General features: G+C 62.1%; 57 protein-coding genes and 1 pseudogene (2 of these 58 cut by a window edge). 31 read left to right on the top strand and 27 right to left on the bottom strand.

The features are described 5' to 3' along the window. The 4 genes in view from gspM to KRZ98_RS17445 are tightly spaced (at most 2 nt apart) and all read left to right on the top strand, a layout consistent with a single transcriptional unit that may run on beyond the window. Positions 1–66 carry the end of a type II secretion system protein GspM gene (gene gspM / locus KRZ98_RS17460; RefSeq protein WP_254798602.1) on the top strand. 435 nt of this gene lie to the left of the window's left edge, so 66 of the gene's 501 nt are visible here — the last part of the coding sequence; its start codon lies off the left edge, out of view; its stop codon occupies positions 64–66. Next, positions 26–529, top strand: a complete 504-nt coding sequence (locus KRZ98_RS17455) for a hypothetical protein (protein ID WP_217674702.1) — start codon at positions 26–28, stop codon at positions 527–529. Before gspM ends, KRZ98_RS17455 begins: the two co-directional genes overlap by 41 nt. Before the next feature lie 2 nt (positions 530–531). After that, on the top strand, positions 532–2,601 hold the full coding sequence (gene gspD, locus KRZ98_RS17450; protein ID WP_217674701.1) for a type II secretion system secretin GspD: 2,070 nt from the start codon (positions 532–534) through the stop codon (positions 2,599–2,601). Beyond that, positions 2,598–3,443: a type II secretion system protein GspK gene (locus tag KRZ98_RS17445; protein ID WP_217674700.1), complete on the top strand. Its 846-nt coding sequence runs from the start codon at positions 2,598–2,600 to the stop codon at positions 3,441–3,443. Before gspD ends, KRZ98_RS17445 begins: the two co-directional genes overlap by 4 nt. 90 nt (positions 3,444–3,533) lie before the next feature. On the opposite strand, the gene KRZ98_RS17440 is transcribed toward KRZ98_RS17445, so the two are convergent. The 3 genes from KRZ98_RS17440 to KRZ98_RS17430 all read right to left on the bottom strand — a co-directional run bounded on the left by KRZ98_RS17440 (position 3,534) and on the right by KRZ98_RS17430 (position 5,353). Continuing rightward, on the bottom strand, positions 3,534–3,974 hold the full coding sequence (locus tag KRZ98_RS17440) for a putative toxin-antitoxin system toxin component, PIN family (protein WP_217674699.1): 441 nt from the start codon (positions 3,972–3,974) through the stop codon (positions 3,534–3,536). After that, a complete protein-coding gene (locus KRZ98_RS17435) occupies positions 3,974–4,213 on the bottom strand; it encodes a ribbon-helix-helix domain-containing protein (RefSeq protein ID WP_217674698.1) in 240 nt (79 codons plus the stop codon). The genes KRZ98_RS17440 and KRZ98_RS17435 overlap by 1 nt, the downstream gene beginning before the upstream one ends. A gap of 405 nt (positions 4,214–4,618) precedes the next feature. Beyond that, on the bottom strand, positions 4,619–5,353 hold the full coding sequence (locus tag KRZ98_RS17430) for a cell wall hydrolase (RefSeq protein ID WP_217674697.1): 735 nt from the start codon (positions 5,351–5,353) through the stop codon (positions 4,619–4,621). A gap of 347 nt (positions 5,354–5,700) precedes the next feature. Between KRZ98_RS17430 and KRZ98_RS17425 the strand changes: the two genes are divergently transcribed. The 7 genes from KRZ98_RS17425 (at position 5,701) to KRZ98_RS24655 (ending at position 9,644) form a co-directional block, all read left to right on the top strand. Next, entirely contained in the window at positions 5,701–6,318 is a 618-nt protein-coding gene (locus KRZ98_RS17425; RefSeq protein WP_217674696.1) for a hypothetical protein, read from the top strand. A 420-nt stretch (positions 6,319–6,738) separates the two neighbouring features. Continuing rightward, positions 6,739–7,179 carry an AraC family transcriptional regulator gene (locus KRZ98_RS17420; protein WP_217674695.1) on the top strand — a complete coding sequence of 147 codons (441 nt, stop codon included), beginning with the start codon at positions 6,739–6,741 and terminating at the stop codon, positions 7,177–7,179. A gap of 175 nt (positions 7,180–7,354) precedes the next feature. Further along, positions 7,355–7,531: a hypothetical protein gene (locus KRZ98_RS24255; protein ID WP_254798601.1), complete on the top strand. Its 177-nt coding sequence runs from the start codon at positions 7,355–7,357 to the stop codon at positions 7,529–7,531. 13 nt (positions 7,532–7,544) lie between these two features. Further along, a complete protein-coding gene (locus tag KRZ98_RS24250) occupies positions 7,545–7,676 on the top strand; it encodes a DNA-binding transcriptional regulator (protein WP_254798600.1) in 132 nt (43 codons plus the stop codon). Between the two features lie 171 nt (positions 7,677–7,847). Beyond that, positions 7,848–8,249 (top strand): antitoxin Xre/MbcA/ParS toxin-binding domain-containing protein, encoded by a 402-nt coding sequence (locus KRZ98_RS17410; protein WP_254798599.1) that lies wholly within the window; start codon positions 7,848–7,850, stop codon positions 8,247–8,249. Further along, positions 8,246–8,683: an RES family NAD+ phosphorylase gene (locus KRZ98_RS17405; RefSeq protein WP_217674694.1), complete on the top strand. Its 438-nt coding sequence runs from the start codon at positions 8,246–8,248 to the stop codon at positions 8,681–8,683. Before KRZ98_RS17410 ends, KRZ98_RS17405 begins: the two co-directional genes overlap by 4 nt. A gap of 268 nt (positions 8,684–8,951) precedes the next feature. Continuing rightward, on the top strand, positions 8,952–9,644 hold the full coding sequence (locus KRZ98_RS24655) for an AraC family transcriptional regulator (RefSeq protein WP_217674693.1): 693 nt from the start codon (positions 8,952–8,954) through the stop codon (positions 9,642–9,644). Between the two features lie 150 nt (positions 9,645–9,794). Here the strand turns inward: KRZ98_RS24655 and KRZ98_RS17395 are convergent, their stop codons facing one another. Continuing rightward, positions 9,795–10,316 carry a hypothetical protein gene (locus tag KRZ98_RS17395; RefSeq protein ID WP_217674692.1) on the bottom strand — a complete coding sequence of 174 codons (522 nt, stop codon included), beginning with the start codon at positions 10,314–10,316 and terminating at the stop codon, positions 9,795–9,797. 635 nt (positions 10,317–10,951) lie between these two features. Between KRZ98_RS17395 and KRZ98_RS17390 the strand changes: the two genes are divergently transcribed. Continuing rightward, on the top strand, positions 10,952–11,593 hold the full coding sequence (locus tag KRZ98_RS17390) for a hypothetical protein (RefSeq protein WP_217674691.1): 642 nt from the start codon (positions 10,952–10,954) through the stop codon (positions 11,591–11,593). 246 nt (positions 11,594–11,839) lie between these two features. Here KRZ98_RS17390 and KRZ98_RS17385 read toward each other — a convergent pair whose 3' ends face one another. Then, positions 11,840–12,502, bottom strand: coding sequence for an ABC transporter ATP-binding protein (locus KRZ98_RS17385; protein WP_217674690.1), 663 nt, complete (start codon positions 12,500–12,502; stop codon positions 11,840–11,842). A gap of 116 nt (positions 12,503–12,618) precedes the next feature. Here KRZ98_RS17385 and KRZ98_RS17380 point away from each other — a divergent pair, with 116 nt between their 5' ends. The 4 genes from KRZ98_RS17380 (at position 12,619) to KRZ98_RS17365 (ending at position 17,469) form a co-directional block, all read left to right on the top strand. Next, positions 12,619–13,866: a glycosyltransferase family 1 protein gene (locus KRZ98_RS17380; RefSeq protein WP_217674689.1), complete on the top strand. Its 1,248-nt coding sequence runs from the start codon at positions 12,619–12,621 to the stop codon at positions 13,864–13,866. Continuing rightward, on the top strand, positions 13,863–15,215 hold the full coding sequence (locus tag KRZ98_RS17375) for a glycosyltransferase family 1 protein (protein WP_217674688.1): 1,353 nt from the start codon (positions 13,863–13,865) through the stop codon (positions 15,213–15,215). The genes KRZ98_RS17380 and KRZ98_RS17375 overlap by 4 nt, the downstream gene beginning before the upstream one ends. Continuing rightward, entirely contained in the window at positions 15,212–16,354 is a 1,143-nt protein-coding gene (locus tag KRZ98_RS17370; protein ID WP_217674687.1) for a polysaccharide biosynthesis/export family protein, read from the top strand. The genes KRZ98_RS17375 and KRZ98_RS17370 overlap by 4 nt, the downstream gene beginning before the upstream one ends. Positions 16,355–16,491: 137 nt before the next feature. Continuing rightward, a complete protein-coding gene (locus KRZ98_RS17365; protein WP_217674686.1) occupies positions 16,492–17,469 on the top strand; it encodes a hypothetical protein in 978 nt (325 codons plus the stop codon). Positions 17,470–17,505: 36 nt separating this feature from the next. Here the strand turns inward: KRZ98_RS17365 and KRZ98_RS17360 are convergent, their stop codons facing one another. The 8 genes from KRZ98_RS17360 to KRZ98_RS17325 all read right to left on the bottom strand — a co-directional run bounded on the left by KRZ98_RS17360 (position 17,506) and on the right by KRZ98_RS17325 (position 28,380). Continuing rightward, positions 17,506–18,783 (bottom strand): cyclopropane-fatty-acyl-phospholipid synthase family protein, encoded by a 1,278-nt coding sequence (locus KRZ98_RS17360; protein ID WP_217674685.1) that lies wholly within the window; start codon positions 18,781–18,783, stop codon positions 17,506–17,508. Positions 18,784–18,833: 50 nt separating this feature from the next. Beyond that, a complete protein-coding gene (locus KRZ98_RS24650; RefSeq protein WP_217674684.1) occupies positions 18,834–19,907 on the bottom strand; it encodes an FkbM family methyltransferase in 1,074 nt (357 codons plus the stop codon). Next, complete coding sequence (locus tag KRZ98_RS17350; protein ID WP_217674683.1) at positions 19,900–22,197, bottom strand: glycosyltransferase family 1 protein; 2,298 nt, start codon at positions 22,195–22,197, stop codon at positions 19,900–19,902. The genes KRZ98_RS24650 and KRZ98_RS17350 overlap by 8 nt, the downstream gene beginning before the upstream one ends. Before the next feature lie 94 nt (positions 22,198–22,291). Beyond that, the gene (locus KRZ98_RS17345; protein WP_217674682.1) at positions 22,292–23,359 is read right to left on the bottom strand and encodes a capsule biosynthesis protein; all 1,068 of its coding nucleotides are present in this window, start codon (positions 23,357–23,359) and stop codon (positions 22,292–22,294) included. Between the two features lie 221 nt (positions 23,360–23,580). Next, on the bottom strand, positions 23,581–24,399 hold the full coding sequence (locus KRZ98_RS17340) for an ABC transporter permease (RefSeq protein WP_217674681.1): 819 nt from the start codon (positions 24,397–24,399) through the stop codon (positions 23,581–23,583). Beyond that, positions 24,393–25,664 carry a glycosyltransferase family 1 protein gene (locus KRZ98_RS17335; protein WP_217674680.1) on the bottom strand — a complete coding sequence of 424 codons (1,272 nt, stop codon included), beginning with the start codon at positions 25,662–25,664 and terminating at the stop codon, positions 24,393–24,395. The genes KRZ98_RS17340 and KRZ98_RS17335 overlap by 7 nt, the downstream gene beginning before the upstream one ends. Further along, positions 25,661–26,899 (bottom strand): capsule biosynthesis protein, encoded by a 1,239-nt coding sequence (locus KRZ98_RS17330; protein WP_217674679.1) that lies wholly within the window; start codon positions 26,897–26,899, stop codon positions 25,661–25,663. The genes KRZ98_RS17335 and KRZ98_RS17330 overlap by 4 nt, the downstream gene beginning before the upstream one ends. Further along, positions 26,896–28,380, bottom strand: coding sequence for a hypothetical protein (locus KRZ98_RS17325; RefSeq protein ID WP_217674678.1), 1,485 nt, complete (start codon positions 28,378–28,380; stop codon positions 26,896–26,898). Before KRZ98_RS17325 ends, KRZ98_RS17330 begins: the two co-directional genes overlap by 4 nt. A gap of 290 nt (positions 28,381–28,670) precedes the next feature. Here KRZ98_RS17325 and KRZ98_RS17320 point away from each other — a divergent pair, with 290 nt between their 5' ends. Together KRZ98_RS17320 and KRZ98_RS17315 are read left to right on the top strand one after the other, a co-directional pair. After that, entirely contained in the window at positions 28,671–29,480 is an 810-nt protein-coding gene (locus KRZ98_RS17320) for a SapC family protein (protein WP_217674677.1), read from the top strand. A 17-nt stretch (positions 29,481–29,497) separates the two neighbouring features. Continuing rightward, complete coding sequence (locus KRZ98_RS17315; RefSeq protein ID WP_254798598.1) at positions 29,498–30,061, top strand: OmpH family outer membrane protein; 564 nt, start codon at positions 29,498–29,500, stop codon at positions 30,059–30,061. Positions 30,062–30,362: 301 nt separating this feature from the next. On the opposite strand, the gene KRZ98_RS17310 is transcribed toward KRZ98_RS17315, so the two are convergent. The 8 genes and pseudogenes from KRZ98_RS17310 to KRZ98_RS17275 all read right to left on the bottom strand — a co-directional run bounded on the left by KRZ98_RS17310 (position 30,363) and on the right by KRZ98_RS17275 (position 36,788). After that, a complete protein-coding gene (locus KRZ98_RS17310) occupies positions 30,363–30,695 on the bottom strand; it encodes a helix-turn-helix transcriptional regulator (protein ID WP_217674812.1) in 333 nt (110 codons plus the stop codon). A 53-nt stretch (positions 30,696–30,748) separates the two neighbouring features. Further along, positions 30,749–31,693, bottom strand: a complete 945-nt coding sequence (locus tag KRZ98_RS17305; protein ID WP_217674676.1) for a DUF4880 domain-containing protein — start codon at positions 31,691–31,693, stop codon at positions 30,749–30,751. Between the two features lie 203 nt (positions 31,694–31,896). Next, complete coding sequence (locus tag KRZ98_RS17300; RefSeq protein ID WP_217674675.1) at positions 31,897–32,952, bottom strand: methyltransferase domain-containing protein; 1,056 nt, start codon at positions 32,950–32,952, stop codon at positions 31,897–31,899. Positions 32,953–33,808: 856 nt separating this feature from the next. Next, positions 33,809–33,889, bottom strand: a pseudogene (locus KRZ98_RS17295) (helix-turn-helix transcriptional regulator); the annotation flags it as partial. A 71-nt stretch (positions 33,890–33,960) separates the two neighbouring features. Then, a complete protein-coding gene (locus tag KRZ98_RS17290; protein WP_217674674.1) occupies positions 33,961–34,257 on the bottom strand; it encodes a DUF5615 family PIN-like protein in 297 nt (98 codons plus the stop codon). 125 nt (positions 34,258–34,382) lie between these two features. Further along, positions 34,383–34,868 carry a nuclear transport factor 2 family protein gene (locus KRZ98_RS17285; protein ID WP_217674673.1) on the bottom strand — a complete coding sequence of 162 codons (486 nt, stop codon included), beginning with the start codon at positions 34,866–34,868 and terminating at the stop codon, positions 34,383–34,385. Positions 34,869–34,896: 28 nt separating this feature from the next. Next, positions 34,897–35,649, bottom strand: a complete 753-nt coding sequence (locus KRZ98_RS17280; protein WP_217674672.1) for a dienelactone hydrolase family protein — start codon at positions 35,647–35,649, stop codon at positions 34,897–34,899. After that, complete coding sequence (locus KRZ98_RS17275) at positions 35,646–36,788, bottom strand: helix-turn-helix transcriptional regulator (protein WP_217674671.1); 1,143 nt, start codon at positions 36,786–36,788, stop codon at positions 35,646–35,648. The genes KRZ98_RS17280 and KRZ98_RS17275 overlap by 4 nt, the downstream gene beginning before the upstream one ends. Before the next feature lie 318 nt (positions 36,789–37,106). Here KRZ98_RS17275 and KRZ98_RS17270 point away from each other — a divergent pair, with 318 nt between their 5' ends. Together KRZ98_RS17270 and KRZ98_RS17265 are read left to right on the top strand one after the other, a co-directional pair. Continuing rightward, on the top strand, positions 37,107–40,964 hold the full coding sequence (locus KRZ98_RS17270; protein WP_217674670.1) for a hypothetical protein: 3,858 nt from the start codon (positions 37,107–37,109) through the stop codon (positions 40,962–40,964). Between the two features lie 458 nt (positions 40,965–41,422). Next, positions 41,423–41,983 (top strand): recombinase family protein, encoded by a 561-nt coding sequence (locus KRZ98_RS17265; RefSeq protein WP_217674669.1) that lies wholly within the window; start codon positions 41,423–41,425, stop codon positions 41,981–41,983. A 149-nt stretch (positions 41,984–42,132) separates the two neighbouring features. Here KRZ98_RS17265 and KRZ98_RS17260 read toward each other — a convergent pair whose 3' ends face one another. The 4 genes from KRZ98_RS17260 to KRZ98_RS17245 form a co-directional block, all read right to left on the bottom strand. Continuing rightward, positions 42,133–42,714, bottom strand: a complete 582-nt coding sequence (locus KRZ98_RS17260) for a DUF433 domain-containing protein (RefSeq protein ID WP_217674668.1) — start codon at positions 42,712–42,714, stop codon at positions 42,133–42,135. 166 nt (positions 42,715–42,880) lie between these two features. Beyond that, a complete protein-coding gene (kdsA, locus tag KRZ98_RS17255) occupies positions 42,881–43,735 on the bottom strand; it encodes a 3-deoxy-8-phosphooctulonate synthase (protein WP_217674667.1) in 855 nt (284 codons plus the stop codon). A gap of 22 nt (positions 43,736–43,757) precedes the next feature. After that, positions 43,758–44,546 carry a 3-deoxy-manno-octulosonate cytidylyltransferase gene (locus tag KRZ98_RS17250; protein ID WP_217674666.1) on the bottom strand — a complete coding sequence of 263 codons (789 nt, stop codon included), beginning with the start codon at positions 44,544–44,546 and terminating at the stop codon, positions 43,758–43,760. Position 44,547: 1 nt separating this feature from the next. Next, positions 44,548–45,552 carry an SIS domain-containing protein gene (locus KRZ98_RS17245; RefSeq protein ID WP_217674665.1) on the bottom strand — a complete coding sequence of 335 codons (1,005 nt, stop codon included), beginning with the start codon at positions 45,550–45,552 and terminating at the stop codon, positions 44,548–44,550. Positions 45,553–45,819: 267 nt separating this feature from the next. On the opposite strand from KRZ98_RS17245, the gene KRZ98_RS17240 reads away from it, so the two are divergent. Continuing rightward, positions 45,820–46,650: a lytic transglycosylase domain-containing protein gene (locus KRZ98_RS17240; protein ID WP_254798596.1), complete on the top strand. Its 831-nt coding sequence runs from the start codon at positions 45,820–45,822 to the stop codon at positions 46,648–46,650. A gap of 5 nt (positions 46,651–46,655) precedes the next feature. Here the strand turns inward: KRZ98_RS17240 and KRZ98_RS17235 are convergent, their stop codons facing one another. Together KRZ98_RS17235 and KRZ98_RS17230 are read right to left on the bottom strand one after the other, a co-directional pair. Then, positions 46,656–47,081, bottom strand: a complete 426-nt coding sequence (locus tag KRZ98_RS17235) for an XRE family transcriptional regulator (protein ID WP_368389851.1) — start codon at positions 47,079–47,081, stop codon at positions 46,656–46,658. A 273-nt stretch (positions 47,082–47,354) separates the two neighbouring features. Next, a complete protein-coding gene (locus KRZ98_RS17230) occupies positions 47,355–47,774 on the bottom strand; it encodes a hypothetical protein (protein ID WP_217674663.1) in 420 nt (139 codons plus the stop codon). Between the two features lie 323 nt (positions 47,775–48,097). On the opposite strand from KRZ98_RS17230, the gene KRZ98_RS17225 reads away from it, so the two are divergent. The 10 genes in view from KRZ98_RS17225 to KRZ98_RS17180 are tightly spaced (at most 52 nt apart) and all read left to right on the top strand, a layout consistent with a single transcriptional unit that may run on beyond the window. Next, positions 48,098–48,418, top strand: a complete 321-nt coding sequence (locus KRZ98_RS17225) for a TrbC/VirB2 family protein (protein ID WP_217674662.1) — start codon at positions 48,098–48,100, stop codon at positions 48,416–48,418. Positions 48,419–48,470: 52 nt separating this feature from the next. Further along, positions 48,471–48,761 carry a type IV conjugative transfer system protein TraL gene (gene traL / locus KRZ98_RS17220; RefSeq protein ID WP_217674661.1) on the top strand — a complete coding sequence of 97 codons (291 nt, stop codon included), beginning with the start codon at positions 48,471–48,473 and terminating at the stop codon, positions 48,759–48,761. A 2-nt stretch (positions 48,762–48,763) separates the two neighbouring features. Then, complete coding sequence (locus KRZ98_RS17215; protein WP_217674660.1) at positions 48,764–49,333, top strand: type IV conjugative transfer system protein TraE; 570 nt, start codon at positions 48,764–48,766, stop codon at positions 49,331–49,333. Next, the gene (locus KRZ98_RS17210) at positions 49,330–50,133 is read left to right on the top strand and encodes a type-F conjugative transfer system secretin TraK (RefSeq protein WP_217674659.1); all 804 of its coding nucleotides are present in this window, start codon (positions 49,330–49,332) and stop codon (positions 50,131–50,133) included. The genes KRZ98_RS17215 and KRZ98_RS17210 overlap by 4 nt, the downstream gene beginning before the upstream one ends. Then, positions 50,130–51,446: a TraB/VirB10 family protein gene (locus tag KRZ98_RS17205; protein WP_217674658.1), complete on the top strand. Its 1,317-nt coding sequence runs from the start codon at positions 50,130–50,132 to the stop codon at positions 51,444–51,446. The genes KRZ98_RS17210 and KRZ98_RS17205 overlap by 4 nt, the downstream gene beginning before the upstream one ends. Beyond that, complete coding sequence (locus KRZ98_RS17200; protein ID WP_217674657.1) at positions 51,433–52,314, top strand: DsbC family protein; 882 nt, start codon at positions 51,433–51,435, stop codon at positions 52,312–52,314. The genes KRZ98_RS17205 and KRZ98_RS17200 overlap by 14 nt, the downstream gene beginning before the upstream one ends. Continuing rightward, positions 52,290–53,036 carry a TraV family lipoprotein gene (locus KRZ98_RS24450; RefSeq protein WP_217674656.1) on the top strand — a complete coding sequence of 249 codons (747 nt, stop codon included), beginning with the start codon at positions 52,290–52,292 and terminating at the stop codon, positions 53,034–53,036. Before KRZ98_RS17200 ends, KRZ98_RS24450 begins: the two co-directional genes overlap by 25 nt. Continuing rightward, the gene (gene traC, locus KRZ98_RS17190) at positions 53,033–55,615 is read left to right on the top strand and encodes a type IV secretion system protein TraC (RefSeq protein WP_217674655.1); all 2,583 of its coding nucleotides are present in this window, start codon (positions 53,033–53,035) and stop codon (positions 55,613–55,615) included. Before KRZ98_RS24450 ends, traC begins: the two co-directional genes overlap by 4 nt. Before the next feature lie 3 nt (positions 55,616–55,618). Beyond that, positions 55,619–56,089 carry a hypothetical protein gene (locus KRZ98_RS17185; RefSeq protein WP_217674654.1) on the top strand — a complete coding sequence of 157 codons (471 nt, stop codon included), beginning with the start codon at positions 55,619–55,621 and terminating at the stop codon, positions 56,087–56,089. Continuing rightward, a protein-coding gene (locus tag KRZ98_RS17180; RefSeq protein WP_217674653.1) for a type-F conjugative transfer system protein TrbI crosses the window boundary here: on the top strand, positions 56,082–56,411 show its 5' portion. It continues 264 nt past the right edge of the window; only the first 330 of its 594 coding nucleotides appear in the window; its start codon is at positions 56,082–56,084; its stop codon lies beyond the right edge, outside the window. Before KRZ98_RS17185 ends, KRZ98_RS17180 begins: the two co-directional genes overlap by 8 nt.

Below are 56,411 nucleotides of genomic sequence, written 5' to 3'. Positions count from 1 at the left end.
CAATCCTCCAGCATGGATGTTCAGCTTGAAGCTTCGATTTCGCTCCGCCCTGCCGCCGCTCGATAGAACGGCCCGGCTGCCGCTGGCGCTCGCTGCATTGCTGGCGGCGGCAATCGTGATGCAGCTCGTTTTAGTGGACGCAGTCGAGTTGCCGCCGCCCGGTCCGGTCGGGCGCGTTGGGGTGTCTGGGGCGTCGGCGTCCGATCCCGAGCGCTCCACCGGCGGGGCGGCCATTCTGGCGCGTTCGATGTTCGCGCCATCGGGCGGTCCGTCAGCTGGCAGTGGGGCGGGCGCGCTCGGCGGGATGACGATCGCCGGCTCCATCCGGATCGGGCGTTCGACATTCGCGGTCGTCCAGGGTCCGGGTAGCCGGACGTCGCGCGTGCCCGTGGGTGGCCGGATCGGCGATTGGCGGCTGAGGGCGGTTCGCGCGAGTGAGGTGCTGCTTGAACGCGGCGAAGAGAAAATCATTGTCCCATTCGGCGCAGGAACCCCCCTGCCGGCGAATGTGGCGGCCACGGGGAGTTGAAGATGAAGAGCAAGCCGCATTTGTTGTCCGGGATCGCGCTGCTGGCGCTTGTGCCCGGCGGCTGTTCGACGCGTCAGGCGCCCGTGCCGATCGAAATGCCGCCACCCCCCGCGATCATAGCGGAAGGTGAGCAGGCGGAGGCGCAGCTGCGCTCGACGATTGTCGGCGGCCAGGGGCCGGTGCCACGCCCGCCGTCAGGCGCCGCGCCGCGCCAGCCGCGTGGCGGTAATATCAGCCTCAACCTGCCCCAGGCTGACGTTCGCACCGTGGCGGCGTCGGTGCGGGAAGTGACCGGAATACCCATCGAGGTGGACTCGGGCGTCACCGGGCAGGTGACACTGGTGACGCCGGGATCCGTGGCACGCACCGAGATCATCGGTCTGTTCGAGACGGCATTGCGGGCTGCGAAACTGGCGCTGGTGCCGGTGGGCGATGGTTTTATGGTGCGGACCGAAGCCGCGGCGCAGACACCGGTCGCGCCCAATGCGGTGGGCTATGGGACGGAGGTGGTGACGCTGGAGTTCTCCAATGCCGAGGAGGTGCGCAAGGTTCTCGACAGCGCGATTCCGGGCGTGGTCTCCAATGTCGACACTGCCGGCAACCGGATCACCATCGCCGGCACCACTGGGCAGCGGAGCAGCGCGCGCGATCTGCTGAAGCAGTTCGACGTCAACTGGCTGCGCAACATGAGCTTCGGTCTCTACATTCCCGAACGAACCGATGCGCGGTTGATCGTTCCCGAGCTCGACAAGCTCATCAACGCGGAGAATGCGCCGACACGGGGGCTGGTGCGGTTGATCACAATGGAGCGGCTGAACGGCATCCTCGCGGTCAGTGCCCAAGCGCAATATCTCGAGGATGTGCGGCGATGGATCGAGATCCTCGACCGGGAAGGCGAGAGCGCCGAGAAGCGGATTTTCGTGTATCCGGTCCAGAACGGGCGCGCGCGCGATCTCGCCCGGACCCTCAACCGTGCCTATGGAAACAGTTCGGATGAGGGCAACGATGTATCCGATCCTTTCGCGTCCCCTGAGACCGATCGCGCTCCGACGGCCAAGCCGGACGCATCGCGTACAAATGGCGCCCAGGGGACGGGAGGCGACAGGTCGGCCAAACCCGAGGGATCCGCGGACGATGCGCCCCAGGCGGCGCGGTCTGGCGAGCCCGGCGGGAAGATCACCGCCGACGAGGTCAACAACGCGATCGTCGTTTACGGAACGCCGCGCGAGTATGCGATGATCGAGGACGCGTTGCGCAAGCTCGACATCGTGCCACTCCAGGTGATGATCGAAGCGGCGATCACCGAAGTAACGTTGACCGACACGCTTCGCTACGGCGTTCAATGGAGCTGGCTGACGGGCGACAGCAATTTCCGGATCACCGACGGCGCTAACATGCCAAGCGGTGCCACGCAGCCCGGCTTCAGCTACTTTCTGGCCGGCAACAGTATTTCGGCCGCGCTCAACGCCCTCGAGCAGCGAACCAATGTGAAGGTTGTTTCCGCGCCCAAGCTGGTGACGCTCAACAATCAGACAGCCGCGCTTCAGGTGGGAGATCAGGTTCCAGTTTCCGCCGGCAATGCCGTCAGCGTCGGCAATCCGGAGGCACCGATCGTCAATGCGATCGAGTATCGCGATACGGGAGTGATCTTGAGGGTGACGCCCCGCGTCAACGCTAGCGGTTCCGTGCTGCTGGACGTTTCGCAGGAGGTGAGCGATGTCAGCACAAACAGCGCGGTGTCGGGACGCGACGGGGCGATATCTTCGCCGACCATCTCGACCCGGCGGATCTCGACCTCGGTCGTGGTGCAGGACGGGCAAGTGATCGCGCTGGGCGGATTGTTCCGCGATTCCCAGTCCTTCGGCAAGAATGGGCTGCCGATCCTCTCGCGGATTCCGGTCATCGGGGGGCTGTTCGGCAATCACGACAACCGGCAGAACCGGACTGAGCTCATTGTCCTCTTGAAGCCCCAGGTCATTCGCACGCCGGATGATGGCCGGGCGGTGACCGAGGAACTGCGTGCCAAACTTCGGACGCTCGAGCCTTTCCGAACCCATGGCACGATCCCGTGAGCGATAGTGAAGACGGCTATGCGCTCGTCGCGGCGGTCGCCAGCATCGCGGTCCTCGCGGCCATGGCGCTGACCGTTCTTTCGGCAACGCGGATGGGGATCGATGAGGTGGCGGCGGAGCATGCACAGCTTCAGGCGAGCGCGGCGGCCGATGCGGGTGTGGTGCTGGCGCTGAGCGGCCTCATGGCCGGCGACGCGACGCAGCGCTGGTCGCTTGACGGTAGGGAGCACCAGCTCGCTTTCAGCGATGCGAGGTTGCGCGTGCGGATCGAGGATGAACGGGGCAAGGTGCCCATCGGTGCTCTTGACGAGCCTATGGCCACGCGACTTCTGGAGGAAGTCGGCCTGGATGGCGACAGGCTTCTGATCGCGCGGGATTCGCTGCTCGACTGGACGGACGGCGACGACGAGCCTCGGCCCTTCGGGGCGGAAAGCAGCTACTATAAGGCGGCGGGGATATTGCCGTCCAACGGCTTTCTCTCGTCGATCGAGGAGTTGGGCAGCATTCGGGGGTTCGACGTCGCGTTGGTGGAACGAATACGCCCCATCGCCACTGCATATACGGCGCTGGCGGGTTTCGATCCAAGATTTGCGCATCCGCAGGCGATTGCGGTCATGGAGGAAGGTGGCCACGTTGGAAGTCCTGCAGCCATCGACCGCGCGCGCGAGCGGTCCGGCCAGCGAACGGCGCTGGAGTTTACGGATGCGACGGATCTGGCGGGCCGGCCGCTGACAATCATTGTCGAGGCCCAGCTGCCGGATGGCGTGCGGGCACGGCGCAGGGTCGTCGTTGAAGTTACTGGTCGATCAGATCGGCCTTACCTGGTGCGGGCGTCTGATTGAACTTGGATCGTCGATAGAGATTCCAGCGCGCGGCTGCGTCCGTCATGATGATCGCGCCATATGAAGTCCCGTAGCACTGCGCCGGCTGTTTCAGGGCCGACTGCGGGAGCTTTCCAGCGTTTCTTGGTGAAACATGGCCGGCGTAACGATGCGTGTGCGGCCAATATTTCCCATCTGCAATAATCCAGCCCGACGATCCCCTGTTACGAGAAAGTCGGCAGCTCCTCCCAGCGCCGTCGTCAACAGGAAGATGTCATCCGGGTCGTTTGGTTCGATACCGTGCGGCAACGGTGGAAGTGTCTCGAGCACGATGGCCCGTTGGAGGTTGTTGATCATCGCGCCGACACGGTGTGGCGGCAGAATTGCTTTGAGCTTTGGATAGCGACTGACGCGGCGCAACTCGCCGAGTTGAGTCATCGAGGTCACGAGTTCAAAGCGTCCCCCTCGCCACGCGCGATAGATCGCATCGGGTGGTCCTTCGGACGAAATCAGGGCGGCAAGAAGGACATTGGTGTCCAGGACAACCCGCATCAGTTGTGGCGCGCCCAGCTCACCGCCTCGTCGATCAGCCCCGCCAGTTCGGCCGCGTCCATGTCAGTGGTTGCAGCCTTGGCTTGAGCGGTCGCACGATCAAAAAGATGGGCGCGCACGGCTTCCTCGATGAAGCGTGACAAATCGCCTTTGCGGCCGCCGCCTTGTGCGGCAAGGAACATGCGAACGGACTGGTCCGTGTCCGGCGACACGGCGACATTCCAGCGGACGGTAGCCATATTGCTTCTCCGGTGTTTGTACAGATAGGTACTTATACACCGATATAGCTGAACGAGTGCCATTTTGCAATCTATTCGCGGTCCCGCGACAATTTCTCGCGTTGCCCTATGAGCTGCGATTTGAATTTGGTGCCGATGGACAGGATACCGCTCGCGATCGTGATAGCCTTGAATGTCGGCCAGATTCTGTCAGGCCAATGTAAGATAGATTAGGTGGCGCGCTCAGTAGCCGGCCGCCGTGAACTTTGTTGCCTCATCGGAAATGAACGCATCCGACCTGTGGGAGTCGCCCTGAGCAAGCGATGCTGCAGCGCCTGCAGCTTCACTTGTCTCGCGCTGGTCGACGAATCCGGTCCATTGTCACGGTGTACACGGCGGGGGCAGGCTTCGATCCAAGACTTGCGCTCATGGTCTGTCCGTTCCGAGTGCGGCGGGCTCAAGACCCCATGGCGCAAAGACGGCGGGCGCGACGCTCGAGCTCTGCTGATCAGTCGAAGCGCGCAATGAGGAAGTGGCTGGCACCGCTGCGCCCTGGAGACCGATTGGGCCATAAGGGGCTGGTTTACCCGGCGGATGATAGAAGATGTGCGCGCCGATCGTGGCAACGCGCGTTAGACTGGGCGCCCAATAGGGATTTACATAGGCAGCGTGATAGTGCGTCGCCCCCGGCGCGCGGGGCGGGGTGCGATTGGCGAGGGCATCTTCTGCGACCGTCCGGGCGGAGAGCATGACGCGCTCGGGGAGCCGGCGCTTGAGCGATCCATCGCAGGTGAATGAAAACTGGCAACCGGTGCGCCGGGTCGAACCTGCGAAGACGACGTCGCAGACGGTATGCTGGAATGACGAACTCCTCAGCCGGTTGAGTACGACTTCGGCGACGGCTTGCTTGCCCTCAAGGTTTTCGTAACCTGCTTCATAGGCGACCGCGAGCGTCAGGCATTCCAGTGCGCGGGAATAATCCTCCATCGGTGCCGGGAACGCCACTTGCGCGTGGCTGGGCAGGCTGGTTGTGAAGGCCGCCACGAGCAGCAGGAGGCCCGCGAGCGCTTGGAGGATTGCGGGACGCGCCGGACTCGTTAGCTCACCTTTTTGCGCGGTACTCGGGGCATGTCCGTCTCCTCGGGCCGTCTTGCTGGTCAAGGCGCGTCCATCCTGCATCGAAGATCCATCTTGGCTGTGTCCAAGGATTCATAAAGAACGGACACACATAATATAGGGATTGATTCGCAAAATAACTTGCAGACGTGATATAATCAGGAATATATAGCTGCAAGACAAAGTATATTATCGCGATATTGCAGAAATATATACTGTTTTATCATTCCAATGAAAAGATGATGCGCGATAAATTGGTTGCATGATCTCATGACGGAGCGATTTAATCGACGACCGAATTATGAAAATTGTAGAATCCTGGCAAAAAATTTCATCCGGCTTGGCTGCTAAAGGCGGCCTCATTCCTCATGGCTGATAACGGGAGCAGAAAGATGATCATCAAGATGGGCGCGATCACAGTGGTCTCGGCCGTTGGCCTGTCATTTTTCACGTTTCAGTCCGGGCCCGGGTTCTTACCTGCCGGCGCGCTGAATGCTGAGGATAGGTCGGCTCCGGCCACGCCGGCGCCGGTGACGCGTGGGATCATTCCGGGGCGACACCTCGATTGCACGCTGGGCCGCATTGCCAATTTTGATCCGAACCGCGTTCAGGAGGCATCGGAATATGTCTTCGAGGGTCGTCACAAGTTTGGCTTGTTCCTGCCTACGACCCCTGTTCGGACGGCACCGCCGCCCGATCCAGTCGACGCCCCGGAGCCGGTCGATCCGCAAACCCGGATTGTCGTCGACCCTGACGGCTTAGCGAGGGATTCGGAGGGCCGTCCATTCAACCGGGTGGTCGATCTTTGGCCCGAGCGGGTCGAGATGACGAAGCCGATCAACGATGTTGCCGTCACGCTCCTCATCGTCGACGGGATCGATCAAGCGCGATCCACTGCTACGGTGTTTCTGACGAAGGCGAACGACGCGGCCACATTCGACCTTAAAAATCTCTACTATGGGCAATGTGGGGTGACGGTAAGCGCGCCAGGCAAGACGCCTCCTCCATGATGGCCAAATAGCCGGTATTCGCTGCCCTTTGCATCAGTTAGCTTGAGGATTTTTAGAGCGGCAGGGCTTCGCTCGCAAAAGGCGTGTTCTAGCAATGGTAATAGGGCCGCGTATCGCGCGCCAGCACACCACGAATGCCCCTACCCGCGGCGGTGGCCTTGCGATTCTCCGCAATCGGGGCTGACCGCCTTGTTAGCGGATTCGTGCTCATAACACATTAAAATAGCACAATATTTCGAATTATTCCCTCGGACATTGCCAATCGGATGCGCCCAGGTGTCTCTGATTTAGGAGCATGTGCGGAACGATTTCCGAAAAGACAGCGCCCGCCATTACCGATCAGGGGAGGGGGCTTCATGCCGATCTCCGGGCGAGGGCGCTGCGTAAAATATCCGCACATAGCATCCGCTGGAGACGGCGATGGAAGAGATGGCGATCGATCTTGATGTGCTTTCGGTTTCCGGTCCGGAAGCGACGATCTCCAGTGGTGGCGCAAGACTGGCGCCATGGCAGATCAAGGTGGCAAAGCAGGGGATGGCGCGGCAGCTTCGCACGGGCTTGCGCATCGGAGAGGTCGCTGCCCGCCTTGAACTGTCAGAAACCCATTTCGCCAAGGCATTCCGGAATTCGGTCGGGGTTGCTCCTTATCGGTGGTTCCAGAATGCGCGTATCGCCTATGCGATGCGGATGCTTGCGGAGCCTCATCTCTCGCTCTCCGAGATCGCGGCGGAGTGCGGATACTCGGACCAGAGCCATTTCATCACGGCCTTTTCGCGGGCCATCGGCACGACTCCTGGCCGGTGGCGTCGCAAGCGTCGTTCCGCGACCAACACTGAGCCACTTGGGCGCGCAGCAGCCTGAGGCCGGCAATATCCTCGGAGCAAATCTTACTTTTCATAGCACTTGGTCGATGCTGGTCTTCAAAACCGCGTGGTTCGCCAAGGCGGCTCGCAGGCGCGGATCGACGATGACGAACTTTGCGAGGCATTTCGGGAAGCGATGAAGGGTCAGTCCAACGATTGGACGGGGATATGTAATGGCTAGGAGCAAGTATAAGAGCGATATTTCCGAGGCGCTTCATACATCTGCAGAAGCTCTCTACAAGGTCAGGGCCATCGACAAGGCGATGATGCGCGATTTCGATGCGCGCCATCTGACCGTCCCTCCGGAGATCGAGCCGGCTGAAATCAAGCGGCTCCCCGAAATAGAGTAAGGTCAGTCAGCCGGTGTTCGCCCGCTATTTGAACACCAGCGAAAGCACGGTGCAGAAGTGGGAAACCGGCGCGAAAATGCCAAGTGGCATGGCCCTCAAGCTGCTGACGGTCGTGCAGAAGCATGGCCTCGAGGTGCTCGCCTGATCGGCGACATGTCATTCACGGCGGTTCAACCAGGACGGCAGCCTATCGCCGTTGGACCGAGGGGCCCTCGCCTTGCATGAAATCGCCCCCTACCCTATATGCAATGTGCCGACTATAGATCGGCATATTGCGAGGTTCACGATGACGGCAGTAGCACGGATCCAGGAGCTGTTGGGCGGCGAAGCCATGACTGGCCCGTTGCACAACGAGCGCGACATCGTGCGCCTCATTCGCCGTGGCGTGCCGACCCAGGCGGTCGATCATTTCCTGACCACGGCAGGTCTGACCTTCAATGCTCTCGATCCCAAGGTGCTGAACCTTCGCACGTTCAAGCGCCGCAAGAAGAACGCGCAGCCGCTCGAGCCGGGAGAATCCGATCGGCTGCTGCGCATGGTGGGGATCGTCGCAGCCGCCGAAGAAGCGTTCGGCGACGCCGAGAAGGCGCATATCTGGCTCAACCGGGAAAACCGTGTGCTTGACGGCGAAACGCCGCTCGCCATGGCCGACACAAACCATGGCGCGCGCGTGGTTGAGGCATTGCTGGGACGGATGGCCCACGGCATCGCTGCGTGATCGTCTATCGGCTGTGTAAGCAGGCCCACGTCGCGCTGGATGGGGAGGGCGCGCGCTTGTGGGGCGGTCGCTGGAACTCGCCAGGGCGGCCAATGGTCTATACGGCCGCCACCCCGAGCCTCGCGGTGCTGGAGATTCTGGTTCATCTCGATCTGCCTGGAGAGCTTCTGCCCGACGATCTGCGACTGCTCGCGATCGAGATCCCCGACGACGCCGCGATCCGCAGGCTCGATCCAAGCCCAAGTGACAACGATGGCTGCCTGTCCGCTGGCGAAAGGTTTCTGGATGCCGGCGACGCGCTGGTCCTGCTGGTCAGAAGCGTGGTAGTGCCGCAGGAATGGAACGCGCTGCTAAATGTTCGCCATGCGGTCATGGCGCGCGTGACGATCCTAAGCGACGATCCATTCCGGCTCGATCCGCGTCTCTTGAGCTGATCGCACTGGCGTCGGAATGGGTGGGTCTCAATGACAACATATGGGGCAAAGCTGGCCTTGCTGTAACGCACGGCGTGATGTCCGCATCCGTGCGCCGATCGTCTTGGTGGCTGCGCTTCAATCGTGAGCCGAAACTAGACTGAGACGCGACTGGTTCGTCGGGTGATTTTCCAACAGTGCGCCGGCTCCCAGAGGGCCAATTGCGCCACGGCACGGCGGCCGTGGTCGGCGCGGCAATTTCGCAGTTCACCGAATGGCTTGAAAATCCGTGCGTTGGCTTGAGTCGCGCACCGACGAAATCGGCCATCGGTTTGCCAATCTGCCGTCGCTGCCGTGTCTATTGAATAGAAGTCGGCGCGCGGACGTCACGCTGTTCGCTGGAGAGTTAGCGGTTGGGATCAAGGGGGGTCATGCCCTGGAGGCTGATCGACGTGGCGCATTCCTGTGCATCCTTTCAAGGGAGATGCTGATGGCGCATGGCACTTTGCCGGCAGGCAATCGAGATTTCATCGAAGGCGGACATGGAGATGCGCCGGACGATGATGCAAATCCGGCTTTACGTCGCCGCCGAACTCCGAAAGGAGCCAAGCTCACGCCATGGCAGCTCCGGAGAGCCCAAGAGTTGATGTTCGAACAGCTGACGGGAACTCTGAAAGTGGTGGAAATCGCCCAAGGGCTTGGCATGTCGACCATGCATTTCACGAAAGCTTTCAAGCACACGGTCGGGATCCCGCCCTATGGCTGGCATTTGCGTCAGAGGATCGCGCGATCGGCCTCGCTGTTGCATGATGATGCCCTGACGCTGGCCGAGATTGCCGCCGAATGCGGGTTCTCCGATCAAAGTCACTACACGAAGGCGTTCAGGCGTGCGCTCGGGATCACACCGGGGAAATGGCGCCGGACGTTGAAGATCGGGGTGCTGCGTGGGGATGAAATGATCAGGCTGACCCAGGTCCGTTGACGGTGCAAAATCGCAAACCACTCGACGGGCGCTTCAAGGCTGCTGGATGCAGCGATGGTGCGTTGGTCGAGCGCTTCTGGCGGCGGGAGGGTTCTCGGCAAAGCACCCGACTGGGTCGTGGATAGGTTGCTCGGCGGGATCGCTTGTCGATCAGTGGCGTAGCTGTTTTGCAAGTTCGCTCAGAAATTCGGCGGAGAGGGCGGTGGGAGGATTGCCGATGGTCCGGTCGATGGCGAGCTGGAGGTGCGCTATGGCGTCATCATCGTTGATGCTATCAAGGATGCTCAGCGCTTCGATCATATACATGAGTGCGCGCTGCCGGGCCTTGGCCGACGCGGCGCATTGGGCCTTGGGCGCAACGGGTCGGTGCTTGCTGTCGAGCCCCTGGATCCGCGCTTCAATTTCGAGGAAACGCTTTTCGACCATGAGATCGATCGCCATCGACGAGAGTGTCGATCTTGATTTTCCATCGCTGTCGGGGGTGATGTGGCCCTCGCTTGTCAGCAAGGCCAAGGCCGCTTGGAGATGGGGTCTGGCAGCCGAGAGCCCCGAGCGCAGCTCTCCGAGGAGCAGAATCGCGTCGTTCACGGATTCGGCAGCGATGGCACAAAGGAACTCGTCGCTTTCCTCGTTGTCTTCAATCGATCTGCCGTTGTCAGGCGACTTACTCATGATTGATCCTGTTCAAGCGTGCGAAATAACTTCAGTCGAGACATTCGGACAGCCGGAAGCGCGTTCCGAATTTGGAAGCGCAACAGCCCAAAACCGGGCATTGGAAACCTGAGACACAGTTCAGGCGCGGACGCCTTTAGGCCGGGGCCTTGGACATACGCGTCCGCTGCCCGGTAGCCAAAGCTGGCCGGCTCTGTGTCATGAGAGGTTTCCACGCCTCCGCCCGCGTCTCCACGAGCGGCCGTATCGGTAGGCAAAACCCCAGCTGAATGCAAGACGACGGGCGTGTCCGACACGTCCAGAGTCTCGTTCCGGGAAGTTCGACCTAACGGCTGTGGCACCTCAATAATTCGTGATCGCTGCCTACGTCCCGCACCTCCAATCGGCGTGGATTGCCGAGTTCAACTAGGGAAAACCCTTGGTCGGCGCGATCTAGTGGTTGGTTGTGTCACACAAATGACTCGCGTCAGACGTAGTTCTCCGCCCAATTTGGCGCCCAGAAAAAAGGCGGCAGGGCCGGAAGCCCCCAATCCTCATCAACCGGAATGCGCTCAGGTCTTTCCCTTGCGCGACCTCATGGAGGGATTGGCCGAGGATCGATTGGGTCGACCATTCTGCAAAAGGCGATCGGAGCCATGAGCCTTCCTCAGATTGAGCTGCCTGCGCGATCGGAGCCCTACACACTCCATTGGCCCTCGGCGGGAAAGGCGGACGGCTTCGTCCGGTTCGACGAACCCCTTCAGTGGCGCGCATTTGTGGAGGGTCTTTCGCTGGATCCGTTGATCCCCGCCATCGTGCGCCGGAAATATGAGCGAGCGCAGAAGCTCTACCTGCTCGGTTGGATCGACACCGACCTGATCAAGGCGGGCGAGTTGGTCGCGCTGACCGCGTTGGAGCTGGCGCTGAACGATCGCTACGGCGGCGAAGTGAAGCCGGTAGCGCGAAGAAGGATCGTCTCGTCGCGCGCTGAGGCCATGATGGCATCGCCTCCGCGGCGTTCGTTCAAGGCGCTGCTCCAGCACATGGTTGTCGGGGACGGGCTGACCGACGATCAGATCCCGATGATCGCCAGTTGCGGCGGCACAGCCATTGGCCAGTTGACGGGCGTGACGAAACCGACCCTCGATGAACGGCGCAATGCGTTGGCCCACGGCGATCCGTTCGACGGGCTTCCAACGAGCGGATTGATCGAGTTGGTTCGCGACCTGATCATGTTTGCCTATCGGCGCTATCTGGCTGAAGCCCATGGGATGCCAAGCGATGGAGCGCGGCCATGACGCCCTCCCGGCAGGAGAATCGTTGCGCCGACCACATTTCGTCGAGCGGTCCAATCGCGGCGCAGTTTCTTCCTCGATGACCCTACTGCGGTTTCCCGCAGTTGGATCAGCGGTGCGCAGATGCTCTTTGTTCCCCCATGGGCAGGCGCGTGTGGAACGCCCCGCTGGACTTGGACGCGCGAGCAGGGGGGCGTGGTGCGGACAATCGCACGGCAAAATAGACATGTTGGGCAGGAATGGGCGGTGTCAGGCCGCGCGGCGCTGGTTCCAGGCATGAACATCGAGGGCTTCATCGATCGTTTCGAAGAATCGCAGCGTGTTGTTCGCGAGCACGGCGCCGCGCTTGCAGTAAGCCCTCAAGGTTTCGGGCGCATGGGATACCATCAGGAGCGTGCCCTCGCGCTTCCGGCTGGCGAGGGCCTCGTGCGATCGCTCGCGGAAGCGCTCGTCGCCGGCGGCGGTGACTTCGTCGACCAGGTAGCAGTCGAAGCGGATGGCGAGGCTGATCGCGAATGCGAGCCGGGTTTGCATGCCGGCGGAATATGTTCGCACGGGCTGGTGGAGATAGGCACCGAGCTGCGCGAAGTCCTCGACATAAGCGAGGAGGGGTGCGGCGGGCCGCCGATAGATGCGTGCGATGAATCGGGCATTGTCGGCACCGGTGAGGCTCGACTGGAAAGCGCTCGTATAGCCGATCGGCCAGGACACGCTCATGCGGCGGCGGATCGTGCCGGCCGTCGGATGCTCCACGCCGGCAATCAGCCTGAGCAGCGTCGACTTCCCCGCGCCATTCGCACCGCAGATGCCGAGCGAGTCGCCCGGGCGAATGACGAAACTGGTGTCGCGCAGCACGGTCTTGCGCAGGTTTCGGGCGTGATAGGTCATGCCGACGTTGGCGAAGCGGATCATGGCACCCGTCCGTTGCGAGGGAGATGCGAGTCTCTTGGCAGATTCCGACCGGCGTTACAACTATCCGCGACCCGATATGGAACAATAGACAAGTACAGATTGACCGGACAGGTAAATTGACGCAGGCACTCAGCAATATCGAGCGCCTCGCGCGTGTCTATGATCCAGCCTATGTGCACCGCGTCGAGACATTGAATGGCGGCTCACCGGTGCGTGTGTGCATCGAGGGTCGGATGCTCAATGACGGAGAGGGCACGGGCGTCAGTATCTACGCGCGCACGCTTTGCAATTGCTTGGGCGAAGCGGGCGCGGAAGCGCTGATACTAGACAATGGAGGCAGTCATCCACCGCGATCGCGCGCGTTGCGCTGGCTTGCGGCAACGCGCCGGCGTCCGCGCCTGGCGGAGGCGCTGGCCGACATGCCCGATATGCTGATCGTGCCGGATCTGTTTCGCGAGGCGCAGGTCTTCTTCAATATGCATGGCCGCACGCTTCCAGTGGCATTCGAGAATCCGCCGGTAGTGATGCACTGGACCTATCCGGTGCCGCTCCATGCCGTCGGAGCCCGAAATCTCTACACAATCCATGATCTCATTCCCCTCACGCATCCCGAGCTGACACCGATCCCAGAACAGCGGCACGCTCGCATTCTTCGCGCTATCCTCGAGCGGGCGGATTTGCTCGTGACGGTCACCGAGGCCATGCGGACCGAGATCGTGGAGCGTCTGGGTGTCGATTCCGATCGAGTGGTCAGCACCTGGCAGGCGGTGGAAGCGCCCTTGCAGGCTGATCCTCCGTTGCCAAATGGGATCAGGTCGGGACGCTATTTCCTGTTTTGTGGTCGGGTTGAGCGGCGCAAGAATCTCGCCGCGATCGCAGCGGCCCATACAATCAGCGGGTCTGCGCTGCCGCTCGTGATCGTCGGCCCGCACGTGCCTGGCGAGGAAAGTCTCGAGGAGACGCTTGCGGCTTATCCGGGTGTGCGACGGCTTCCCTACCTGCCGCGCCGCGAATTGCTCGGTTTGATGCGCCGGGCACGGGCGCTGCTCTTCCCGACGCTCGCCGAAGGCTTCGGCCTTCCGATCGTCGAAGCTATGACCCTGGGCTGCCCGGTGCTGACCAGCGACCGCGGCGCGACTGTCGAAGTCGCCGGCGGCGCTGCACTGCTGGTCGATCCGGACCGGAGCGAAGCAATTGCCGCCGCGATCGGCCTGCTCGACCGGGACGATGCGTTGTGTGCCCGCTTGCGGGCGCAAGGTTTCGCGCGAGCGCGCTATTTCACGCCCGAGCGCTATGCCCGGCGGCTGCGCGCGCTCTACGCGCGGGCGTTGGCGCTTCCCGGCAGCGTGGAGGCGGTCCGTTGAGCGCCTCGCCGAACCTGCGCGTCGGAATCGACGGCTTCAACCTCGCGATGCCGCACGGCACCGGCGTTGCGACTTATGCGCGCACGCTTGCCGAGGCATTACGCGGCCTCGAGCGCCCGATCGACCTCGTCTATGGGCTCAACGTCGATGCGAGGAGTGCACTGGAACAGCGCGAGACCTTGTTCTTCGCCGCGCTGGCCGAAGGCCGGTCGGGCGAGGAGCCGCCGGAGCGGGTGACCGCCTGGGGCCGGGTGCGTCGTTCGCTATTGAGCCCGGCGGCGCGCGATCTGGTCGAGGTTCCGGTTTCGGGTCGGGTCGTGCGGCGGGGCGTCGCTGCGCGCGTGCCGGCGTTCGATCGGCTGTTCACCTTCCACCGCCTGTTCTGGATCGGGCGCCGCTATCTGAAGCGATATGGCCGGCTGCTTCCCGTCCGCATGGCTGAGCCGCCGGCAATCATGCACTGGACCTATCCGGTGCCGGTGCGCCTTGTCGGTGCGCGCAACGTTTATACGATCCACGATCTCGTGCCCTTGCGGCTTCCCTATCTCAGTCTCGAGGACAAGGCCTATCACGAGCGGTTGCTGCGCGCGTGTATTGCCTCAGCTGATCATATCCTCACAGTGTCGCAGGCGTCGCGCGATGACATCATCGATTTTCTGGGCGTTGCGCCGGAAGCCGTCACCGCGATCCACCAAGCGGTGTCAGGGTTCGCACATGCGGCCGAGGCTGAGGTCGAGGCGCGGCAGCTGCGTTCCTTGTTCGACCTCGAGCCGCAGGGCTATTTCCTGTTCTACGGCGCGACCGAGCCCAAGAAGAATGTCGGCCGTCTGATCGAGGCTTATCTCTGCGCGCCGATCGACAGACCGCTGGTGATTGCGGGCCCGGCGGCCTGGCGATCGGCAGGAGAGCTTCGGCTTCTGGATGGCGCGCACGGCAAGCCGCTTACGCGCGCAGGCCAGATACGCCGGATCGACTATCTACCAGCCGAACATCTGGGTCTCCTGCTGCGCGGGGCGCGAGCGCTGGTGTTCCCGTCGCTCTACGAGGGGTTTGGGCTCCCGCCGGTCGAGGCGATGCGCGCTGGGGTTCCGGTGATCGCCGGTGATGCGGGTGCGTTGCCCGAAATTACGGGCGGAGCCGCCTTGCTGGTCGATCCCTATGATGCCGGCGCGATCGGCTGCGCGATGGCCCGTCTCGATGGGGACGCCGATTTGCGCGCCAGGCTTGTCGCGCTGGGTAAGGAACGCGCCGAAGCCTTTGCGCTCGGTCCCTATCGATCGGCTCTCGATGCCTTTCATGCCCGCCTGCTCGACCTTCCGTTTCCTGTCTTGCCCGGAGTTACCGCGTGAATTCGTCCTTCAGCCGTATGTCCTGCCGGCTTGCGATCGCCTTGCTTCCCGCGCTGCTTGCCGGCTGCGCCTCGCTTTCCTCGAGCGGTCCGACCGCGGGCCAGATCGTGCGTGCGCAGCGCGATCTGGCCCGCTTCACCATTGTCGATGTGGACGAGTCCGTGATTGGCGAGATCGAGACTTCGCCCTCGACGGGACGTGGGCGCCTTGCCGCGCTTGCGGGCCCCGGCGAGGTCGACCGCATCGGACCTGGCGACATTATCCAAGTCTCGGTATTTGAGGTCGGCACGGCCCTGTTTGGCGGTCGGAGCGGCATTTCCGATGCTGCGGCGCCGGTGACGGGGTCGGGCGAGCAGCTGCCGCCGGTGGTTGTCGGACGGGATGGCGCGGTCACCTTGCCATGGGTCGGCCGCTTGCAGGCCGCAGGTTTGACGCCCGACGAACTCGGGGCGCTCCTGACCAACCGCTATCGCGCGAACTCCGAAAATCCCCAGGTGATGGTCGTGGTCCGTGACAATGTGAGCAACACGGTTGTCGTTCAGGGCGAGGTCAAGCGCCCAGGGCGCTTGCCCCTGACCTTGGCGCGCGAGCGCGTACTCGATGCTATCGCGATCGCCGGCGGCGCGGCGAACCCAGCTGGCGACAGCATGGTACGGCTGACCCGGGGCGAACGGGCGGCAGAAGGACCTCTCAGCGTGATCGAACCGGGCTCGGCCGACGATGTGGAGCTTTTGCCGCAGGATCGGATTTCGGTCGCATTCCGGCCGCGGACATACACGTTGCTCGGCGCTGCCGGCAAACCGGCAGAGGTGCCGTTTCAGAACGTCCGCGTATCGCTGGCCGAGGCGCTGGGGCGCGGCGCAGGGCCTAGCGAGGCGCAAGCAAATCCGGGCGCGATATTCGTGTTCCGCTACGAGCCGGCCGAACTTGACGGTTCGCCCGCCAAGGGCGCGGTGCCGGTCGCTTATCGTGTCAATATGCGCGATCCCATGGGCTATTTCCTTACCCAGCGCTTCGAGATGCGCCCACGCGATGTCGTCTATATCGCCAATGCCGACGCCAATATTCCCACCAAGGCGATCCAGATCCTCAATCTGTTCTTCTCGCCATTCTACACGGCGAGGGTGTTGACGCAATAAATCACACTTGTGGACGTAGCTCATGCAAACTTCGCCGATAGCTCGGTGTGATATCGCGCTATTTCTGACCTCCGGTTGGGGTAACGGCGAACTTTCCTGCGCATTCATCTGAAGGGAGCATTTCGATGGCGGAGCCCATGCTGTCCGATAACTCCGGCGAGCGGCGGCCTACTATCTCGGACGTATCGAGGTGCTATCGGCTGCTCCTTGGTCGGGAGGTTGAAAATGTGGCAGTCGCCGGTCAGCAGATCGTAGCCTCGAAGACTGTTGGGGATCTTTTTGAGCGGATTTGGCACTCTCAGGAATCGGCCCGCTATCGAATAGGGGAGTCCTTTAGGTCGGTCCCGGCATTGCTTAGTGAGAGCGAGGCTAAGGATGCCGCCAGGCCGGAACAGTTGGATCAGCTATGGGCGCGGACCATCGACACATGGGCGCGCAGGGGATTTGGGAGCTACTACCAGTGGCTGGGACGCAACGAAGTCAGGTTCGATGGCCGCAATCCAAAGTGGAATATCGAGCACGCCCTCGATTCTGGCGAGGCGGAAGCAAGTGAGTTACTTGAATACTGCAGGCGACATGGCCGTACGATAGAGGCGACCGATAAGGTAGCGGTCTTCGGTGCAGAAGCGTTCCGGCTTGGCGCCGTGCTGGCGCCTCGTGTCGGCCAATACCTGCACTTGGAAGTAGTCCCAAGGGATCTTGAATTTGGTTCCCAGGCACTCGCATTCCGCGGACACACGAATGCGCTTGGCATGATGGTCGCTGATTTACGCGGCGGCAATGAGCAATTCGATCTATTTTATACCGTGTCGGCCTTGCAGTATGCACCGCCGCCAATGATCGCGGATCTGCTTAGAATTTCGCTGGAGTCTTTGAGGCCAGGCGGCTTCCTTGTCTGTCAGTTGCCCTGTCAGCTTCACGGCTACAGCTTTGATCTGGACACACATCTGTCGGAGGGGGGGAGGGATCCGATGGGTGAAATCCATGCTCTCGCTCAGCGCGAAGTCTTCGCTATCCTTGAGGCCGGCGATGCCGTGGCGCTTGGAGTTGTGCCGGATGGCCGCGTAGGGCCGCTCGGCATCTCCTTCACATTTATCGCTCGAAAGCGCGATTGAAAGTGGCGCCTAGTACGCCTACTAAGTTTTCGCGCTTTATCCGCGAATCCGTATGACCCTGTCGAGTGTTGCGGCTGCGTCAATTTCTCGCTGGCGGTCCGGAGCAATCCCGCCGATATGAAACGCAAGTCGACGGGTGTCGAGATTTCCAATTTCTTCGGATGGGCGCCACGTTTCTGACTCGAATTGCAGCACCGTCCCGACCTCAATCACGTCGACTGGCAGTCTGGTCTCGCCGGGAACAAACGTCATCTTCACCGCGGAGCCACCATCGCGCCGGACCTTTGCTTTAATCGGGCGGGGACGAAAGTTGTGGATGACCAACTCGCTGCGCCCACCGCCAATTGACGTGCAGAAGCGAAGCGTGGTTTTTTCACCGGCAACGAGATAGTGACCGTCAAGCACTCCACCTTCGATGGTCGAGTTCCGGTGAAGCCATTCGGCGTTTAGCACTTCGTCCCGTGCGCCGATGACGAACTGCCCAATTGACGAATCCGGATCCGTTGTCACCTGCACGTTGAGCAGCGCTCGATCGAGGCAACGGGTCAGAAATTCGAGCGACCAGCCGCTTTCGAACCAGCCATGTTTGTGGATGCAGTAGATCGACATGGGATCGAGGCGCAGGCCCCAATGCGGCCACCAATGAGTGTTGATAGGCTCCCCGCATGCCACGATTTTCCCGGCAGGCGACAGCATGGTGGCGAGCCGGCCCAGGAGTGTCCACGGCTCAACTGCGTGATGCAGGCACTCATAGAACAGGAAAAGATCGACGGGTGTCTGGGATACATAGCTGTCGAACGACGCATGGATCGGCTTGATGCCGTAGCCGTAACGTTGTGATCGCTCCGAGACGAGCGCGACAAAGTCGCGATTGATGTCAACGGCTTCAACATCGAGACCGAGATAGGAGGCCAGCTCGGAAGAGAGACCCCAACCACAGCCCATGTCCACGATTCTTGCACCCCGACGCGGTTTGGCGTGCCGCATGGCTGTAGCGAGCTGGACCAGTTGTGTTGCGAGCGCACTCGGATCGCCGTGATTGTAGGGATTGCGCGAGGTGACGTGCGCCTCGCGATTGAAGATCGTGTGCTCGTTGACCGTCTGATCAAGGGCGCGCCCTGATATCTCTTCGTAGAGTGCGATCTGTGCATTGAAATAGGCGACACTGAAAGGGTCCAGGTCGGTATCGATCTCTATGGCCGGAGCGTACGAGATGTGACGCCAATAGTCGTCAACCCGAGGATCTCCTGGCCCGCCGAGGTCATCTATTTTTCGAACGAATTCTGGCAGATCTGCCGGTCCGATGACTGTCAAGTCTTATGCTCCAACTGATGATTGGCTACGCCGGTCAACATGCAGGCCGGCTATCGAGCGACAAAGCGGATTAGGAGGTCGAAATGGAGCATGCCGTCCGGAAGGTCGCCTCGCTCGACATGCTCCGCATTTCGTTCCGTCCACAGTCGCGTCAATGTCGCGGGTGCATCGACGGCTGTGAGGCTGTGATCATGTTCGATGATTTCGACCGACGAGGCAAAAGTGAAGATTTGCGCGGCAAACCCTTCTGCATCGGTATTGCCGGCGATCTTCAGACATCGCGGGTTGAATTCGCACAAGATCGTTGGGCGATGCCGATCAAGAGTTTTGGAGAGACCATTGAGCGCCAGCGGCTCATGACCCTCGATGTCGATCTTGATGAGGTCAATCCTCGCCTCCGATGTGAGATAGTCGTCCGCAGGGATCGAAGCGGCAAGGCGCATTCCAGCCGCCGCGGGCGCGAGATAGGTATTTGAGCCGCCTTTGATCGCGAAAACGGAGCTGGTGGCGGATGCGGCGAGCGGAATGAGCCGGACCAGCTGATCAAATTTGTTGGCGATAACTCCTTGGAGGAAGCGCTGCACATTGTCGGGATTGGGTTCGAACGCGATGACCTTTCCATTGGGGCTGACGGCTTTGGCTGCGTGGAAGCTCATCACCCCAATGTTGGCACCGACGTCGACGAACACCGAACCGGGAGTCAGCAAGCGCTGGATCTGTGCGACAATGTGTGCCTCCCAAACGCCATCTCGCGAAATGGCCCGACCGAATTCACGCTCCGACTTGTCGACGCAGACGGTTACGCCGCCGATGTCGATCTCCACGATATCCTGAGCGACAAGAGTGGCACGTTCGTCGGAGCTCAACAGCTCTGTGACCAGGTCCGCATGGCTGATTCCGTCTTCGGCTCGAGCAAGATAAGTGCGGAGACCCTCGGAATCGACTTCGCGACCAAGAAGCAGCCGATAGGCTGCGCGAATATCTGATTCGATGACGCCGGTTGTTTGCGGATTGAGGTCGGGCGAGGACTGTTGCGGTCCGACCACGTCTTCAAGGTGCGACAGTCTCCTCTCGAGGCCGTTGAGCCAATCGGCAACCTGTGCCGTGGTAACGGATTCAGGCACGTTGCGCTCCTTCCAAAAAGGCTGTGAGCGAGATGAAATCTGATGGGGGACGATTGATCGATAGCGTATCGATGGATGTGAGGGAGGTGGCCTCGATCAGCGCCATCCTGGCTGCCGCGTCATCATGTTCGCAGATGTAGAAGCCGCAAATACCCACACTGATCATTCGGGTATCCCCGCCCGACGTCGTTTTGCCGAGATCCTCGAACGACGAGCAGACCAGCTCGATGTCGAATGTCTGGTTCCCGGTTGAGATCCCGGGGGCTTCCACGCACACCCAACGACGTTCGTTGGGCTCAAGGGTGCATTCGACCAAGCAATGGACGCTGTTCGCATCGATACGAAGCTCACACGGCACATTGGGTGGACCGAGGAGCAGCAGATAGAGCCGGTGATCGCGATCGGGATTGTCGACCGTGAACCGGAGTGCGGCTCCGCCGGGCTTAGTCCAGCACCCCCAGAGATCGCGCCCCCACCAGTTGAAGCCAGTGCGCAGTCGCTCGGTTGATCGAAGGCCAGGCCAGAGGCGAGGGGCAGGATCGCGACTCAGAGAGTAAAAGCGTGCAGTGGCGACGTGCGGTGGTGTATCGGCACCGCGACGATCTGACGTCGACCACTCCATCGCCGCGTCAACGATCTGATCCGCGACATTCTTCCAGTTGCGCGGTCGGAAGTCCGACGCGATATTCTGCTCGCGCTCTTTCCGGTAGGATGTGTCGAACGCAAGTCTCTCAATGCCTTCGGCAAGTGCTGCGCGGGATTCGACATTGAAATAGTGGGCGAACGATCCGCCTGCTTCAGGGAGAGAGGACACGTTGGAGCAGAGCGGCACCTTTCCGTGGCTAAGGGATTCCGTGACGGGCAGGCCCCACCCTTCATATTGGCTGGGGTAAAGTGTGAATAGGCAGCCGCGGTAGAGTTCGGCAAGTTCGTCGTCCGACAGATGCGACAGGATCAAGACCTTGGAGCGAAGTTCGGGGTGGGCTCGAAGAAACTCGTGCGTCGGTTCGTTCATCCACCCCTGATTTCCAACGCAGACGAGTTTCGGGACCTTTTTTGCGCCGCGTCTCTCAATCACTTTCAGCCATGCGTCGAATGCGAGAATGTGATTCTTTCTCGGTTCGATCGTCGAAACGAAGAGCACATAGTCGGAACGCTGGAGACCGTTTCTCGATAGAACCGACGTTGCACTGCGCGCTTTGGCGACCGGCCGGCGAATGGCGTCAAGCGGCACAACCTTCACGCGATCTGCGTCGATAGGCTGGCCCAGATAAGCGCTGACACTGACAAGGTCACGCTTGGTCGAGTATGAATTTACCAGATAGAAGTCGGCGTGTTCGAGTACGCTTGCGGACCATGCCGTGAAGTCGCGGACAAGCGCGGGCGGGCAAATGTCCGAACGGACCAGCGGGATCATATCGTGTACGAACGGAACGTAGCGGATGTTCGCTTCCGCTTGCGCGCGCCGGACATACATGAAGTAGTTGGGTATCCACCAAGAGGTGCCCAGGTTAATCAAAAACGCGCCAGTCGGAAAAGCAAAGGCGTCCGCTATGCCAAGCTGGACGGTCGCCCGCGCGAAACAGGTGCTCCACTCGGACTCATCTGCTGCATTTGTCAGTTCGCAAAGCTCTCTGAAAAGGCTTGCCGAGAGTTCAACCCACTCGTCGCGAATCTCCTGAAACGCACATAGCCGCACATCAACGCCGGAGATTGTGAATGCCTCCCGCAGGACCTCGACCTGCACACGCTGTATCCCTGTGGGTGTCCTTGAATGACGGAAATAGGAAATGAGATCGGAGATGTCGAATACGAGGCAGCCCCGTGTGGTTGCGGCAGGTTCAGAACCGTCTTCAACGCCTAGCCGCGGAACAACCTCCACCGGCGCGGACGCCCGAGGCTCTTTGGTTCTTGGTTGTTCGTCTAGGAGATTTGCAAGCTGGATCATATCGATATGAATGCCTTTGGCCACCATGTTGCTTAGTTCCACTACCGCGGCTCCGGAGGGTGGGCGGTGCCGAGCCGCTTGGACATATTGTCGGGTGGCGGCGCTCAGATCTCCTCTGAGCTTGGCGACGTGGCCGAGATGGAGGTGAGGCTCCGGAGAAGTTGGAGCGAGTTCGTGGGCACGCTCATAGGCCGCAGTTGCTCTGTCGAGTTCGCCGGATTCCTTGTGGGCATGTCCGCATTGAATCCAGATGTGGACAAGGCCGGGGTCGAGTTCGAGTGCGGCTTCATATGCCTGGGCGGCCAACGTCCAAGCCTGAGCATCGCGCGCGGCATTGCCCATGCTGATTTGTCGGTAGACATTTCGAGGGACTCTGATTCCGCCCGACCGCTTGGGTGCAAGATCGGCAAGGAATGGCAGCGAACGCCGCAGTCGATCAAGACGCATGTTCGCGAACCCCAGCAAGAATGAGCCAACCGAGCGCGTAGGCCAGGATGAGGCCAAAGAAGACGGTTGCCACGATCATGAGCCGTTTCGGATAGAGGGCTTTCTCGGGCATGTTGGGCTTGACCACCGGCACGATGAAAAGCTGTTGCTTGAGAAGCTGTTCGCGCGCAGCCTGGTAGCTCGACTGGGCGGCTTCCAATCGCTTGGCGGCAAATTGTTGGCGCATCTGAAGCTTCTCATATTGGCCGAGACCCGCGGCCACCGACTGTTCGGAGCCGGCCAAGCGGGCTCTGACCGCGGCGACCTGCCGTTCGAGCGCAGCAACCTTGCGCGCACTCGCGGCATATTGCGGCGCACTGGGGGGTAGCACCGCCGCCATCGCGTCGAACTGCGCGCGGGCTTGTGCGGCCTGCTGCTGGAGCGCGGTGGCCATCTGGATTTGGGCGGCGCTGGTTCGCTCGGGATCGGCGTCGCGGCTGGCTTGCCGGAAGCTGGTCATACGGCCTTCGATGTCCCCAACGAGGCTTTCGGCCTCGTCGACCTGACGCTGCGCTGCAACCAGACCATTTTCGAGCATGCGGTTGTTCAGCTCGTTTACGCGTCCCTCGCCGAGCCTGAGCAACGCATCGGCGAGTGCCTTTGCATCATCGGGACGAAAGGCACGGACAATTAGCGTGGTTATTCCCGTCTCGCTACTGAAGGTGGCTTGAACCTTCCCGCGGTAATATTTGAGTAGCGTTTCGTCGGGCGGCGAATCGGACCAGAGGCGTGTCACGGGATCGGCTTCTGGACGACGAAAGATTGCCGTTAAATCGATTCCGGGTTGGAGCGCGGCAATCGCGTCATGCGAAAGAAGGTAGTCGCCGACACTATGTGCGTCGGCTGGAGCTGGCATCGGGTTCAACCCAAGAAGTTGACCGAGACCGCTTGAGCCCGTGTTCGGCTGTTGGCCCCGGACGATGAAGTGGGACTCCGAAACATATTGGTCTGCTGCAACGCCATACTCGAAGGCTGCAACGATCAGTGTCGGCAGGACAACAAGCAGGAGCAGGAGCAAACTACTTCTCTGCCACCATTTTCGTGGCCCGAGGTCCTCACACTCATCGTCATCCGGAAGTTCGGAACCAGATCTTATGGTCGCGCCGGTGCGGAGTCCAAAATCGTCATCGTCGATTTGTCGAGCAAACTCGGGCGCATTCCCGCGGTTGCTGGGATCAGCGTGTATCAGTCCCTCGCTCAGTCGAGCCTTGGAAGCGTGAAGGGGGGTGCGCATAATCATTATCCGAGGTGCACGTGACGGCGGAGAACACGGAGAGCGAAAAGGCCGAGGACCGTCAGGCCAAGGCACCAGCCAGCGATATAGACTGGGTCGTAGTAAGGGCTTTCCAGGCTCGCGAATTGACCGACATGAACCATTTCGAAGATCTGGTTGATTGGGGACCAAGCAAGTGCAGAACGATAGGGTTCGGGAATCCATTTGAGCAGGAAGAAGGCTCCTGACAGCGGCATCATCAGATAGATGGCTGGATGGACGAGCTTGGCGACCGCCCTGCTGAAATGAGCTGCCGTACAAACGGCGAGGGAGATTGCGAACGAAAGCCAGGCGATGAATCCGATCCCCGCTAGGAGCAGCAACGGACGCGCCGGTGGATCTGCAACGCCAAGAGCGACAGCGCCTGACAGGAGAATTAGCAGAGCGCCAACCGACGACAGTGCTTCCAGTATCGCTCGCGATAGCAAGAGGTCGAAGATCGTTACCACGCGGTGGAAGAGAAGGGGTTTATTTGCGTCCAGCGTTGTCTCGGCGCGCGACACGATCGACCGGAGTATGATGAAAACACAGTATCCAGTGAGCGTGAATGGAATGACTCGAAAGTCGGAACCGTAATGTGCCGAAGTTGGCTCGCCGATATGAATGAGTGCCACAGCCCCTGCGAGCAACATGGGTTCCGCAAGCATCCAGAGGTAGCCGATATTGTCCCGGCCATAGCGGGTGTGGAGTTCTCGGATGATCAGCGCGCCAATCACATGGCGCTGAGCGTCCAGACCATCCAGAGTGGAGGAGCGGAAGCGGCGTGCGGGTCCGGCGTTCAGCATTGTACGACCTCCTCCGCCAACGCCAGCACGGCATCCAGATGGTTCTCCCAGGTGAACGGTGACCAACCGGGCATACGCGAGACCTGGGCCCGTCGGCGAGGGCTGGTTGCAGCGGCGTAGGCGAGGATGGTTTCGCGCCATGCAACACCATTGAGGGGGTCGAGATAATCTGGGACATCGCCACCGGCCTCGCGATGCGCTGGCAGGTCGCTGGCGATGACAGGCACCTGAGCGGCAAGTGCTTCGGCGACGGGCAGGCCGAAGCCTTCGGCGAACGATGGCATGAGGAGCGCGCGGGCACCGGCTAGCAGGTTTCGCAGTTCGCAATCGGGAATGCGATCGAGTTCGCGCACGACCCCGCGCAGCATCTCGCAGCGATCGAGCATGTCGATGACATTCTCGTTTTCCCAACCCCTTCGTCCAACAATTAGCAGTAACGGAGATCGCTCGCGACCAAGCCGTTGGACGATCGAGCGCCAGACGTTGAGTAGCAGAAGGTGGTTCTTGCGCGGCTCGATCGTGCCGAGGCACAGGAAGTACGGACGTCCTACAAGCTCGGTGACGGCCATGCTCTGGCATTGATCGACTCCCAGAGGTGCAACGCGGATGGGCTTCCCGTGGAGATCGGGTCCACTGATCTCAAGCAAGGCGTCGAGCGTTGCCTGAGAGTTTAGCAGGACGCCATGCGCCTGCGTTTCTATCGTGCGGATACGCTTGCGGTGGCTGGTCGCACCTCCAGGCCGCGCAAACTCCGGGTGCGTGATCGGAATCAGATCGTGGACGAGACAAATGAACCGCGCCTGTTCGCGCGCGACTTTGGCGGCGATCCGCTCGGGGCGGTCAAGATGATTGGGCGATGGCTGGATGAGGATACGAGGCCGCACCGCGGGCGGAACGGGCTGGGGCCACAAGCGGCAGAGCCAGCGCGCCGCTTGTCGATGGCGTTCGGCGCGGCTTTCATAAACCCCGCCCGTCTCCCAGCGGTGGCTAGTATGATCGAGAAATGCGCAAACATCGGCGTTGCGCAGTCGACCATAGAGGCCGGTCGGATGAACGGCCGCAAAGTGGAGCCGCCCGGACGCGCGGGCAAGGAGGCCGCGCGCATAGGCCATCTCGACACGGTCGACGCCGGTCGGGGTCGGATGGAGCAGACGCGCCAGCAATCGTGAAATGTCGAGGACGAGTTCGGGCTGTGGCCGTGCAGTGACGGGTGGGAGGAGATACGAGCCGCCGCCGGCCGGCAAGGTGTAGTCAAACAGTTTCATGCCGCCGCCATCGTACTGACGGAAAGGCACACGGGTGTGACGCCTTCGTCTTGCAGGCGCTTGACTGCACGAGGCAAAAGCAAGGCGCGCCCTGCGGAGCTGCTGAAACCACCGTGAAGGAGACAGCGGGCCACAAGCACGCGGCGGAATGCATCATATAGATCGCGGTGGGGCCTGGATGGCGCGGTCCAGAAATCACCGAGCGATCCCTGGTGGGTGACACCGGGCAGGTCGTAGATTGCTGTGCCCAGCACCGCGACGGGAATGCCCGAGGCGAGCGCTAGTGTTCCCGTCGTGCTGTTGACGGTTACCACGCCCGCGGCCGCGCCGACGATTGTATAGAGATCGCCATGCTCGATGAAGAGCACACGTTCTGCGATGCCAAGCTCGCGGGCCATTGCGACCACGGTTCGCCGCCAAGCATGGAGACCGTTGTCGAGCGGATGCTCCTTGATGAGCAGAACGACATCTGCCGGTGCACAGGCCGCAAAGGATCCCAGAATCCACCTCAGCGCGTCATGCATGCCCGTGAAGGGCGAGTGGATGCGGATCTGGTGATCGGAATCGAGTTGGAGTGGCAGCAGGAAATAACGCCTCTGGCCCAGGCGGCGAAGGGCGACAGCGGATCGCTGGCGGGCGACGGGCCGTGCCACGATCCGTGTCGCCCATCCATATAGTTCGGCAACGATCGGATAGGGCCGGTGTGATCGATAGCCGCGGTAGCATGCCGTCAGGAGCAGGCTGGCGAGGAAATACCCGAACGTCTCGGTTGCGCGCTGGCGGAAGCTAGGTCGCACCCGCGCGTGGTCAGGGACAGACGGAAGCGACGGCGCGAGGCGGCGATAGACTTCGGGCGTGCGCGGCAGGCTGGAATTGCCGTTCACGCCGGTCCGCTCGAGCGTAACCCAATCGGGACGAATATAGCCTTCCTCGAAGACATGGACCGCGATTCCATCGGCGGCAGCACAGGCTCTTGCCTCGAGATGGTGCTGCCGGCAGTCGCCGAACAGGACGATGTCAGTCACCAGCTCGCGGGCGATGATGCGTTGGAGATACGCGGGCCAGGCCTCGAGCGTGCCAGTGAAATTGTCGGCTGTTCCTCTCCAGTCGAACCAGTCTCCCCCATTGAGGTTGACACGGTGACAGCGGTGGCCTGCCGCGCGCAGTTCCGCGGCGAGCTGCGAGAAGAAGGGACCGGGCGGCCCTTGCAGAAAGAGGAAGGAGCGTTCGGTCATTGCCGCTTCACCGATGCCCGCCGCGCGTTGTGGACATAGCCCTGGAGCGTTCGCAGTTTCTGGAGAAGGCCAGGCTTCGGCATGGAGTCGGTGGAAAGCCGGTGCGCGAGAATCTCGGGAGGACAGGGCAGGCGGGTGACTGGGTCGAGATATCGAGGATAAAGGATCAGTGTCGCTGCCACGAGCTGCTCGAGCGTCAGCGCGCGTCCTCGCCGACCGATCGGCGGCGCGAGATCGCGTGTAAGCCCCCAGCCGGCATAGAAGGGATGGCCGTGGGTGATGACCTCGCGACCGCGTAGCAGGGCCTCGAAGCCGGTCAGCGATGACAGCACATGAACGGCGTCAACCTCTGCGAGCAAAGCGTCGATCGGCGCGTGCGGCAGGGTCAGGTCCGCATAGCGTTCGGCTTCGGTGGCGGGGAGATGGCCCTTCCGCAGTCCGGCAACCACGTCGGGATGGGGTTTGAAGACGATGAAGGCGTCGGGTTCGGCTTCGCGTACACGGCGCAACAGGTCGAGCGGGCCTGTCACGGTGGCGCAGCCAAGACGCACGCTGCGATCGTCGGCGACCTGACCGGCGACGAGTATTTTTCGGCCAGCCGCGGGCAGGCGGACGCCGGTCGAACTGGCGGCCGCATATTTGGTGATGCCGTGCCTGGTGACGAAATCGATAAGTTTTGCAGCGCGCGCGCAGAGTTCCGGTGCAAGCTCCGCATCGGCAAGGATCCGCTCGAGATCGCTCGGCGTGCGCGGATCATAGTAGATGCCGGTGTGGTCGACGACGATGGAAAGTGGAGGCGTGAGGCGTGCGCCGAGCCCGGCCGAACGGATGAAGCCGTCTTCGATCTGTATGAGGCGTCCGGTGGATGCGCGCGCCTGCTCGCGCGCGGCGCATTTCACGCGCGACGGCCACACGGCCACGGCTTTCTCGGCGGGAGGCCGGACTTTGGGCGGCTGCTTGGAAAATCTCGCCGTTTCGTCCGCCCAGAGGAACTTGCCGAGAACCGGACGTTTCCATCCAGCTATGCCGCAGACGACCGCGATCTCACGGTTCCGGTCGATGATGCGGCGCCACTCGCCAAGAATTTCGATCCACCGCGAGACAGTGATGCGCTGTCCATTCCAGGGATCGAAATAGTCGAATCCCGCAAGGCGATCGTAAAGCGTACGCAGCAGTGCTTCGTGTGAATATGGGCGCCGATCGTCAGGCTGGAGAACAGGGCGTCCGGCTGCCGCCGCGAGTAACGCGATCTCGTCGTTGATGTGCGCGATGATCGGGGCATCCGTTTCGATCCGCGGCCATGGATCGTGTCTTGCCGATCCCCCACCACGAACGCCGAGGAGGTTAGGCGAGCGTTGCTCACCAACGCAGGCTGACTTCCAGAAGCTGCCTCCAACCCGGGCTTCGGCAAGCTGCGCCGCGACAGCGCCGATTTCGTCGCGGTACAGTCCAGGCCCGGTCCTGCTGCCATGCTTGCGCAACGTTGGACGCGCACGTGGTCGTGCGGCGGGAAATGGGGGCATACGCAGGAGCGCGAGCGGATTCTTGCCCGGCTGTACCTCCAAAACCGTGATGCTCCTATCGTCCAGGATTGCTCGGCCCCCCTTGCATGAACCGCGCCGCGGCGCGCGTTGGCGGGACTATGGCGCATAACGGCGGCCGATTTGCCTGCGGAAAGCCACAGTCACCCGCACTCAAGCGCGCCGCTAGGAACAACGTCGGGAAGCGGTGAACCTGCGCCGCCGCCGTGGAGCGAATCGAGAGAACATTCATGCCCGAGACTGAAGCGAGCGCCCCGCCGGCCCAGCCGCTGTTCTACAGGTCGTTGCGACCGCTTGATGCCAGCCTTCATTCCGCCCTGCGGCTCAAGGAATATGACTTTTCCTTCGCCGCTGAATCGCCTTCGATTCCGATCGTCGTGAGCGAGTTCGCGGAGGCCTCGCGCTATTTTCCCGTCGTTTTCGCCGTGAGCGATGCGACGCCGCTCGCAGTTCTCGGGATCGATCGCCGCAATGTCTTCCTGGAGAACGGTCGCTGGGCACATGGCGTCTACGTTCCCGCTTATGCGCGTCGTTATCCGTTCGGTTTCCTGCGGATCGACGACAGCGCCCGTTTCATTCTCGGTATCGACTTCGAGTGCGAGGGTCTGGGGAAAACAGAAGGTGAGCCGCTGTTCGAGAATGGCATGCCCGCAGCGATCACCCAGCGAGCACTCGGCTTTTGCGAAGCCTTTCGCAACGAAGCTGAAACGACGCACGCGTTCGTCCGGGCGCTCGAAGGCCGCGACCTGCTGGTTGAACGGCGTGCAGACGTCATCCTGGCCAATGGCCGCAATCTCGGCCTCGACGGATTCAAGGTGGTCGATCCCGAGCGTTTCTCGACGCTTGACGCGCCGACACTGGCTGAGTGGCATGCCCGCGGCTGGCTCGCGCTAGTGACTTTGCATCTCACCTCGCTCGACAGGTTCCGCGAACTTTTGTCCCGCCTCTCGGCAACATCCGACGAGACGCCCTCGCAGCCCGGCGGCGGCGACTTTCAATCCCAGGCAAAAGAGCCTCAATCCCAAGAAAAGGACTCATGATGTCACGAATCCCATCGATGCTGGCGGCCTTCGCCGTCGTAATCATCCCCGTGCCCTCGGCGGCGCAATCGGCCGACGCGCAGAAAGGACTGGGCGGACCGCCGATTCCGGGCGTGTGTTTACTCTCGCGCGAGGCGCTATTCGCGAACGCCGCTGTCGCCAAGGCCGCGACCGCGCGTCTGAGCGAGTTGACCCGCGCGGCGCAGGCAGAAATTGATCAGCAGCGGGCGCCGCTGGAATCCGAGGCGAAAGCTCTGCAAGACCAACCGGCCAACGAAGAGACCAAACGGCGGCGCGAGGCGCTCGCAACGCGCTGGGCCGCCCTCCAGCGTCAAGCCGCACATAACAGCCGCGAAATCGATGCGACGCGCACGAAGGTGATGGAGCGGGTTACGACCGCAACGGAACCGGTGATTTCGCAGGCCTGCACCAGCAGGAAATGTGGCTTGCTGCTGGATCGCAGTGCGACGCTTGGCGGCAATTTCACGAACGATCTGACCGCAGAAGTCGCGATGGGCCTTGACGCGAAGATCCAGAGCATCTCCTTCGAGCGCGAGCGACTGCCGGAGCGGCAACCATAACGCAAGCGCTTGGCGGGCATCCAGTTGTCGTCTGTTCGCACCGCACTAGGTGCCCCGCCATCCGCGAAGGAGTCGGGCGGGTGCTTCCTAGCCCGGCGACCGGCCATCGAGCGAGACTTGCGCATTTGCTCTGCAACCTGAAAACTGGACCGCTTGGAAGTTGAGTTTTCTGCCATAGATTTTCCTGGCTGGGCGAGGAGTCATGGCACGAAAGCGTCGAAGTTCACGGACCGCGCAGAAGGCGTTCGTCGTCCAGCAGAGCGAGGAAGGCACGCCGGTAGCGGAGACATGACTCGATGCGTCAGCAGCAGGGCGCGAGTTCGGCAACCAGCGGGGCGCACAGTTCCTCCCGCCCGGCACAGCAATCCTGGGCGAGGAAGAGCATCAGGTCACGCAGCGCGTCAATGTTGGCGCGATAGACGATCGAGCGGCTGCGCCGCTCAGACCGAACGATGCCGGCATGCTGGAGGACGGTGAAGTGCTGCGACATGGTGTTCTGCGGCACCCCGAGATGCCGCGCGATCTCACCGGCAGCAAGACCGTCGGGTTCATGGCGCACGAGCAGCCGAAAGGTGTCGAGCCGGGTCCGCTGAGCCAAGGCGCTCAGCGCCATTATAGCTGTGTTGTCCTCCATATATCGTGAGTAGACGAAATGAGAACGCGCCGCAACAGAACCAATCGCCGTGCTCATCCCAGCAGTGCTATTCCACCCGGCAGATGGATCGCACGCTTGCCCAAGACCAGCTCAAGCTGATTGACGATAGTGCCTATCTGGTCAGTGAAGAACAGTCCGGTCAGGCGTCGATCGCCGAGAGCGTCGTCGGCCAGTATGATCCGGCCGTCATAGTGGCGGTTCACCGCCTCGATCACTTCGGCCAAGGGCGTGTCGCGGAAGATCAGCATGCCCTCGCGCCAGGCGGTCGCAAGCTCGAGATCAGCTATGAGGATTCGGCTGCCGTTGGGTGTCGAGATCAATTGCCGACCGGCCCTCAGCAACTCCACACCACGCCGTACCGAGCCGGTGACGCACGTAATACAAGTTTCTCGCGTGCTGGTGCGGACATCGAGGCTGCCGGCATCGACAATGACCTTCTCTGGCCCCGCCGAAATTGTAATTGGCGCCAATGGCCGTCCCGCCACGCTGACGAACGCTTGGCCAGCAATGAGGGTCATGGCACGCCCCTCGTCTGCAAAGGACAAGGCCGAGCGTCCATTCAGTTCGACGGCGAGCCCTGGTGCCGGCGCCAGCCGCGCACGTTGGCCGGCCTGGGTACGATGTTCGGCCGTCACCTCGGCGAGCGAGGGCCAGAGGCCGAGTGGTGGGTGAACGCCGAACCACGTGGCAAGGGACGCTGCGATACCACCCGACAGGATCATGCGTCTGTTGAGCAGGGCTGGCCTGGATCGCGCAACCGCGGGCGCTTCGTCGGGCGGGAACTCTGTCTGCCGGATGAGACGGCGGAGGCGGACCGCCTGGCGGAACGCAGCCTCATGTGCCGGATTCGCCGCGCGCCATTGCCGCAGAGCCTCAGCGTCCACTTCGGTGGCCGTGCCTGACATCAGATGCATGAGCCTGTTCAACGCCTCCAGCACCACGGCGGACAGCTCGCGATCGGAGGCAGGTTGAGTCACGGACGGCCTGCACGGTTGCTCGGAGTGCGCATCTGCCAACTCCCTATCCGGAGTTTAGAATCGCTATATCGTGAATAATAGAATTAATGGGCTTGCACAAGCGAGGCGGGTTACGTCCACTTCACGAAGCTCTGCCCTGCCGCGACTTCACACGGCGGAAGACGAAGCTCCCGCGAGCCTGTTCATGTTGCGCTTCCGTTGGATCAACAGCACGGCGCAGGGGCCGCGCCATCTCCCGACGACGCTGCGTCGAACGGAAGGCCGCCACCGCAGCCGGCGAACACGCCAAAATGGGTGGAGAAATCGCCGATGAAGTCGAAATGCCCGACGAAGCGGGTCTCGGCGAGCATCTTCCAGCTATTGCCGCAAATCGGGAACATCCGCCCGCGCTCGATCTGGTGATGCCGATCGAGCGGGAAAATGCGCGGGTGATCGGCAATGGTGCCGCGATAGACGACGGCTTGGCCGTAGTCCTCGCACTCGGGATCGAGGCCGTCGAGCTTGAACAGGCGATAGGTCGCCGAGAAGAAACTGATGCCGTCCAGCATCGCCGCGATAGCATCGTCGCCGATCGTAAGCGGACGGTCGGTGCATAGGCGCGGGTCGATAAAACCGGCCTGCTTCGCGGCAGCGAGGAAGTCGCCCCAATAGAGCGCGCCGGACAAGCATTCGCCGTGCAATACCGGGTCCGCCAGCAGATGCTCGGGAACGCGGCGGTCGGCGTAGATATCGGAGAAATAGAGTTCGCCTCCGGGTTTGAGGAGGCTATGCGCGGCGCGGAACACCGCGGCCTTGTCGGCGACAAGATTGATGACGCAGTTCGACACGATGATGTCGAATGAGCCGTCCGATAGGCCCAGCGCCTCGAGCTGCTCGATGTCGCCTTCGATGAAGCTGACGTTACTTGTCGCATAGCCGAAGCGCTCGCGGTGCCAGTCCAGATGCGCGTTGGCCACCTCCAGTTGTGCTGGCGTGGCGTCGACCCCGACAACTTCCCCGTTCTCGCCGACAAACTGTGCGAGGAGATAGGCGTCCTGCCCCGAGCCCGATCCGAGATCGAGGATGCGCGCGCCCTCAATCGCTTCCGGCGCTACGAGGCCACAGCCATAATAGCGGGCTTTCACATCGGGATGGACATTGGCCAGCGCGGCACGGACGCGCTTTGAGGGCATGTCGGCCGTAGTGCAGGCGTTCGTCTTGAGATCGGCTGACCCGGTTAGGGTTTCGCCATAATATCTCCGGCTATTCTCAATGTTCATGTGGACCATCCTTTGCGAAAAGGTAGTTTTATATGTATATATTGTATAAACTTGTGAACACTCGTGCCGGTCTGAACCCACGCGGCGCGTGTAGTCGGCCTCTCGCGTGGGTGTTGTTCCGCACGTTGAGAAACTGTTTGTACTGAGCAATATTAAAGCGAACTACTACTACTCCGCTCGCGAGTTCGAAATATCGCGATTACGAATCCATAGTTCTATATTAACAGAATCATAGATTCTGCCAACGGGAGTTGGAACTTGTCAGGAATTTTTTGCCAGGATTATACAATTTTGGGTGGGCGATGCTCCCGGCCGACCAGAGGTGCTGATTCCTCTCGACCTGACTCGCCGTTTCCGCCGGCAGTGGCTCGCCTTCCGCCAAGCTGACGTTCCGCCAACCGACGAAAGTAGCTGGGTCCCGGCGCAAGCCGGGGCCCCAGGGAGCTATCGGGCTGAAGGCGCAAAACTAGAGCCGCATCAACAGTTCCACGCGTTCCATGTTAAGAGGTACATCCGAAACGAATCTGGCGTAGAAACAGGTAGTTTCGAGGAAGACCTCCGAGCGCAAGGTGGTCGGGCCGCCGGTCGATCCCACGACGAATCTGTCAGCCATTGCCGTGGGGTCGGCGTAGACATGAAATCCGTACTTCCGTAAAATTATCGAAGCGCTTCCACGGAAGCACATTCACGCCGCCCGTTCAACTAGCCTGAAGCGAGCCTAACTGGCGATCATTGGCGACCATGTCGGTGATGTCGCGCTGACCGAATCCCGGCGACGGCGAAGCGCCGACCGGTTCAAGCGTAAGTCGCAGCATGATCCGGGTGGCCCGGCCATTGATGCTGATCGGCAGTTGCCGGGGAATGTCCCGTCCGCGATCTTGCGGTAGAGGGTGGAGCGGGAAAGACCGGTGCGTTGCAGCACCGTCTTCAGGCGGATGGTCCGACAGTGCTGACGTGCGCCAACATCGTTGCAAACAGCGCAATTTCGTGCGCTTTGGCGCGCAGTCGCTATTCCGGCAACGGCAAGAGCGTGAATGTGCCTGCGTCGCTCACTTCGAGCACATGATTGACCAGCACATCGGATGGTGTGCCGAGCGCGGCCAGATGCGCGATGGCATCCGTCAGTAGCCGAAGCGACAAGTTGCGGCCTACGCTGGGAAGGAGGATCAGGCCGGGGTGAATTTCCTCGCGCGCGACCAGCTTGCGGAAATCCACCGCATTCTCCGTCACGATGATCCGGTTTTCCGAGAGACAGCGCGCCAGGACGACATGATCCGGCTCGCCCAGCCGGCCCATATCAGGCATCACCTCAAGGTTTGTTCGCTGAACAACGATTTGATAGACATAACCGGAACATTGGCTATGACACGAGCTGAGCGCCATCAAGTTGAGCGTCATCTTCGGACCGTAACGCTCCGGATCACATTTGCCTACCAATAGTCGGGATGCTCGCGAATGAAGTTATCGAGCTTCCCGCGCGCGACGCTGCTCCGCAAGAACCGGAAGCGGCCGGCGAGGAAGCCTTTCGGTCCGCCCATCGCGGCTTTGCCCCACGCGTGAGGGTCGCTATGGTCGTAATGCTCGATGATCAGACCGTCCCGGAATCGAAATTGGGAACGGATCGCGTTCCGCACCGGGCGTCCCGCCCTGCCGTGGGCAAGGTCCTTCTCAAAGTCATAGCGATCCACGATGGATGCGCTACCAACTTTGTCGTCCGCCTCGACGGACTCGATTTTCGTCTCGATGCCGTTGTCGTAGATCATGTGCCACATCGCATGAATCAGACGCTTTCCGCGCAAATCGAAGGCGATATCATGGAAATGCGCCTCGGGATGATACAAGGCTGCCATGGTCGGGTGATCGCCCCGGTCGAGCGCGCTATAAAGCTCATTCAACATATTAGCATTGGCGTGCATTGTCGGTTCTCCGGCCGGTGTCGTGCCTTTATCCGAGGCTATCGGTCAGGAATTTGGTGGTCTTGTCGCGGGATTCGGTCAGCGCGGCACCCTTGAAGCCGTGCCCCTGACCTTCGACCAACTCATAGTTGTACCCTGTTCCTTCCGCGCGCCCGGCCGCTTCGAGCTGCTGGACTAGGAACTCGGATTCGCTCGGATCGACGAACTTATCGACTGAGCCATGAAAGATCAGCACCGGAGGAAGTTTCGACCAATGGGCATCGAGCAGATGCGTCGGTCCAAAAAAGTCGACGACGCTTTGCACTGCCACGCCGCCGGGTGGGTCCATGGCGACGCGGAGCGCAAGATAGCCTCCCAGCGAGAAGCCAAGGATACCCACATGGCCAACATCGAAGCGCGGATCGCCGGCGATCCATGTCAGCGCATCGGCGCAAGCCTGTGCCCAGACAAGATGATTGACCGGGATCAGCTTAAGAACGCCATCACCGGGCTCAGTCCCGGTGGATTTGAGGTACTGAGGCATGATTGCGGCCACGCCAGCCGCGGCAAGCGCCTCTGCAAATGACACAATGTCGGGCTTATATTCAGGCAGGAGGCCGAAGCTGCCGTGCAGGACGAGAACGGCCGGCGACGGCCCAGGCGATGGCGGCAAGAATATCTCCAGAGGGATGTCTTCGGTATTGCTGCTATATTGGTCAAGAACGGGGCTCATCGAAGTCCTCCCAAAGCGAAATGAAGCAAGTATGTTGGCGACTAGCTGGCGCTCGATCCGTCCGATCACTCATCGGGCGACAAGGCCAGGGATGCGACCAGCGCCACCAAGTCGGCCTGTCGACGGACACCGGTCTTGTCGAAGATATGTTGCAGATGCGTCTTCACCGTCGCCATGCTCACGCCCAACGCACGCGCCGCGCTGCCGACGCTTGACCCCTGTGTGATGCTCTCCAGCACCCTGGTCTCGGCGTCGGTCAGCTCGAACATCGTCGCAAGCGCCGGCCGGCGGACATTCAGCGTCGATGAAACCGGATTGATGAACAGCGCCGCGGAGGCGGCAGACTGGACTTCCGCGCGGCGCGACCCCTTCGTAATAGGCAGGATGTGCACCATGTAATTTTGTCCCCGCTCGTCGCGGATTGGCACGTCCACACCGCAGGATCGGGCGCCGCGCCCAGGTCTTCCCCGTCCGATGGCGGCATCCAGAGCCATCGAGGCCGCCCTGGCGGTAAACTCAAGGCAGTTGCGACGCGAAGAGATCACATCGCCGGATTGCAGCATCATCTGGGCTGCCCGGTTGGCATGCAATATCGTCTTCACCGTGTCGACAAGCACGACCCCGACGGTGAGGCGGTCGAGCACTGCTCGCAGCGATGAGGTCGTCAGGCGCTCGGTCTCCAGAATTCGGCTGATCGCGATCACCCGCTGCAAGTGCGGAAGCAGCAGGCGTCCAAGGGAAATCTCCTGCTCGCTGATTTCCCCCTGCTCATGATGCCGTGCCAGGATGATCGAGCCGATCGCGTCGGGTCCTCGCAGCACGCCGAGCGCCATGACGTCGTGAATGCCCTGCGGCTCAGCCCATTCGCAGAAATAACGGTTTGCGTGGAGGTTCCAGCCGGGATTGACTCGTGAGAGCACGGCCGGCTCGGTCAGGGGCAGCATGTCCACGCGCGCTCGCCCGCCCCAACGATCGATGAAGTCGGCGCTATAGTCGGGAATTCGCGCGAGCCACTCGGCCGCCAGTCCGCTGCTTGCCTGCAGCAGGGGAATGCCGGCAGGAAGCGCCTGAAGTGCAAGTGTCGCATATTGGAAACCAAGCTGCCTGCGCATGGCCGCGAGGGCTTCGGGCCAGCATTCCGGGTCGAGCGCACAGTCATAGATCATCCCGATCAGATTGGAGATGTCGGTGACTGATCGCTCTCGCATAGCCGGCCCCCCGCATTGAATTGCTCAATCCACGGCGACCCTCTGGGCGCTCTTCTCCTCGCTAGACCCGTTCTTCGACTCGATCAGAATGCTACATCATCCGATCATTCGCGTCATCCGAACGGTTGATGCATAACAAATGCTATGCAGCTATTCCTGACAATAAGTTGATTAAGCAAAAGCGGCTGGCCGACATATCGACAAGCATGGGCTGTGGGCTTCAAATGGAAGCAAGCATCGATTGCATAGTGTTCCAAGCGTCGGACGCACGGCGGGCCATGGCAGGCCGCTAACGCCGGCCATGCACAGGAGGTCTCAATGGCCGCTTCTTCGCTTGCCCCACCGACCCATCTCGCAATTTTCGTAACCGACCCCGAGAACGGAAATCCGGTCCAGCGACTTCCGCTCTATGCCGAGATCGCGGTGCCGCGCATCGTGCCGCCGCGCCCGCCCGCCGACGCGCGGCTGGGAGAGCCGATTAACGCGGCGTTGAACGCCGTTGATCCGACCACGACAAGCGCGGTCCGTGCGCGGGTCGAGGCTGCAGCGCTTGCCGCATTGGGACAGGCGTTGAGCGACGACAGCCTGGAATCCCTGCTCGACCTCGAAAAGACGCGGGCGCTGTTCGAGCGTGTCTTCAAGGACGTGCTGCGCGACGCCGATGCCACACGCATGGCGGACATTTCGTCGGGGAGGCTGTCCGCGCAGATGCTGGCGGCCGTGCGCGAGCTTGCACCGGGGTTCGGTCTTGAGCTTGTCGACCCGCAAGAAGAGACGGGCGCGATCTGGGCTGAGCCGCTCGGCGTACTCACCACCGACCATGTCGGATATGCCTCATTCGACCTCACCCGGCTGCGACCAGAGGTTAAACTGCTGCTCGCCGAGACGATCGCGGCGCGGCAGAACGATCCCGATGCGGTGCTGAAGCTGGCCATCTGGATCTATCCATACGGCCATCCGGGCCGGCACGAAGTGCTGGCCCAGGCGCGTTTCGCGTTCGACGCGATCGTCGCGCGGATGGAGATGGTGTGGCACACGCTGCCGCCGGCGCTGATCAACATGGGGCCCCGCGCCCTCCAGAATCCGGGCTTGACCGATTGGCGGCTGTCGCCCGCATCGTTCGCGGCGAGCCCCAAGTCACTCGTCGGCGAGGACGGGTGCGAGGAACTGTTCCCCGCCAGTCTCGCGCTCCAGCAGTTCGTGCTGCGCCAGGTAGTGCGGTTGGCTGACGCGCCGCCCGAATTCAAACTGCCGGCCGGGTCGGGCTATAAGGCCGCCTATGTCGACGACTACAAGGTGTCTTGGTATTCGCTCGGCCATTCACTGGGGGAGATACTCTACAGTCTGCCGCTGGCGCCGGGCGAGACGGTCAGACTGGCGGTGATCGATTGGTCGTGGGACAGCCTGACCGATCGCAACGAGACGACTAAGCTCACCGAGGACATCCTCCACCAGACCCACCGCGACCGGACGATCTCGGAGACGGTAAAGGCCGGGCTGAAGGAACTGCAGAAGGGCTCCTCCCTCATGGGGGGGATGGCGAGCGCGGCGGGCGCTACCGGCGGTGCGTCGCTCGGCATGATCGGGCTCGGCGCTGCGGTCGGAAACACATGGAGTCTGGGCGGATCGACTGCGACCAGCTCCGGGAGTCGCGACCTCGCAGCCGAGAACGTCCAGCGCGTGAACGACAGCTTCGCCCAGGCTAGCTCCGCCCAGCGCGAACTGAGCTCGACCGTGGTTATCCAGGCCCGGCAGGAGGAGAAGCAGAGCGTCCAGAGCCGCACCTTCTCCAACTACAATCACAGCCACACGCTGACAGTGCTCTATTACGAGGTGTTGCGGCACTATCGCGTCACGGTCGAATGGGTCCGGCGACGGCCGGCAGTGCTGGCCAAGCTCCCCGAGCGGGTGGCGGCATTGAACGAGGCGGTTTTGATCAACCATCGTCACCTGCTCGAGCCGGCCTTGCTCGAGCCGGCTTTGAAGGCGGGCTTCGACGCGATCGAGAAACGCGACGCAATCTCCAATCACCAAATCGTGCAAGGTATCGGCCCAACCGTCGACCCGGTCGATCCGTGGTGGGAGGGAACTGTCGAGCTGGAACTGTTCGAGATCGGCATCTGGACGAACGATGATACAATTAACAATATCACGATCTACGTGATCACCGCCGAGGAACATGCACGCAGCAAGAAGCACGAACTCCACTACGTCTACAAGGGAGAGAGCGATGCTTATGCGGCGCACAACGTCAATAGCGGCCAGCGGATGGAGACCGACCAAGAGCAGTTCACATTCTTGAAGCTAACCGGCCAAGCAGTCGGCGGACCCTCGGTGCGTATCCCCTGGTCGCAGGTGATCGGCTTCCAGTTCGAGAAGTGGGGCAACACCGAGTGGCGAATCGACGCGCTGTCGATCAAGGCGTGGGACCGCTACGGCTACCTGGTCGAACTCACCCCGGGGAGGGTCGACGTCAACCTATTCATCCTCGGCCGCCAACCGGGCTCCCAGGCTTTTTCAGGCATTAAGCGTCCAGGACCACCGGCTCCCGCGATTGGCCCAGCCTTATCTCCTGACAAGAGCCTGACCATCGAAGAATCCTATCAGATCAAGAAGCTCAAGGATCACATCGCCGCTCACGTCGATCACTACGCAACAGTGATCCAACTCGGCACCGACGTGAATGCGATTGCCCGCCTGTTCGAACTCGTGCCCTGGGCGCCGACGACGATGGACGACCACGTCGAGCCGACCCCTCTGGAAGTGTTCGGCAGTTACGTAGCCTATCCGCTGGTTAAGCCGATATCGGGAGTGGACGACACGCTGGTGGTCGACATCGCCTCCGCGCTAAACGGCAGCGACCCGGCCCAGCGACAGCGGGCGGTCGATCAACTGGCCGCGATGAGCGATGCGGACCGCGCTTCGGTTCTGGAGCGTCTGCCACTCGCTTCCGCCAAGTCGGAGCGGCTCATCACACTGCCGACTCGCGGTGTCTTTGCCGAGGGCAAGCTCGGCCACTGCAACGTCTCCGAGGAGATCGACAACACCCGCTTCTGGAAGTGGGACGAGCATCCAATCCCAATCCAGGCGCCGGAAATCGGGACGATAACGCCGGTCACCCCGACGCCGCAGGACATTGCGGCCACGCCAACCGCCTTCCCGCAGTCGCTCGTCAACATCGTCAACCCGACCCCCGCTCCCGATCCGTCCGGCCTCGGCGCGGCACTCGGTGTGCTCGCCACCGCCAATATCTTCCGCGACATGTCAGGCCAGGCACAAGTCGCCGACCTGCTCGAGACCTTGTCAAACAACAGCGTGAAAATTGCCGAGGTCGCGCTCGAGGCCCAGAAGGCGGCAACCAGCGGCGGCGCATCTCACGGCTCCGGTCCCGGCGATGACACGCCGCCGGACGAGGGCGGAGATACGACGCCGACACCGGCCACCCAGCCGCCAAAAACCACGCCGCCTCCGGCACAAGACGAACGGACCCCCGAGAAGAAGGAGAGTGACAAGATTGACAACGGCATCAAGAAACTCGAGGCGGCCAAGGAAAATTTTCCGCCCAAGGATCAAGCCAAAGTCCGCCAGCAGGTAATCGAGCAGGACTGGGCCAAGCCAAAACGAAAGTCGAAGGAACACATCAAGTTCAATATCGACCTGAAGGGCTACGGCAACAATCTGCTGGTCGGTCGTTTCGGGGTCGATGTCAAGCAGCGTGGTACGGCGGTAGGCTGGCTAATGGCTACCGACTATTCGCGGGAAGGTCAGCTCGAGATTGGCGTGAGCAACGAATTCGACGATCCACGCTATCAGGTCGAGATACATGGCGAAGTGCTGGGGGGCGTGGGCATTAACGCTCTACTCCGCGGTCGCGATATTGTGCAGATCCCTCGAGAGGACTTCGACCAGTACGATTACTTCTATCTGGAGGCCACGGCCGAAGTGGGAGAGTTCGAGTTCGAGACAACAAAGAGCGACGAGATTGCGCACGAGGTCGCCAAGAAGATCGGCGGCGGTGTCGACGCAGAATTCGCGGCCAAGGCCACCATTACCGCAAAAACCGAAGGCGGTGTCGAGTGGAAGGATGGCACGACGCACACGAGTGCCACTGCAGTCAAGCTCAAGATCGCTTATTATAAGGGCGGATTTAAGATAGCTTATGTTAAAAAGTCATGAGAGCAACGTCAGGTTGACGGAAGATTTGGATTCACTCCCACAATGCGTTCATGAGCTGTCGAATCGGTGGGAAGCATGGCCCGATGGTGCAGAAGCGATGATAGAGATACGATTTCGTATCAAGGATCACATTGACAATCCGCCCCGGTATCAGCTTGCGCCGCGATCAGCGCCCGAAAGTCCGAGATGAGCTTTGATCTGTCTTGAGCTGCGGCCCGAGAAAAGGTCCGCTTTCTTGGTGTTTCTGCCCGAGGACAGACCAAGCGCGTACAGTTCCATACGTTTTATTCGCCACTCTGTTCATGTTTTGCTGATCTGCGTCACGATGAAGTATAGTCTAACCGGACGTCAGGATGTCCACGTCGAATGTGTCAGATAAGAACTTCAAAGCTCATTTCTTGACACACGCCTGCTAAGCTCATAGATTCCAACCTGACAGATTGGGCCGGGAGCAGGCGATGAACGGGCAAAGGATCGGATATGTCCGGGTCAGCGCATTCGATCAGAATGTCGATCGCCAGCTGGACGGCGTGGTGCTCGACAAGACCTTTACCGACAAGGCATCGGGCAAGGACGTCAACAGACCCCAGCTTGAAGCCATGCTCTCGTTCATCCGGGAGGGGGACACGGTGGTCGTGCACAGCATGGACCGCCTCGCGCGCAACCTCGATGATCTACGCAAGTTGGTCCGGTCCCTCACCCGGCGGGGCATCCGGATCGAATTCGTCAAAGAGAGCCTGGCTTTCACCGGCGAGGATTCCCCGATGGCCAATCTCATGCTCTCAGTGATGGGCGCGTTTGCCGAATTCGAGCGCGCATTGATCCGGGAGCGCCAGTGCGAAGGCATCGCCTTAGCCAAGCAGCGGGGCGCCTATCGGGGAAGAAAGAAATCGCTGTCCGACGGTATGGTGGCCGAGCTGTTGCAAAGGGTTGCAGGTGGCGAGCAAAAGGCCGCGATCGCCCGCGATCTTGGGATCAGCCGAGAAACCCTATATCAATACCTGCGATCCGCCGCATGATTGCACCGTTCTGTTTTTGTCCGTCAAATCGTTGTCTGGCGCACAAACCTTGAGGTGACGCCTATCACGGGGATGCGTAGCATCATGCTCGCCCGTCATGTTGAGATGACGGGCGAGTTGCGGCGACAGGCATTCGTCGATGAACAGTCTCAAGCGGCTTTCGCCCACGGACGCCCGCCGGGCCTACCGACAAGTGGATGGGTGCGCGCATAGAGCGCGGCCGTCTCGATCGCCTCCCGCGTCAGGTTCGGATAATCCTCCACGATGTCGTCGATACTGTCACCGCCATCGAGGCGGCCCAGCACCGAATAGACAGTGATCCGCGTGCCGCGCAGAACCGGCGTTCCACCCATGATGTCGGGATTGATCACGATATGATCCTCCCGCGCGCGGCCGTAGCGCGCGGCGCGTGTCGCAAGATCGGACCCGACGAGCGCGGACAGATCGACTGTGACGGCGGGCGCGATCTCCAGCGGTTCGGCGGTCATGCGTTCGGGTTGACGGGCGCTGAGCGCACCCGCGAGGTTGCGCTTGGCGGCAAGCGAGAGCGTTAAAGGCAACCTCGCCACGATCGCGGCATAGGGCACGGCGTGGAGCGGCAGCATCCGGCGCCTGCCGCGCGTGCCCAGCCTGCTACCGGCAAGCACCTTTTCCTCGATCGCCTTGTCCACGGCGCGCACCGGCACATTCGCCAGTTCGGCCACTTCCCGTGCTGAAAACTCATTCGGCATGATAACTACTCCCTTGCTAGGGAATATATATGCAACGCGGTCCAGGTTCAAGCCCAACGGACGCCTTCATATTCAGTTCGAGGACGCGTTCTTCGCAATGTCGTTGAGCGGGTTGAGAATCCGCGCGTGGATCTTCGAACGAAGCGACATGGATTGTCCGCCCCGGTCAGCTTGCTGACGGATATGCGGACAGGTTGGCCTTGATCGAGTGATCAAGCATGACCAGTTGCGCGACAAGTGCATCGAGCAAATCGAGCGGCCAGGAATTGGGGCCATCCGACAGGGCCCGATCCGGGTCCGGGTGCGTTTCCAAGAAAAGGCCTGCAATCCCGGCGGCGACGGCTCCGCGGCAGAGCAAAGGAATGTGATGGCGGTCACCGCCCGACCGCGCACCGAGGCCTCCGGGCGATTGCACACTATGGGTCGCGTCGAACACGACGGGCGATCCGGTTTCGGCCATGACCGCGAGGCTGCGCAGGTCGGTGACCAAGGTGTTGTAGCCAAAGCTCACGCCGCGCTCGCACAGCAGGAAGCAATCCGGATCATGGCCGGCTTCCGCCGCGGCGCTGCGCGCCTTTTCAAGCACATGCGCCATATCCCAGGGCGCCATGAACTGCCCTTTCTTGAGATTGACGAAGCGGCCGGAGCGAGCGGCAGCCATGATGAGATCGCTCTGGCGCGCAAGCAGCGCGGGTGTTTGAAGGACGTCAACGACTTCGGCAACCGCCTGAACTTGGCTTGTCTCATGCACGTCGGTCAGCACCGGAAGGCCGGTTTCACGATTGACGCGGCTGAGGATCTCCAACCCTTCATCGATGCCCGGACCACGATCGGACGTGCCTGAAGTCCGGTTCGCCTTGTCGAAGGATCCCTTGAAAATGACCAGCATGTTATGGCGTCGGGCGAGGTGTGCGAGGCAGTCCGCGACGCGAAGCGCCAGTTCCACTGACTCCAGTACGCACGGACCGGCAATCAGGAACATGGGCTTGTCCTGGCCGATCGGCGCACCGCGCAAGATCATGTGCGGATGCCTTTTGCTGCCATCACGCGATGCCGCGCAAGGCGAGCGCATGCTCGACGAACGGGACGTCCCAAGGATTGTTGACCTCCCATAGACCGCCCGCCGGTTCTTCGATTTCGACCATCCTTATGGGGATCCGTTCGTCGAGAAAGCGCAGCTGTTCTAGGCCCTCGGCCTGTTCGAGAGCGGTTGGCGGGACGGCGGCGTAATGCTCCAAGGCGCGACGCCGATAGGCATAGAGGCCGAGATGGAGAAAGATCGGGCATTCTGCGCTGCCTCCACCATAGGGGAGGATTCGCTTCGAGAAGTAAAGCGCGTCGCCCGCTCCGTCGGTGACAACCGTTGTCCCGCCGACATGCCCCGCCGCCTCGTCGGCGTGCAGTCGCGCGATGGTCTTCGGCGAGCAGCGCACCATCGGCGTTGCCACCATCACGGCCGGATCGGCCGCCATCTCGGCGATGAGCTTTGCGACAGCGTGGGGGGGCGTGAGCGGGGCATCGCCCTGGAGGTTGATGATGATCTCCGCATCGAGCGCGACGTCTCTGACCGCGGCCGCGCAGCGCTCGGTGCCATTGAGGCAGATATCCGAGGTTATCGCTGCCAGCGCGCCGGCGGCGCGAGCGGCCTCGGCAATACGCTGATCGTCGGTCGCTACCAGAATCCCGCATCCGTCTCCGACCGTCAGCGCCGCATCGACGGTTCGGGAGATCAACGGCCGTTCAATCCCCGTGGCCCCTTTGATCCGTGCAAGCGGCTTGCCCGGAAAACGCGCAGAGTCGAACCTGGCCGGTATGATGATGGCTGCTTGCATCCTAGCCGATGCCGAGCTGGAGCAAGTCGTGGATGTGGACGAGGCCTACAACGCGGCGCTCCGTCTCGGCATCCATCACGAGAAGCGAGGTGATGCGGGAACGGGAGAGAATTTCAAGCGCGTCGCGCGCGAGCATGCCCTCGAGCAGCACATGGGGATCGCGCGTCATGACTTCGCTGGCGATCGCGGCGCCAAGCGCGCCGACATGGCGGCGAATGTCGCCGTCAGTGATGACGCCTTTGAGCTTCCCGTCTTCATCGACGACGGCCGCGACACCGAAACCTTTGTCGCCGATCGTGGCGATCACTGAGCGCATGGGGTCGCCCGGCCCGACAAATGGCAGTTCATCGCCGCGATGCATGAAACTCTCGACGGTCACTAGATCGAGACCGAGGCGGCCGCCCGGATGCAGGCGCAGCAGATCTTCCGCCGTTGTTCCCTTGAGCTTCATAAGGGTGATCGCGAGGGCGTCTCCAAGCGCGAGCATCATCGACGCGGACGTCGTCGGCGCGCTGCCATGCGGACAGGCTTCAGGCCGGTCCGCCAGGAGAAGACAGATTTCGGCGGCATCCGCCAGCCGCGAGGCTAGTGACGACGTGATCGCGACGATCGGGATGTCGAGCAATCCGGCATGCCGGACGATCGTGCCGAGCTCAAGCGTGCTTCCCGAGTTCGACAGGATGAGGAGCGCGTCATTTTCGCGCAGCATGCCGAGATCGCCATGGACCGCCTCGCCGGCATGGAGGAACAGGGACGGCGTGCCGGTGGCGGCCAGGGTTGAGGCGATTTTCCGCGCGATGTGCCCGGACTTGCCGAGACCGCACACGCAAACGCTGCCTCGGATCTGCTGTAGTGTGGCGATCGCGTGGCTGAAGGAAGGGCCGAGTTCGTTTCCCAGCGCCCAGAGCGCCTCCGCTTCGGCCGCAATGACGGCCCGGCCCATCGCCACAACCCTGTCGGGACCCGCTGAATAGGCGAGGCTCGGAAAAGTCGTGGAGTCGGACATTTATGCTGGTCCTTTGGGCAGGCCTGAATCGTCTCCCTTGCCTATCCGGTCGATGGCCGACTTGTAGCTGTGGCTTTCCGCAGTGAGATAGCTCGAACCATCTTCCAGCATGGGTTCTGCTGTCCTCTCAGGCACGCGGGCATTCCACGCTTGATGGGCCAGGAGCGCTGGGCGGAACGATTGACATGGCCAAGATTCAGCAATCTCATAAAACCCATGTCAGGTTGGACGCGGGGTCTTTCGATGGTTCGGGTCGGGATTATCGTCATGCTGCTGGCAGCAGCAGCGGCAGGAAAAGCGGAAGCGCGCACGGCAGTCGTGATAGGGCAGGTGCCGGTCAGCATGCCGCAGGAGGTGGAGAACGACGCCGGAAACGACGCGCTGGACACATTCCGCGTCCATGATCTTTCGCGGCGGTGGATCGAGCATCGGATGCGGAGCGACTTTCTGGAGCCCACACTTCAACCGCTTGCGCCGGCGCCTTCCGTGGCTGTGGATCCCCCGGCGGTTGTCATTCCTGGATGGATGCGGCCAGCCCCGGAGCTTGCGTCATGGAACGCACCCGCAACCTGTTACGCTGCAGCGTATAGACCATCGGGTTTGCTCGATTTCGAAGGCGAAGCTCGGCGCAGGTCCATCTACGATCAGGTCCACGCGACGGCCTGCCGCCAAGGCATTCCGGTCGAACTGTTCGATGCTCTGATCATTCAAGAGAGTCAGTACGACTCTTCCGCCGTGTCGCCGAAACAGGCCTATGGCTATACGCAGCTGATGCCCGGTACGGCCCAGGGCTTGGGCGTCAATCGCTTCGACCCGCTCGACAATCTTCGCGGTGGTGCGCGCTATCTGCGCTCACAGCTAGATCGGTTCGGCAAAATTGAGTTGGCGCTTTCGGCCTACAATGCCGGTCCTGGCCGGGTCGTGGACCGTGTGCCGGCGATCGCGCAAACCCGCGACTATGTCAGCCGGGTGATGCGCAACTTGCAGGTCTTGGGCGGCGGTCGAACGGCAGCGCTGGTCGCCCCCGGATTCGAGAACGTCTCCTCATCTACCGATCCCGGTCCGCGGGGACGCAGCGCCGTCCTGCTATCGTTCTGACCGCGCTATTCCTGCAATTCGGCTAGGGCAGCGCGGCGCAATGCCGTGTCGCTCATCCCTTTGATGATACGCTGGATGACGGATCTCTGGAGCACGCCAGCCCATTCCGGCCGAACCTCGGTGCCGTCGACGCCATCGACCTCCTCAAGCGCCGCAATGAGGTGCATCGGCAGTTCCCTGAACATGGCACAGAGCATCGGGATGAGTGTCGCGTAGCGCGCCGAATAGAGCAGATCGAGATCCCGGACGGTTTCGACGCAAATGATTGCCTCGAGCAGGTCGATGTCGAGCGCGGCGAGAATCCGCTGAAGTTCGTCGAAACTGATGGACGAGCGGCGCTTCGGATCGCGGTGGAGTAGCTTGCCGATCCGCGATTTGTTGATCCCGGCACGCGTCGAGAGGCAGCGGATGCTTACGGTATCCGCGCGCATGGCGCGCAAGATGAAAGGGATATAGTCCCTTTTTTGCTCGTCAGGCGAAGTCCCGCTCGTATGTGCTGGCTCTGCCCATTCGGCGCTATTTTCGTGCCAAGCCATATCCTATGCCCCCGAGGATCAACCTGGGACATGTCAGTCAATCACATGCTGAATGACGAAGCAAGAGAACGGAATCGATTCCTTCTGAATCTCTGATCGGCGATCCCGCGATTTGGGACACACGCGAACAAGCTCTCCCGTCCGGTCACGCTGGCCACGCGAACGTAATCAGGACATTGGAATCGCCATCTTTCGTAGTACTTCCGTTGTCCGATCGTCGGCAATGGAATCGAGAAGAATAAGCGACACCGCGTCAGGCACCGTCAATCTCTGTCCTATTCGGGCGGACAATTCTTTCTTGGTCGCGACGAGCTTGTCCGCGTCTTCTCGCGGGATACTCAAATAGATTTGAACGTCGCCTTTCGTGGGTATCAGCCGCAGATGATCGCGCATGATCTCGGGATCATGATCTTCGAGGATTGGCGCGCAGCTGACACGTTCAATGACCAGTTGGGCGAGTGACTGGAATCGCCCGGTCGCGTTCGAATGCACCCGGATTGCTTCAGTGGCGAGCTGGAACAATGGCGTCGATATGGAGAGCGCATACCCGCGTGATCGTCCGGTCATCGTCTCGATCCAGTCTGCCAATCATCCCACCGTCTCTCGGAACTTACTATAGCACGAATCGGGTAAAGGAGAGGATAACCCCGATTCGCCGCGTCCCCGATGCCGGACACCTTGTCCCGGAATTGAGCGCGGTCGTCCTCGATTGCGGGACAGTGTGGCCCGGAAAGCAGGACGGCCTGTCCCCAGAATAAGGACAGCGGAGCGTCTCCACCACAATATTTTTCAATTCAATTCTGTGCGCAGCCCGCGATCACCGTTCCCGGGTTGTTGTCTCACCTTTCCATTCGCACCGTTGCTACGGGTGCCAATTCCGCACCGACCCGACCTGCGAAAGGGAAGATCACATGCAACTCGTCCAGCAACGGCGGCAGCGGCTCGAGCTCGCTCTGTTCGCCTGTCTCATGTTCGCCTTCATGCTGCTTATGTTTGCCGGCGTGGCCCATGCGGGCGCCGACACCACCTTCGACACCGCGCTCACCAAGTTCTCCGATTTCCTGGAGGGCTCGGGCGGCAAGATCATCACCGTGCTGAGCCTTGCAGGCGGCATCGTCGCGCTCGCATCGGGGCGCTTCTCGCTCAGCCAGGTGGCCATTCCGGTCGGCGTGGGCGTCGGCGCCGGCACGGGCATCCCGATCGTCACTTCGACGGTGACGGCCACGATCTGAAACTGACGGTTTCCGGCGTCGTCTTGCGGCGGCGCCGGGCAGGGGGTGGCGTATGGCTACAGACCGGTATGTCGTTCCGCAGCATCTGGATGATCCCGAGCTGATCGGGCTCTGGACGCTGGATGAAGCTCTCGCGATGATCATTCCATTCGTGTGGGGCATCCTGACCCAGCATATCCTCATTGGCACAATCTTCTCGTTTGCCGGCTGGTGGGGTCTTAGGAAAGCGAAGTCGGGGCGGAAAGCTTCCTGGCTGTTCCATCTGGCCTATTGGCATTTGCCAGCAGGTTTCACGGGTCTTCGGGCCACGCCACCATCCCATCTGCGCTTGATGGCGGGCTGAGCATGGATCTCGCCCACAGCCATGCGCTTGGCCAGCGCGTCCTTCGCCAGCGCAACCTGCTGGCCGTATTGGCGGCAGTTTTTGGAGCGCTGTCACTCCTGCTCCTCACGGTGGCGGGAACGCGCGACCGCGAAGTGGTGCTCCAGCCGCTGCTCACCTCGCCGGTCACGATTTCGAGTTCGGGCGTCTCCAAGGACTATCTCGAGATGATCACGCGCGACGTCGCCGTGCTGACGCTCAACCGCAGCCCCCAGAATCTCGATTACTGGATGAGCGCCGTGCTGGCGATCACCCATCCGCGCGCGCAGGGCGAGCTCAAGGCGGAGCTGCTGAAGATCGTCGACGAACAGCGCGGCTCGAGCATCGTCCAGGTCTTCACGCTGCGCTCGATGCGCGTCGATACGACCGCGCTCATCTCGGAAGTGACGGGCGAACTCATCACCATCGTCGGCAACAAGGTGGTCTCGCGGGAGGTTCGGACCTTTCGCTACAGCTGGGAATACACGGGCCTCAGCCTGAAGCTGATCGGCTTCGGCATGGTCGTCGCCGACACCAGGAACAAGGATTCATGATGTCGGCATATCTCATCGCGTGCTTTGCGGGCGGCTCCGCGCTGCTCTCACGCCAGCAATGTCATGTCAGCCGGATCGCTGGCGCGGCGCTGGTCGCCGGCGGCATGTTCCTGCTCGCTACGCCGGCCTGGGCCGACCAGACGATCATGGCGGCCGACAGCGCGCAGGTCGACTGCGCGGCTTCGGCGCGCGATCTCACGCGCATCAGTCTGGTCGAAGACCAGTTCGCTTCGGTCTCCAAGGTGTCAACGGGCTCCCCATTGGACGACTTCACGGTCGTCAACGAGCCGGTGCGCGGGGACATCTATATCAGCGTCCCCGAAGGCTATTCACGTCCCGCCTTGTCTTTCTTCGGAACGACGCGCCGCGGCTATGTCTACAAATTCGTCTGCCGGATCGATGGCGACGACGCGCGCCAGGTGTTCGTCAGCAATCCAGCGATCGCGCGCGCGGACAGGGAGGGTGCTCCCCGCGCCGACGTGACCCCGCGAGAGGCCGCGGTCGAGCTGGTCCAGGCGATGTATGGCGGCAATATCCTCGATGGTTACGAGATGCGCCAGCGTGCGCTTACGCCCGCCACCGTCGGCCCGCTCAGGGTTCAGCTGATCGCCGAGTATAGCGGCGAGACGCTGAGCGGCCGCGTGCTGCGCATCGAGAATAGGGGCCGCGAGGCCGTCACGCTCGACAACAAGATGATCGCGCCCGCCAGCGCGCTCGCCGTGGCGGTGGCCGAACCGGAGCTGCCGCCGGGCCGCGTCACCACCGCCTATCTCGTCTGGCAAAATGGGAGCGGGCAATGAATTGGAGGGCACTCTTGCGCGGTCGCCGAGCGCCGGCCGGGACTGAAGAGATCAGCCCGGTTGCGCCCGAGCTTGGTCTGAACGACGCCGTGCGCAAGCGGCAGCGCCTGCTGCTCGCCGGCGTCGGCGCTGCCGGCATCGCATTATCGAGCCTGTGGATCTTTGGCGGCGATGGCGATGACAGCGCCGAACGTGCCGAGGGCGTGGCCGAGGTCAAGGTGTCGACGGCCGACATGGTCAATCGCAATCTTTCGGATCGCGAATGGATGGCGCTTTCGGAAAACCGCTTCCAGTCGACGGAGAACCAACTGCACACGGTGAGTGCGCAACAGCAGCGCGTCGATCAGCTAGCCCAGCAGGTCGAGCAGCTGCGCGGCGCGAACCAGTCGATGGCGGCCGACGGACAGCGCGTGCTGGCCGCCTACGAAGCGGAGAATGAGCAGCTGCGGCGCCAGGTCACTGACGCGCGCGCCGCGCCGCCGCCTGGTCCAAGCGCGCTCTACGGCCCAGGCGCACCGCCGCTTTATGACCGTCCGCCCAACGCCCCGTCCGAGGCAGGCGGCCCTGCGCCGGCTGCCCTGCGTGCCAGTGAAGTGAAGCTGGTCTCCTTCACGGCCGGCGAAAGCGGCCCGGCGACGCGCGCGCCGGCGGGGAATACGGTCTATTCCGACAGCGTCGACTATCTTCCGCCCAACAGCTTCGCGACCGCGCGCGTGATCGTCGGCGTCGATGCGAGTGCGGGAGTCAACAGCCAGACCGATCCGTTGCCGGTGGTGCTGCGCGTGACCGGCCCAGCGCGCTCGGTCGTCGATCGCGGCCGGCTGCTCACGACGAGCATCGAGGGCTGCCTCGTCAACGGCGCGGCACGCGGCGATCTGTCGAGCGAGAAGGTCTACGTGAAGCTTCAGCGGATGACCTGCCCGCAACCGGGCGGTCGCTATGCCGTCAGCGAGGTCAAGGGCTTCATCGCCTTTGCGGGTAAGACTGGCGTGCGCGGTCGGGTGGTCAGCCGGGAAGGCTCGCTTGTAACCCAAGCCTTTCTTGCGGGGCTGGTAGGCGGTTTCGGGCGCGGCTTCTCGGCAAATGCGAACAGCTTCCTTCAGGGAACCAACATCACCACCAATGGCCGGCGCGAGCAACTCTCGACGTCCGACATCCTGCAGGGCGGGCTTGGCGAGGGCGTGTCGCAGACCGGCGACATGGTCTCGAAATATCTGATCGAGCGTGCCGAGCAATATCAGCCGGTGATCGAGATGCCGACCGGCGTCGATGTCGAGATCGTCTTTCTGGAGGGTGCTTATGTCCGCAACTAGCCGCTGGGCAGCGTGGCGAAAGCCCCGTCTGCCGCTCAATCGTCTACCTCTTCGCGTGTTGTTCACCGGCGTCGGCCTGGTTGCGCTGGGCGCCGCCGGGATCGCCATGGCTGGCGGCTTCGCCGCTACCGATGCCGAGGTCGCTGCGCGGTTGCGCGACCGCCTTCCCAAGACCGAGATCAGCCGGGTGGACTGCTCACGGATCGAAGGGATTTGCGAGGTCACGGCCGGCAGCAACCTCTTCTATGTCGATCGTGGCGGCCGCTACCTCGTCATCGGCCGCGTCTACGATATGGAGACGCGGCAGGATCTGACGGCCGCTCGGCTCCTCGAGATCAATCCCGACATGCTTTTGGGCGGGTCGGCCTCCGCGGCGGTGGCGGCCGAGGCCGATGTCGGGGCGATGCCGCCCGGACGAACGGAGGCAGCCGAGGAGCCGCCGCGTAATCTTTCGGTCGCCGGCTTGCCCAAGGCTGGCGCCATCATCTGGGGCAATCCCTCCGCGCGCGACACGGTGACGATCTTCACCGATTTTCGGTGCAGCTATTGCCGCGTGTTGCATGCGGCGCTCTCGACGATGGACATCCGCGTGGTCGAGCGGCCGATCTCGATCCTCGGCAGCCGTGATCTGTCCGACCGGGTCTTTTGCGCCCGCGACCGGGTGGCCGCGCTCCATGCCGTCTATAACGGGCGCGACATCCCCGAGAGCGGTCCCTGCGACACGTCGGGCCTCGACGCCAATGAAAGCTTTGCGCGCAAGCAAGGGCTGGGGGGAACGCCGGTCATAGTACGCTCGGATGGCGCCATGCTCGAAGGGTTCCGGTCCAAGGAGCTTCTCGTGAGATGGCTCGCCGAGGGCAGGTCGTGACCGCCCCTCCGACACAGCCCGCGCTTCGGCACTTCGGCCGTGTGCTGCTGCCACTTGCCGCGCTTGCTGGCCTAGGCGGCTGCGCGGCCCTCTTCGGAAGCAATGTCCGGGGGGACTTTCAGTGCCGTGCGCCGGGCGGCACCTGCGCCCCCAGCGCGAGGATCGACGATCAGGCAATTGCGGTCATCGCACCGTCGGCGGACGGACCAGCGCCCGTTGTTCTGTCACCCGAACGAAGATCGGCGCGGGTCGTGGCTACGGCCACTGCGCCAGCGCGGACGCATGAAAAGGTTCTGCGCATCATGTTTCCGCCATTTATCGATGAACGGGGCCGTCTTCACGAGGCGAGCGCAATACACGCGGTCGTCGAGGGGAGCGACTGGCAGCTTGCGGTGGCCGCGGGCGACGCTGACGTGGCTGTGGCGGCCCCCGGCCACACGCTAGTCGAGGCGGTCGACCGGCGAGCGGCCGCCGAAGCGCCGGCGGCGGTTGTTTCCGATCCCCCCTCGGAGGCGGCCGTCGCCGCTGCGCGCGCGCGCATGCCCGTCAGCGTCGAGGCGATCCGCGAAGAGGTCGAGGCACGAATCGAAGCGCGCGCGCCGGGCTCCGGCGCGGCACTCACTCCCGCCGGTCCACAGCCCGAGAGCGCGCCGTCGACGACGGGGGAGGCGTCCGTGGTGCGTGCCGGAGGGTTTCCCGCGCAGGTGGAAGATCCGCAATGAGCGGGCGCCAAGGTCTGTTCGACGGACTGCTTGCGCGCATGTTCGGCGAGGTGCGTGCGCCCGACCGGGCGCGCCCGGAGATCGCGGTTCCGATGCTGGCGCATTGGTTGCCCTATCGCAGCTACGATCAGAAATCGGGGCTGTTCTACAATTCGGCGTCGCGCGGTTTTGTGGTCGAGGCGGCCCCGCTGGTAGGCTCGACCGAGAGGACCGGCGAGATCCTCGCGCAGTTTCTGTCCGAGGGCGTGCCGACGCCTGGTTGTATCCAGTTCTGCCACTGGATGAGTCCGCGGGTCGGGGAGCGGCTCTCGCAATGGTATCTGCCCCGCTATGCGGCGCGCGGCGTCTACGAACGCATGGCGCGCCATCGGACAGAGTTCCTGACGGGTGGCGTCTGGTCATCACTGTCGGCTGACGCGCCGTTCTCCCTGCGCAACCATCGCGTTCTGATTTCTCTCTCCTTTCCCGAGAGCGCCGCGATCACGACGGAGGAGATCGTCGCGGTCCGCGAAAGCCTGCTATCGACGCTCCAGTCGGTAAATGTCGACGCGCGCGCGCTCGACCCGGTGGCGCTGATCGCCTGGGTCGATGACATCACCTCGCCCACAACCGCGTCCGGCGACGATGCGGTGAGCTACAATGCTCTCGATCCGATCGCCGACCAGGCCGTGCGGCGCGACATCGAGTTGCGCGTAGAGCCGGACCGGCTTCTGCTGCGCACCGAGCGGTTTCGGCCGACCGGAGCGGACGTCGATGGTGCGCCCGAGATCGGCGAGATCTATCCCGATACCTTCGATATCCGGTCCTTTTCCGTCCGCAACCTGCCGACGCGCTGGGCGCCCTGGGACGTCGCCCGGCTGATCGGCGACATGTTCACCGACAAGCTGCGGATGCCCTGTCCGGTCGCGACGAACCTGTGCCTGGAATTTCCCGATCCGGAGGCGCTATCGAGCCGGGCGAGCTACAAGTTCATGCGGACCACGAGCCTCGCAGATTCCCAATCAGCGCGCTTCCTGCCGCAGCTGCGCGACCAGTCGCGCGAATGGCAATATGTCCAGGAGGAGCTCCGCCAAGGCCGCAAGCTAGTCCGGGTCTTCTATGGGGTTACCGCTGTCTCCCCCGAGGGGAGGGGCGATTCCGACGAGCGCGTGCTCAAATCGGTCTACCGGGCGGCCGGCTGGGATCTTCACGACGATCGCTATTTGCAGATGATGGGTCTCTTGTGCGCGATGCCGATGACGCTCGGCAACGGCCTCGCCCGCGATCTCGACCGCATGAAGCGGCTGCGCACGATGCTCACCACGACCGCCGCTAGTCTCGCGCCGCTGCAAGGCGAGTATCTTGGTGGGCCGATTCCGCATCTCCTGCTGGTGGGCCGGCGTGGACAGCCTTTTTTCTGGAGTCCGTTCCAGAACGCGGCGGGCAACCACAATGTCGCGGTGTTCGGCAAGTCGGGTTCGGGAAAATCGGTGTCGCTCCAGGAGCTTTGCGCGGCCCTGTGCGGTGCAGGCGCCCGTGTCGTCGTTATCGATGACGGCCGCTCCTTCGAGCATTCCGCCAAGCTGCAGGGCGGGGCCTTTGTCGAGTTCACGATGAGCTCGGGCTTTTGCCTCAACCCGTTCGGCATGATCGATACCGGTCGCGCGGAGGACGATCCGGACTATCTGCTCGACTGCATGGCGATGCTGAAGGCGATCGTGAGCCAGATGGCACGCCACATCGACCGGCTGAACGATACCGAACGCGGCCTGATCGACGGCGCGGTCAACGAGGTCTGGCAGGCGAAAGGCCGCGACGGGCTGATCGACGATGTGATCGCCTCGCTCGAGGGCAGCGGCAATCTGCTCGGGTCTGACCTCGCCATTGCGATGCGCCCGTTCGGCAGCGGTGGCACCTACGGCAGCTTCTTCATTGGCGAGGTGTCGTTTGAGCTGTCGGCAGCGCTGACGGTCTTCGAACTGTCCGACCTGTCGGCACGGGAAGAGTTGCGCAGCGTCGTGCTCACCGCGATCATGTTCATGTCGAGTCAGGTGATGCGCCGCATCGACCGGGCCATCCCGAAGATGCTGCTCATCGACGAGGCCTGGCAGCTGCTGCGGGGCGGGGCAATGGGCGACTTCGTGGAAGTCTATGCTCGGACCTGCCGCAAATATGGCGCGAGCCTCGTGACGGCGGCCCAATCGCTCAACGACTACTACAAATCCGCCGGTTCGGTGGCTGCGCTTGAGAATAGCGACTGGTTCGTCATCCTCGAGCAGAAGGAAGAGACCATCGCGGATCTGCGCAAGCATGATCGGCTCAAGCTTGACGACTATGCCGATGCGTTGCTGCGTTCGCTGAAGAGGCACGGGACCGAATATTCCGACATCATGATCAAGGGGCCGGATACGCTAGCGGTCGGCCGGTTGGTTCTCGATCCCTTCTCGGCGACTCTTTATTCATCGAGTCCGCGCACCTTCGCGGCCGTCGATGCACTGGTCGCGGACGGATTTCCCATCGACGAGGCGATCGCCCGGGTCGCCTTTCCAGAACGTGATGATGCGGCTGCCGACAGCGCCGCCCGCGCGGCGACGGAATAGGTCATGGCGACACAGCACGCGACCACGACCCGAGGCCAGACCGCCCAAGCGTCGTCAGAGCGTCCGCTTCGCGGAATCGCCTTGTTTCTGGCCGATCGGCCGTCGAGCCCGGCGCCGGCGCAACCGGAGGACCCATCATCGAAGCGACCCGCCCAGCCCGAACCGCCCCGTTTTCGGATTGGAGACATCATTCATTTCTATCTGCATCTCTTGGGCGTGGTGGCTTCTACCCAGCTGATCGTCTGGGGCCTCTTCTTCCTGCTGTTCCTGCTCCTCGGCGACGCCTCGATCGACGGCATGATGCGCCAGCTCGCCAATCTTTCGACCCGCTATGTCGCCGCAGGATTCGAACGCCAGATGCAGTTCAAATGGATGTTCGCGGCCGCCGATCTGCTTCTGTGCTTTGCCGTCATTGTCATTCGCCATGAGCGGCGGCTGCCGCCGAAGCGCACCAGGGTCTCCGCCAATGACTGAGTACGAACCCGAGCTTGCGTTGCCGCGGCCGCCGGGCACGCAACCGTCGCCCCCGCGGCACAGCATCCGCATTGGTGGCTTCACTCTTGCGCAGTTTCTATTGGGCCTTCTTGGCATGACGGCGCTCATCTGGGCCATTTGGGCGACCCATGCGATTCTGGACCGCAGTAACCGGCAGGACATCGTGTCGGTCCGCTTGTCGTCGATCATCGGCGAATATGTCCAGGCCCAGGCCCGCAGCGCGTCGCCGCCCGCCTCGGTGGAGGCCGAGATGCGGCGCTTCATGGAGAGCCTCGACACGCAGTTGCAGGCCCGCAGCGCC

The sequence above is a fragment of the Sphingobium sp. AS12 genome (genome assembly GCF_019097845.1).
Taxonomy (GTDB): Bacteria; Pseudomonadota; Alphaproteobacteria; order Sphingomonadales; family Sphingomonadaceae; genus Sphingobium.
The sequence above is the reverse complement of the archived record's forward strand: the minus strand, read 5'-3'. Positions and strand labels throughout refer to the sequence as shown.

Bases quoted from the DNA above. Each gene is read 5' to 3' on its own strand.
- gspD (WP_217674701.1), top strand. From the start codon at position 532: ATGAAGAGCAAGCCGCATTTGTTGTCCGGGATCGCGCTGCTGGCGCTT.
- KRZ98_RS17440 (WP_217674699.1), bottom strand. From the start codon at position 3,974: ATGCGGGTTGTCCTGGACACCAATGTCCTTCTTGCCGCCCTGATTTCG.
- KRZ98_RS17435 (WP_217674698.1), bottom strand. From the start codon at position 4,213: ATGGCTACCGTCCGCTGGAATGTCGCCGTGTCGCCGGACACGGACCAG.
- KRZ98_RS17425 (WP_217674696.1), top strand. From the start codon at position 5,701: ATGATCATCAAGATGGGCGCGATCACAGTGGTCTCGGCCGTTGGCCTG.
- KRZ98_RS17420 (WP_217674695.1), top strand. From the start codon at position 6,739: ATGGAAGAGATGGCGATCGATCTTGATGTGCTTTCGGTTTCCGGTCCG.
- KRZ98_RS24255 (WP_254798601.1), top strand. From the start codon at position 7,355: ATGGCTAGGAGCAAGTATAAGAGCGATATTTCCGAGGCGCTTCATACA.
- KRZ98_RS17395 (WP_217674692.1), bottom strand. From the start codon at position 10,316: ATGAGTAAGTCGCCTGACAACGGCAGATCGATTGAAGACAACGAGGAA.
- KRZ98_RS17390 (WP_217674691.1), top strand. From the start codon at position 10,952: ATGAGCCTTCCTCAGATTGAGCTGCCTGCGCGATCGGAGCCCTACACA.
- KRZ98_RS17385 (WP_217674690.1), bottom strand. From the start codon at position 12,502: ATGATCCGCTTCGCCAACGTCGGCATGACCTATCACGCCCGAAACCTG.
- KRZ98_RS17365 (WP_217674686.1), top strand. From the start codon at position 16,492: ATGCTGTCCGATAACTCCGGCGAGCGGCGGCCTACTATCTCGGACGTA.
- KRZ98_RS17350 (WP_217674683.1), bottom strand. From the start codon at position 22,197: ATGGGCAATGCCGCGCGCGATGCTCAGGCTTGGACGTTGGCCGCCCAG.
- KRZ98_RS17340 (WP_217674681.1), bottom strand. From the start codon at position 24,399: ATGCTGAACGCCGGACCCGCACGCCGCTTCCGCTCCTCCACTCTGGAT.
- KRZ98_RS17335 (WP_217674680.1), bottom strand. From the start codon at position 25,664: ATGAAACTGTTTGACTACACCTTGCCGGCCGGCGGCGGCTCGTATCTC.
- KRZ98_RS17330 (WP_217674679.1), bottom strand. From the start codon at position 26,899: ATGACCGAACGCTCCTTCCTCTTTCTGCAAGGGCCGCCCGGTCCCTTC.
- KRZ98_RS17320 (WP_217674677.1), top strand. From the start codon at position 28,671: ATGCCCGAGACTGAAGCGAGCGCCCCGCCGGCCCAGCCGCTGTTCTAC.
- KRZ98_RS17315 (WP_254798598.1), top strand. From the start codon at position 29,498: ATGCTGGCGGCCTTCGCCGTCGTAATCATCCCCGTGCCCTCGGCGGCG.
- KRZ98_RS17310 (WP_217674812.1), bottom strand. From the start codon at position 30,695: ATGGAGGACAACACAGCTATAATGGCGCTGAGCGCCTTGGCTCAGCGG.
- KRZ98_RS17300 (WP_217674675.1), bottom strand. From the start codon at position 32,952: ATGAACATTGAGAATAGCCGGAGATATTATGGCGAAACCCTAACCGGG.
- KRZ98_RS17290 (WP_217674674.1), bottom strand. From the start codon at position 34,257: ATGCCTGATATGGGCCGGCTGGGCGAGCCGGATCATGTCGTCCTGGCG.
- KRZ98_RS17285 (WP_217674673.1), bottom strand. From the start codon at position 34,868: ATGCACGCCAATGCTAATATGTTGAATGAGCTTTATAGCGCGCTCGAC.
- KRZ98_RS17275 (WP_217674671.1), bottom strand. From the start codon at position 36,788: ATGCGAGAGCGATCAGTCACCGACATCTCCAATCTGATCGGGATGATC.
- KRZ98_RS17270 (WP_217674670.1), top strand. From the start codon at position 37,107: ATGGCCGCTTCTTCGCTTGCCCCACCGACCCATCTCGCAATTTTCGTA.
- KRZ98_RS17265 (WP_217674669.1), top strand. From the start codon at position 41,423: ATGAACGGGCAAAGGATCGGATATGTCCGGGTCAGCGCATTCGATCAG.
- KRZ98_RS17260 (WP_217674668.1), bottom strand. From the start codon at position 42,714: ATGCCGAATGAGTTTTCAGCACGGGAAGTGGCCGAACTGGCGAATGTG.
- kdsA (WP_217674667.1), bottom strand. From the start codon at position 43,735: ATGATCTTGCGCGGTGCGCCGATCGGCCAGGACAAGCCCATGTTCCTG.
- KRZ98_RS17250 (WP_217674666.1), bottom strand. From the start codon at position 44,546: ATGCAAGCAGCCATCATCATACCGGCCAGGTTCGACTCTGCGCGTTTT.
- KRZ98_RS17245 (WP_217674665.1), bottom strand. From the start codon at position 45,552: ATGTCCGACTCCACGACTTTTCCGAGCCTCGCCTATTCAGCGGGTCCC.
- KRZ98_RS17240 (WP_254798596.1), top strand. From the start codon at position 45,820: ATGCTGCTGGCAGCAGCAGCGGCAGGAAAAGCGGAAGCGCGCACGGCA.
- KRZ98_RS17235 (WP_368389851.1), bottom strand. From the start codon at position 47,081: ATGCGCGCGGATACCGTAAGCATCCGCTGCCTCTCGACGCGTGCCGGG.
- KRZ98_RS17225 (WP_217674662.1), top strand. From the start codon at position 48,098: ATGCAACTCGTCCAGCAACGGCGGCAGCGGCTCGAGCTCGCTCTGTTC.
- traL (WP_217674661.1), top strand. From the start codon at position 48,471: ATGGCTACAGACCGGTATGTCGTTCCGCAGCATCTGGATGATCCCGAG.
- KRZ98_RS17215 (WP_217674660.1), top strand. From the start codon at position 48,764: ATGGATCTCGCCCACAGCCATGCGCTTGGCCAGCGCGTCCTTCGCCAG.
- KRZ98_RS17210 (WP_217674659.1), top strand. From the start codon at position 49,330: ATGATGTCGGCATATCTCATCGCGTGCTTTGCGGGCGGCTCCGCGCTG.
- KRZ98_RS17205 (WP_217674658.1), top strand. From the start codon at position 50,130: ATGAATTGGAGGGCACTCTTGCGCGGTCGCCGAGCGCCGGCCGGGACT.
- KRZ98_RS17200 (WP_217674657.1), top strand. From the start codon at position 51,433: ATGTCCGCAACTAGCCGCTGGGCAGCGTGGCGAAAGCCCCGTCTGCCG.
- KRZ98_RS24450 (WP_217674656.1), top strand. From the start codon at position 52,290: ATGGCTCGCCGAGGGCAGGTCGTGACCGCCCCTCCGACACAGCCCGCG.
- traC (WP_217674655.1), top strand. From the start codon at position 53,033: ATGAGCGGGCGCCAAGGTCTGTTCGACGGACTGCTTGCGCGCATGTTC.
- KRZ98_RS17185 (WP_217674654.1), top strand. From the start codon at position 55,619: ATGGCGACACAGCACGCGACCACGACCCGAGGCCAGACCGCCCAAGCG.